This is a genomic window from Marinobacter sp. 1-4A (genome assembly GCF_016597725.1).
Classification (GTDB): Bacteria; Pseudomonadota; Gammaproteobacteria; order Pseudomonadales; family Oleiphilaceae; genus Marinobacter.
Genome location: NZ_VCGY01000005.1, coordinates 287,394 through 344,678, shown reverse-complemented (window position 1 = coordinate 344,678; position 57,285 = coordinate 287,394). Strand labels below are relative to the sequence as shown.

Annotated in this window: 55 protein-coding genes (2 of these 55 running past the window's edge); 27 read left to right on the top strand and 28 right to left on the bottom strand. The window is 53.0% G+C overall.

The features are described 5' to 3' along the window. The 5 genes from FE845_RS13210 to FE845_RS13190 form a co-directional block, all read right to left on the bottom strand. A protein-coding gene (locus FE845_RS13210) for an alpha/beta fold hydrolase (protein WP_227714321.1) crosses the window boundary here: on the bottom strand, positions 1-627 show its 5' portion. The gene continues 279 nt to the left of window position 1, outside the view; 627 of the gene's 906 nt are visible here — the first part of the coding sequence; the start codon lies at positions 625-627; its stop codon lies off the left edge, out of view. Then, complete coding sequence (locus FE845_RS13205) at positions 624-1,121, bottom strand: hypothetical protein (RefSeq protein ID WP_200365371.1); 498 nt, start codon at positions 1,119-1,121, stop codon at positions 624-626. Before FE845_RS13205 ends, FE845_RS13210 begins: the two co-directional genes overlap by 4 nt. 75 nt (positions 1,122-1,196) lie before the next feature. Next, positions 1,197-1,862, bottom strand: coding sequence for a hypothetical protein (locus FE845_RS13200; protein WP_200365369.1), 666 nt, complete (start codon positions 1,860-1,862; stop codon positions 1,197-1,199). A gap of 210 nt (positions 1,863-2,072) precedes the next feature. Next, complete coding sequence (locus tag FE845_RS13195) at positions 2,073-2,879, bottom strand: DUF1338 domain-containing protein (RefSeq protein ID WP_200365367.1); 807 nt, start codon at positions 2,877-2,879, stop codon at positions 2,073-2,075. Continuing rightward, positions 2,869-3,975, bottom strand: coding sequence for an arginine N-succinyltransferase (locus tag FE845_RS13190; RefSeq protein ID WP_200365365.1), 1,107 nt, complete (start codon positions 3,973-3,975; stop codon positions 2,869-2,871). Before FE845_RS13190 ends, FE845_RS13195 begins: the two co-directional genes overlap by 11 nt. Before the next feature lie 116 nt (positions 3,976-4,091). Here FE845_RS13190 and FE845_RS13185 point away from each other — a divergent pair, with 116 nt between their 5' ends. From FE845_RS13185 to FE845_RS13175, 3 genes are all read left to right on the top strand, one after another. Then, the gene (locus FE845_RS13185) at positions 4,092-4,520 is read left to right on the top strand and encodes an Lrp/AsnC family transcriptional regulator (RefSeq protein WP_200365363.1); all 429 of its coding nucleotides are present in this window, start codon (positions 4,092-4,094) and stop codon (positions 4,518-4,520) included. Between the two features lie 397 nt (positions 4,521-4,917). Then, a complete protein-coding gene (locus FE845_RS13180) occupies positions 4,918-6,600 on the top strand; it encodes an AMP-binding protein (protein ID WP_200365361.1) in 1,683 nt (560 codons plus the stop codon). Positions 6,601-7,055: 455 nt separating this feature from the next. After that, on the top strand, positions 7,056-7,955 hold the full coding sequence (locus FE845_RS13175; RefSeq protein ID WP_200365359.1) for a LysR family transcriptional regulator: 900 nt from the start codon (positions 7,056-7,058) through the stop codon (positions 7,953-7,955). Here the strand turns inward: FE845_RS13175 and FE845_RS13170 are convergent, their stop codons facing one another. Continuing rightward, positions 7,956-8,615 carry a lysozyme-like domain containing protein gene (locus FE845_RS13170; RefSeq protein WP_320159695.1) on the bottom strand — a complete coding sequence of 220 codons (660 nt, stop codon included), beginning with the start codon at positions 8,613-8,615 and terminating at the stop codon, positions 7,956-7,958. A 167-nt stretch (positions 8,616-8,782) separates the two neighbouring features. Here FE845_RS13170 and FE845_RS13165 point away from each other — a divergent pair, with 167 nt between their 5' ends. Beyond that, positions 8,783-9,601, top strand: coding sequence for a DUF2059 domain-containing protein (locus tag FE845_RS13165; RefSeq protein ID WP_200365357.1), 819 nt, complete (start codon positions 8,783-8,785; stop codon positions 9,599-9,601). A 115-nt stretch (positions 9,602-9,716) separates the two neighbouring features. Here FE845_RS13165 and FE845_RS13160 read toward each other — a convergent pair whose 3' ends face one another. Further along, positions 9,717-9,995, bottom strand: a complete 279-nt coding sequence (locus FE845_RS13160) for a peptidylprolyl isomerase (RefSeq protein WP_227714319.1) — start codon at positions 9,993-9,995, stop codon at positions 9,717-9,719. A 183-nt stretch (positions 9,996-10,178) separates the two neighbouring features. Between FE845_RS13160 and FE845_RS13155 the strand changes: the two genes are divergently transcribed. The 4 genes from FE845_RS13155 (at position 10,179) to FE845_RS13140 (ending at position 14,258) form a co-directional block, all read left to right on the top strand. Next, positions 10,179-11,765: an ABC-F family ATPase gene (locus tag FE845_RS13155; protein ID WP_200365355.1), complete on the top strand. Its 1,587-nt coding sequence runs from the start codon at positions 10,179-10,181 to the stop codon at positions 11,763-11,765. Positions 11,766-11,941: 176 nt separating this feature from the next. Continuing rightward, on the top strand, positions 11,942-12,505 hold the full coding sequence (locus tag FE845_RS13150) for a DUF1415 domain-containing protein (protein ID WP_200365353.1): 564 nt from the start codon (positions 11,942-11,944) through the stop codon (positions 12,503-12,505). A gap of 5 nt (positions 12,506-12,510) precedes the next feature. Next, positions 12,511-13,242: a spermidine synthase gene (locus FE845_RS13145; protein WP_200365351.1), complete on the top strand. Its 732-nt coding sequence runs from the start codon at positions 12,511-12,513 to the stop codon at positions 13,240-13,242. Between the two features lie 29 nt (positions 13,243-13,271). Continuing rightward, a complete protein-coding gene (locus tag FE845_RS13140; protein WP_200365349.1) occupies positions 13,272-14,258 on the top strand; it encodes an NAD-dependent protein deacetylase in 987 nt (328 codons plus the stop codon). Here the strand turns inward: FE845_RS13140 and FE845_RS13135 are convergent. Then, entirely contained in the window at positions 14,181-15,590 is a 1,410-nt protein-coding gene (locus tag FE845_RS13135; protein ID WP_200365346.1) for a sodium-dependent transporter, read from the bottom strand. The genes FE845_RS13140 and FE845_RS13135 overlap by 78 nt on opposite strands. 84 nt (positions 15,591-15,674) lie before the next feature. Then, positions 15,675-16,775 carry a Leu/Phe/Val dehydrogenase gene (locus tag FE845_RS13130; RefSeq protein ID WP_200365467.1) on the bottom strand — a complete coding sequence of 367 codons (1,101 nt, stop codon included), beginning with the start codon at positions 16,773-16,775 and terminating at the stop codon, positions 15,675-15,677. A 427-nt stretch (positions 16,776-17,202) separates the two neighbouring features. Here FE845_RS13130 and FE845_RS13125 point away from each other — a divergent pair, with 427 nt between their 5' ends. The 3 genes from FE845_RS13125 (at position 17,203) to FE845_RS13115 (ending at position 19,678) form a co-directional block, all read left to right on the top strand. Beyond that, positions 17,203-17,940, top strand: coding sequence for an AzlC family ABC transporter permease (locus FE845_RS13125; protein WP_200365344.1), 738 nt, complete (start codon positions 17,203-17,205; stop codon positions 17,938-17,940). Beyond that, positions 17,937-18,248, top strand: coding sequence for an AzlD family protein (locus FE845_RS13120; protein WP_200365342.1), 312 nt, complete (start codon positions 17,937-17,939; stop codon positions 18,246-18,248). The genes FE845_RS13125 and FE845_RS13120 overlap by 4 nt, the downstream gene beginning before the upstream one ends. Positions 18,249-18,361: 113 nt before the next feature. Then, entirely contained in the window at positions 18,362-19,678 is a 1,317-nt protein-coding gene (locus FE845_RS13115; RefSeq protein ID WP_200365340.1) for a hypothetical protein, read from the top strand. A gap of 8 nt (positions 19,679-19,686) precedes the next feature. Here FE845_RS13115 and FE845_RS13110 read toward each other — a convergent pair whose 3' ends face one another. From FE845_RS13110 to FE845_RS13100, 3 genes are read right to left on the bottom strand one after another with little or no spacing between them, the layout of a single operon-like run. Further along, the gene (locus FE845_RS13110; RefSeq protein ID WP_200365337.1) at positions 19,687-20,187 is read right to left on the bottom strand and encodes a hypothetical protein; all 501 of its coding nucleotides are present in this window, start codon (positions 20,185-20,187) and stop codon (positions 19,687-19,689) included. A gap of 44 nt (positions 20,188-20,231) precedes the next feature. Further along, positions 20,232-21,410, bottom strand: coding sequence for a GNAT family N-acetyltransferase (locus tag FE845_RS13105; RefSeq protein ID WP_200365335.1), 1,179 nt, complete (start codon positions 21,408-21,410; stop codon positions 20,232-20,234). A 57-nt stretch (positions 21,411-21,467) separates the two neighbouring features. Continuing rightward, entirely contained in the window at positions 21,468-21,827 is a 360-nt protein-coding gene (locus tag FE845_RS13100) for a hypothetical protein (protein ID WP_200365333.1), read from the bottom strand. 213 nt (positions 21,828-22,040) lie between these two features. Here FE845_RS13100 and FE845_RS13095 point away from each other — a divergent pair, with 213 nt between their 5' ends. From FE845_RS13095 to FE845_RS13070, 6 genes are all read left to right on the top strand, one after another. Next, on the top strand, positions 22,041-22,727 hold the full coding sequence (locus FE845_RS13095; protein WP_200365331.1) for a response regulator transcription factor: 687 nt from the start codon (positions 22,041-22,043) through the stop codon (positions 22,725-22,727). Continuing rightward, complete coding sequence (locus FE845_RS13090; RefSeq protein ID WP_200365329.1) at positions 22,724-24,040, top strand: sensor histidine kinase; 1,317 nt, start codon at positions 22,724-22,726, stop codon at positions 24,038-24,040. Before FE845_RS13095 ends, FE845_RS13090 begins: the two co-directional genes overlap by 4 nt. 21 nt (positions 24,041-24,061) lie before the next feature. Then, positions 24,062-24,667: a YigZ family protein gene (locus tag FE845_RS13085; RefSeq protein WP_200365327.1), complete on the top strand. Its 606-nt coding sequence runs from the start codon at positions 24,062-24,064 to the stop codon at positions 24,665-24,667. 76 nt (positions 24,668-24,743) lie between these two features. Next, positions 24,744-25,274, top strand: coding sequence for a DUF4136 domain-containing protein (locus FE845_RS13080; RefSeq protein ID WP_200365325.1), 531 nt, complete (start codon positions 24,744-24,746; stop codon positions 25,272-25,274). A 44-nt stretch (positions 25,275-25,318) separates the two neighbouring features. Further along, complete coding sequence (locus FE845_RS13075; RefSeq protein ID WP_200365322.1) at positions 25,319-25,675, top strand: translation initiation factor Sui1; 357 nt, start codon at positions 25,319-25,321, stop codon at positions 25,673-25,675. Positions 25,676-25,817: 142 nt separating this feature from the next. After that, a complete protein-coding gene (locus FE845_RS13070) occupies positions 25,818-27,071 on the top strand; it encodes a D-amino acid dehydrogenase (RefSeq protein WP_200365320.1) in 1,254 nt (417 codons plus the stop codon). On the opposite strand, the gene FE845_RS13065 is transcribed toward FE845_RS13070, so the two are convergent. Continuing rightward, positions 27,068-27,538, bottom strand: a complete 471-nt coding sequence (locus FE845_RS13065) for a DUF4442 domain-containing protein (RefSeq protein WP_200365318.1) — start codon at positions 27,536-27,538, stop codon at positions 27,068-27,070. The genes FE845_RS13070 and FE845_RS13065 overlap by 4 nt on opposite strands. A 239-nt stretch (positions 27,539-27,777) precedes the next feature. Between FE845_RS13065 and FE845_RS13060 the strand changes: the two genes are divergently transcribed. Then, entirely contained in the window at positions 27,778-29,565 is a 1,788-nt protein-coding gene (locus tag FE845_RS13060) for an ABC transporter ATP-binding protein (RefSeq protein ID WP_200365316.1), read from the top strand. A gap of 67 nt (positions 29,566-29,632) precedes the next feature. Here the strand turns inward: FE845_RS13060 and FE845_RS13055 are convergent, their stop codons facing one another. The 9 genes from FE845_RS13055 to FE845_RS13015 form a co-directional block, all read right to left on the bottom strand. Next, a complete protein-coding gene (locus FE845_RS13055; protein ID WP_200365314.1) occupies positions 29,633-31,276 on the bottom strand; it encodes a fatty acid--CoA ligase in 1,644 nt (547 codons plus the stop codon). Positions 31,277-31,406: 130 nt separating this feature from the next. Next, positions 31,407-31,739, bottom strand: a complete 333-nt coding sequence (locus FE845_RS13050) for a Na+/H+ antiporter subunit G (protein WP_200365312.1) — start codon at positions 31,737-31,739, stop codon at positions 31,407-31,409. Between the two features lie 16 nt (positions 31,740-31,755). Further along, on the bottom strand, positions 31,756-32,025 hold the full coding sequence (locus FE845_RS13045) for a K+/H+ antiporter subunit F (protein ID WP_200365310.1): 270 nt from the start codon (positions 32,023-32,025) through the stop codon (positions 31,756-31,758). Next, positions 32,022-32,510, bottom strand: coding sequence for a Na+/H+ antiporter subunit E (locus tag FE845_RS13040; protein WP_200365308.1), 489 nt, complete (start codon positions 32,508-32,510; stop codon positions 32,022-32,024). Before FE845_RS13040 ends, FE845_RS13045 begins: the two co-directional genes overlap by 4 nt. Next, positions 32,510-34,048, bottom strand: a complete 1,539-nt coding sequence (locus FE845_RS13035) for a monovalent cation/H+ antiporter subunit D (protein ID WP_200365306.1) — start codon at positions 34,046-34,048, stop codon at positions 32,510-32,512. The genes FE845_RS13040 and FE845_RS13035 overlap by 1 nt, the downstream gene beginning before the upstream one ends. Then, positions 34,045-34,413, bottom strand: a complete 369-nt coding sequence (locus FE845_RS13030; protein ID WP_200365304.1) for a Na+/H+ antiporter subunit C — start codon at positions 34,411-34,413, stop codon at positions 34,045-34,047. Before FE845_RS13030 ends, FE845_RS13035 begins: the two co-directional genes overlap by 4 nt. Beyond that, entirely contained in the window at positions 34,413-37,214 is a 2,802-nt protein-coding gene (locus FE845_RS13025; RefSeq protein WP_200365301.1) for a monovalent cation/H+ antiporter subunit A, read from the bottom strand. Before FE845_RS13025 ends, FE845_RS13030 begins: the two co-directional genes overlap by 1 nt. Positions 37,215-37,611: 397 nt before the next feature. Further along, positions 37,612-37,776: a hypothetical protein gene (locus FE845_RS13020; protein WP_200365299.1), complete on the bottom strand. Its 165-nt coding sequence runs from the start codon at positions 37,774-37,776 to the stop codon at positions 37,612-37,614. A 108-nt stretch (positions 37,777-37,884) separates the two neighbouring features. Continuing rightward, positions 37,885-38,892 carry a GlxA family transcriptional regulator gene (locus FE845_RS13015; protein ID WP_200365297.1) on the bottom strand — a complete coding sequence of 336 codons (1,008 nt, stop codon included), beginning with the start codon at positions 38,890-38,892 and terminating at the stop codon, positions 37,885-37,887. 271 nt (positions 38,893-39,163) lie between these two features. On the opposite strand from FE845_RS13015, the gene FE845_RS13010 reads away from it, so the two are divergent. Next, positions 39,164-40,966: an acyl-CoA dehydrogenase gene (locus FE845_RS13010; protein WP_200365295.1), complete on the top strand. Its 1,803-nt coding sequence runs from the start codon at positions 39,164-39,166 to the stop codon at positions 40,964-40,966. 267 nt (positions 40,967-41,233) lie between these two features. Continuing rightward, positions 41,234-42,013 carry a crotonase/enoyl-CoA hydratase family protein gene (locus tag FE845_RS13005; protein WP_200365293.1) on the top strand — a complete coding sequence of 260 codons (780 nt, stop codon included), beginning with the start codon at positions 41,234-41,236 and terminating at the stop codon, positions 42,011-42,013. Positions 42,014-42,278: 265 nt separating this feature from the next. On the opposite strand, the gene FE845_RS13000 is transcribed toward FE845_RS13005, so the two are convergent. Then, positions 42,279-43,583 (bottom strand): alkane 1-monooxygenase, encoded by a 1,305-nt coding sequence (locus FE845_RS13000; RefSeq protein ID WP_227714316.1) that lies wholly within the window; start codon positions 43,581-43,583, stop codon positions 42,279-42,281. Between the two features lie 271 nt (positions 43,584-43,854). Between FE845_RS13000 and FE845_RS12995 the strand changes: the two genes are divergently transcribed. The 4 genes from FE845_RS12995 (at position 43,855) to FE845_RS12980 (ending at position 48,682) form a co-directional block, all read left to right on the top strand. Beyond that, positions 43,855-44,145, top strand: coding sequence for a hypothetical protein (locus FE845_RS12995; protein WP_200365291.1), 291 nt, complete (start codon positions 43,855-43,857; stop codon positions 44,143-44,145). 206 nt (positions 44,146-44,351) lie between these two features. Further along, a complete protein-coding gene (locus FE845_RS12990) occupies positions 44,352-46,382 on the top strand; it encodes a PhoX family protein (protein ID WP_200365289.1) in 2,031 nt (676 codons plus the stop codon). A gap of 216 nt (positions 46,383-46,598) precedes the next feature. Beyond that, positions 46,599-48,239, top strand: coding sequence for a methyl-accepting chemotaxis protein (locus FE845_RS12985; protein ID WP_200365287.1), 1,641 nt, complete (start codon positions 46,599-46,601; stop codon positions 48,237-48,239). A gap of 71 nt (positions 48,240-48,310) precedes the next feature. Beyond that, entirely contained in the window at positions 48,311-48,682 is a 372-nt protein-coding gene (locus FE845_RS12980; protein WP_200365285.1) for a DUF4870 family protein, read from the top strand. A gap of 25 nt (positions 48,683-48,707) precedes the next feature. Here FE845_RS12980 and FE845_RS12975 read toward each other — a convergent pair whose 3' ends face one another. The 5 genes from FE845_RS12975 to FE845_RS12955 all read right to left on the bottom strand — a co-directional run bounded on the left by FE845_RS12975 (position 48,708) and on the right by FE845_RS12955 (position 55,218). Beyond that, positions 48,708-50,009: an MFS transporter gene (locus FE845_RS12975; RefSeq protein ID WP_200365465.1), complete on the bottom strand. Its 1,302-nt coding sequence runs from the start codon at positions 50,007-50,009 to the stop codon at positions 48,708-48,710. Positions 50,010-50,203: 194 nt separating this feature from the next. Next, positions 50,204-51,304 carry a DUF1513 domain-containing protein gene (locus FE845_RS12970; RefSeq protein ID WP_200365283.1) on the bottom strand — a complete coding sequence of 367 codons (1,101 nt, stop codon included), beginning with the start codon at positions 51,302-51,304 and terminating at the stop codon, positions 50,204-50,206. Between the two features lie 10 nt (positions 51,305-51,314). Further along, positions 51,315-52,364, bottom strand: coding sequence for an imelysin family protein (locus tag FE845_RS12965; RefSeq protein WP_227714314.1), 1,050 nt, complete (start codon positions 52,362-52,364; stop codon positions 51,315-51,317). An 11-nt stretch (positions 52,365-52,375) separates the two neighbouring features. Then, complete coding sequence (locus tag FE845_RS12960; protein WP_200365281.1) at positions 52,376-53,785, bottom strand: di-heme oxidoredictase family protein; 1,410 nt, start codon at positions 53,783-53,785, stop codon at positions 52,376-52,378. Positions 53,786-53,919: 134 nt separating this feature from the next. Next, positions 53,920-55,218, bottom strand: coding sequence for an imelysin family protein (locus FE845_RS12955; RefSeq protein WP_200365279.1), 1,299 nt, complete (start codon positions 55,216-55,218; stop codon positions 53,920-53,922). Between the two features lie 221 nt (positions 55,219-55,439). Between FE845_RS12955 and FE845_RS12950 the strand changes: the two genes are divergently transcribed. The 3 genes from FE845_RS12950 to FE845_RS12940 form a co-directional block, all read left to right on the top strand. Next, a complete protein-coding gene (locus FE845_RS12950; RefSeq protein ID WP_200365277.1) occupies positions 55,440-55,598 on the top strand; it encodes a hypothetical protein in 159 nt (52 codons plus the stop codon). 90 nt (positions 55,599-55,688) lie between these two features. Next, the gene (locus FE845_RS12945) at positions 55,689-56,528 is read left to right on the top strand and encodes a 23S rRNA (adenine(2030)-N(6))-methyltransferase RlmJ (protein ID WP_200365275.1); all 840 of its coding nucleotides are present in this window, start codon (positions 55,689-55,691) and stop codon (positions 56,526-56,528) included. Positions 56,529-56,562: 34 nt separating this feature from the next. Continuing rightward, positions 56,563-57,285, top strand: partial view of a hypothetical protein gene (locus FE845_RS12940; RefSeq protein WP_227714313.1) — the 5' portion only. 570 nt of this gene lie beyond the right edge of the window; only the first 723 of its 1,293 coding nucleotides appear in the window; the start codon lies at positions 56,563-56,565; its stop codon lies beyond the right edge, outside the window.

The window sequence follows — 57,285 nt, the reverse complement described above, 5'->3', positions numbered from 1 at the left end:
CTTACCGCCGCTTTCCATACAGACCATCTGGTCTTGTTGGAAGGTATCTCCACGCAGCAACAGGTTTAGCAGGTCGTGATCAGATTGGTTAACCAGCTTCTTCGCTTCCCGCATGTATAGCCTTGGGTGGCGTCGGGAGAGGCGGGCTATAAGTCGCACTGAGAGCTTTACGAGACCGGGACTATATCGTGCCAGCCATGGAATTGGCCAGTTGGCTCCCTCGCGCAGTGTTTGGCGGCTGTCGTATTCTGAAAAATTGGTGTAACCCGAGAGGCAAACGCCCAGTTCCACTCTCTCACTCAGTGCGTAACAGCAGGCCAGAGTGCGCGACCCGCCGCTAGACCAGCCGAAGTGACTGAATGTCTCCAAGCCAAGTGAGTCTGCCAGTTGCTCAATATCCTTCGGGTAATCCAGTAAATGGCGTCCCTGTTGATCGCCTGAACCACCGATACCGGGGCGGTCAGGCGCAAGAACTCTGAAGCCATGTCTCAGTGCTTGATTATGGAAAAACTGGCCTTGTAGCCGGCACCCTGGCATGCCGTGACCAAAAATCAGAGGGTAGCCGTGCAGGTCGCCAACGTCTGTGTAGGCTAATGTGCGCCCATCGCGCAGAACCAGCGTTTTCAATCTGTTGCCTGAGTTGGTTTTGTTGATCGTGACAGTGTGGGTTCACAACCAATAACCTGCCTTGCTTGCGTGTGTGCGTGCAGATACCAACGGTTTCCCGGCTTGGTGAAGGCTTGCGCAGAGATGCTGAAATCGGCTGTTTCCATGGTGACGGGGATCGGCGAACCGTCGGCATGGCGATAGACGCAACTGATGCCGAGAGTCATCGGGGTAGCAACGGGAAGGGCGATAAAGCCATCCTGCCGAACTTGTGGCGTATCACCGTTAATCGTGATGATTTTAAGGCAGGGGCCGTAATGAACTCGGCCCTGTTCCTTAAGGTATTCGCTCAGGCAGTGCTGGGCGCTCAGGAGAACCGTATTGCGGTCTGCCGCTTCGGCTTTTGATGACCGGTTTTCATTGCCCGCCGCGCTCTCAGGGGGAGTGTCTGACAGTGACTGGCAGCCAGTCAGTAAGAGCAGGCAGGCAATTGTAAGTGTGACAACAGGCTTCATCGCTACTCCTTGTTGCATGGAACAAAATGGAATTGTTCGGGAACAAGGTGGTAGTTTAGCCTAATCAGCGGTTCTCTAGCTTGCCCGCCCAAACATCCGTTCGAAAAATCCGGCAGAACGCACGTCGGGAATTGGCAGTGTGTCTAAATTATCCATTGCTGTGCGCCAAAAGTGCTCGGGGGTGTCCAGTTCTGCAACCAGAGCACGTTCCTCACGGCTGTAATGGTTATGGTCTCCCTCCAAGCCTTTTTCTATAAGTGCCTGTGTCCACAAATACACAGCGCCGCGCACGGTTCTGAGAATGCCTGAGTAAACGTCTCTGCTGAGATTGATGGCCAGCTCGGCACTGAGGTTGATCTGCTTCTGCAGGATGGCCATGTCATCGGCATCCAACAGCAGACGATTGCCGTCGCCTTTTTTGCTGTTGACGCAGATTTTTTCCAAAGACTTGGTGCCGTCGATCAGGTCAAGGTGAGCAAACTCTTTCGTTTGTTGATCACTTACCGGCGCTGGAATCCATCCGTATTGCGGGGATTTCGCAACAATGTGTCCAGGCAAATCTTTTCGATAGGGAGGGGCGGCATCATGATCCTGATAGCCATCGAGCTCTGAGCGCAGCCATGCGGCCATTTTTTTATGGCGCAGCATCATCGCCAGAGTGATCGCAGAAGGCATGATGTCTTCAAGCAGTTCGCCCGAATCTTGGGTGCGCTCTTCGAGATGGTTTACGGATGCAGACATTTCTCTTCTCCAGCGGAGCTTGCCCTTGAGGCGTTGCCGCTATTTTGTTGTTATGCAGCCACTTGCAATGCTCATCAACTGGCTGCCTGTTAAACATACTGATGCTTAAAAAGTAGACAATTAACTTGCTGCGCACCGTTGTAAAAAGTTATTTCTTTGTAACGGCGCGTAAGCAGGGTCTGCTGGTCTGCACAGTGCGCCGTTAAGGTTCTACATACTGGCGTTGGTACTCTCGAAGATCTTGTCTGCAGAGGCGGCAACAAATCCGTTGTATAGGCTGCCGTCGGGTTTGGCATAGCGTAATGCGAACTCATAAAAACAGCTGGGAATGGTTACTTCCCGATCCCTAAACTGAACCGGAACCCGGTCGGCCATGGTGGAAGACTGCTCAAGCAAATCCTCCGGAGAGCCTTTCACTTCGCCGCCGGAAGCATTCACCTTGAAGCCGTTATCCTTCAAGAGTTGGTTGATATCAGCGACTGTCTTAAAGTTATGCAGATGATTTACGCTTACGGTGAAATGATTTGCCCGGTAACCCCAAGCTGCGAGCCAAGCTGCATATTCGCTTTCGTCTAACAGCTTGCGATAGGTGTCGTAATCCAAACTCCAATGTCGGCCTGAATACAGAAAATTGTCTGCAGCAACGCTTTCCTCGGTGACTCCTTCGACTAACTTTTTCACCACTGTTTGAAGCTCTGGAGAGCATTGTTCCGTTAGCAACTCTGAAATAAACACCCGTGGAGCCTCTGGGTCCGGGTGCTCATAATGGCGGGCATAGAGCTTTTTGGCTTTGAAGTGGTAATCGCCTCCTTCTCGGTACCCTAAGCCTAGAAAGTGTTCTGCAAGTGCACCCAACCCTACAGGCTGCAAGTTGAAAGTGCGCAGCGCGATATGATCGTTGATGATTGCTTGGCCTTCCTCGGCCCCTAAAATACGATGTATTTGCACAGCCGATGGCGTAACATTTTGATAATCCACCCAAAGATTTTCGAATAAAGCGTTGCGATCAGTATGCATAACTTAACTCCATGGCGGTATTTCGGGTTTGTGCTGGTCTCGCTTGGCTCAGCGGCAAAATGCGCGAGAGATCGCCGTCTTCAAGGTGAAGTTTGTCAGCCAGCGCAGGAGAGATGATCAGGTTACCTGACTCCTCGAATGCGTCGGCTGTGATCGTTGCCCGAAAGTCTGCTGTAACTGCGTTGGTTATAAGTGTTGGCCCGTTTTCCCCATGTTGCCTGTGCCCAAATCCGGTTTTCCCAAATGCTTCTGACCCACCAACTCTGGCTCTGCAGACATTAGAGGTTCTCACACTGCGAATGTCGGCCAGTGCACACTCAACCGTTGGCCCTGCATCAAAAAGATCTATAAACCCTTTGTGTTGAAATCCTTCTGCTTCAAGTATCCGCAAAGCTGGCCGGGTTTGGCTGTGCACTTGGCTGAGAACCGCGCGGGCTTCTGGGCTCATAAGGCAGGTATAAAGTGGGTGAGATGGCATCAGCTCATCAATGAAGTCCGTGTAGCCAGCGCCAACCAAATGCGTAGCCTGGCCGAACTCCATATCCACGAAGTGGGCTCTCAACCAATTCCAGAACGGTGACTGGCCGGCAGCATCCGAAACCCCACGCATTTCGGCAATTATATTGTGTGAAAAACGCTCGGGGTGCAGGGCCATAAATAGGAAGCGTACCCGGGAGAGTAGTTTCCCCGCGTTGGCTTGACGGAATTCCGGGCGTAAATAGAGCGAGCAAATTTCGGAATAGCCGGTGTAATGGTTGCAGCGGGTGAGGGTTTCTACGCTGCGGCGAAGATCAAGATCCCGGGAATGGTGAGTAACCGTGTTGCGCCGGAAATGGTAAAGCGGCTGAGTGTGCCCTGCGTTGGCCTCAATACCGGTTGTGCCCATAACGTCGCCAGTGGCTTCATCCTCTAGCACAAATAAATAGTGTTCATCGGCAGGACGAACCACCTTGCGCTCAAAACTGGCCATGGAATGGTCAACTTTTTGTGCCAAAGCATCCTTATCGGGCATTAAAGACGTGAACCCCGGGCCGGACTCTTCAGCTATCTGAAACAGGGTGTCCAGATCTTTGTCGGTAATAGGGCGAATGATCATAGGCTGCAACCTGACGTTGTTTTGAAACAGTATGCCGCGGGGTACTGCCAGTTTGCAGATGCATATTGATCGTAATGAGCTATGCTTTTATCAAAATAACCTAGAGGCTTGCCAAAATGATCAATCATAAAGACCAGAAGCTTCTTATGCTGCTGCGGCACAACGCCAGAATCAGCATTACGGACTTAGCCAAGGCGCTGCATCTGTCGCGCTCAACGGTGCAAAACAGGATAGCTCGGCTGGAAGCCAGCGGTGTTATTGCGGGCTATGCAGTTCAACTGGGAGGCGCTTTCTCGTCCAACCAAGTTGAAGCGCATGTTTCGATAAAGGTTGCCCAGAAGCTGACGGCACGAACCAACTCATTGCTTGAAGGCATTAGTCAGGTGTCACAGCTGTTTTCGGTAAGCGGGGAGTACGATCTTATCGCGATTTTGCAGGCACAGTCGTTGGAAGAGCTGAGTGCTGTATTGGATGAGATTGGTAATCTTGAGGGTGTTGAGCGCACTAACTCGGCAGTGGTATTAGAAACCCGCTTCCGCCGTTAGGCGCTTTCCCATGTTGTTCTAACGCACGATTCTCAGGAGCCCAGCATGCCCGCGTAGGCGCTGTATAAAAAAGCGGCTGATCCAAGCAGAATAAATCCCCAAGCAGGGAAGATTAGGAAAGAGCGGGTCGATTGTCTCATGGTGATCTCCTATGAGTGATGGAATTCGATACGCTGCAGTTTCCACTCTAGACCAATCTTGATGAATGTCACATAAAAATTATCAGCCGCACTCGGCCACTTGCTGACTATGGGTTGGTTTAGCCAGTGAGGCAGGTGTTTAATGCCATTGAGGTCTTCCAAAATACCGCTACTATCCGTATAGACACTTATTAAACTGGGTCAATATCTCAAGGTTGGCTTTGAGCCAACAGCGATAACAAAAATAAGGAGTTTTCATGGCAGTAAATCCCGACAGGCAGACCTCTTTGCACTGTTTATTCTATTGGGCAGAAAAAAGCCCTGAAAAGGTCTATCTGACCCAGCCATACCCTGACGGCTCTGTGGCAGACATTACCTGGAAACAAGCCGCTGATCAGGTGTCACGTATGGCGGCTCATATCAACAGTCTTGAGCTGCCAGAGCGCAGCAAAATCGCCATTCTGGGCAAAAACAGCGCGCACTGGCTATTGTCGGATCTTGCCATCTGGGCTGCCGGGCATGTCTCTGTGCCGCTTTACCCTACGCTTAATGGCGAGGCAGCTGCCTATATCCTTGAGCACAGCGGAGCAAAATTGCTGTTTTTGGGTAAGCTCGACGGAACAGCAGATGGTTGGAACGATATAAAAGGGCACATTCCTTCAGATCTACCCATTATCTCTTTGCCTATGTCGCCGCGAGATGATACGCCCAAATGGTTGGAGATCATTGCCGAGCATGAACCCGCAACGCCGGTACTACCAGATCCTGATACCTTGGCCACCATTGCTTATACCTCTGGAAGTACCGGGCGCCCCAAGGGTGTAATGCACAGTTTTCGCGCGATGATGTCAGTTGCGGATGGTTTACAGCAGATGTTTACGGCTTCGTCAGAGGATCGCATGCTGTCTTATCTGCCTCTGGCCCACGTGGCTGAACGAGCGGCGGTTGAAACCCAATCGCTGTACTTCGGCTTTCATGTGTATTTCGCTAATACACTGGATACCTTCCAGCAGGATTTGCAGCGTGCCCGGCCGACCCTGTTCTTCTCGGTTCCTCGGCTGTGGATGAAATTTTACCTTGGCATCAACGCCAAGTTGCCGCCCAAAAAGCAAAAGCTATTGTTCAATATTCCGCTTATTCGCTCCGTGGTGAAAAAGAAGGTTCTCAAACAGCTGGGGTTGGATCATTGCCGGGCCGCCCTAACAGGGGCGGCACCTCTGTCTGAAGAGATAATTACCTGGTATCGAAACCTAGGGCTGGAATTGCTGGAAGTCTACGGTATGACGGAAAACTTCGGTTACTCCCACGCGAGCCGACCCGGGCAGGCCAGAATCGGCTATGTGGGTGTGACAAACCCTGGGGTGGAACACCGTATAGGCGATGGTGGAGAGCTGCTGGTGAAAAGCCCCGGCATGATGTTGGGCTACTATCAGGACGAAGAGAAAACTCGCGAAGACGTTACCCCCGATGGTTTTCTCAAAACCGGAGATATGGGTGAAATCAACGCCGATGGTTACCTAAAAATTACGGGCAGGGTAAAAGACCTGTTTAAAACGTCGAAGGGTAAATATGTTGTGCCGGTTCCTATTGAGAACCGGTTTAATCATCCATCGGTAGAAGCAGTCTGTGTGGCTGGGGCAAACCAGCCTCAACCCTGCCTGATGCTGCTTCTATCAGAGGAAGTTCGAGATGCGCTTGCAGCAGGAATGAACCGGGAGGAGTTGGAGCAGGAGCTGCTAAACGAATTGGATGCGGTGAACGAAGGCTGCGAGGCCCATGAAAAAGTGTCGTTTGTGGTTGTTGTGAAAGAGCCTTGGACCATGGAGAACGGCATGCTGACGCCCACCATGAAAATCAAGCGTAATGTGATTGAGGATGTATACAACCGCAAAATGGATGCTTGGTTTGAGGAGAAAAAGAAAGTGGTGTGGGAGTTCTAACGTAACAATGCAAAACGCCGGTGGCTCTGGGGTCAGAACCACCGGCGTTTTCAGTTTGGCTAGTTGCTTCAGAGCTGCGCTATAAGGTGCAGCTCTTTACGTTAACCCGACTGGAATCAGTGTCCGCCTTGCATCTGGGTGATGTCAGGCGTTACAGCTACAGCCTTACGGTTAAATGACCGTAGTTTGCGGCTCATAAATTGAACCGCCATCTTTGCAGCCGCACGTGTGTGCTGACTTCTCACCGCAGTACTGTTGTGGAGGATACTGGACGGTAGCGGTTGAACGGTTGTCATATGTCTTTGTGCCATAGCGACTTCCTCCCTTATCTGGTGAGTTGCTATTTGTCAGTGAATAAAATGGGATTAGCCCGAATTTACAGCCAAGTATAGGGGTATTTTTTTGCAGCGTAAATACGTTAAACTCCGTACTCACGTTGCAAATATGCAGTAGCTATGGATTGGGATTATCTTCGATATATACACGCTCTGGCAATAGGTGGAACTCTCGCTAAAGCCGGAGAAATACTGGGCGTTCATCAAACGACGGTTTTGCGCCGGTTAGACCAGATGGAAGAGTCTTTGGGGGTGCAGTTTTTTGAGCGCAACCGAGATGGACTACAGCTAACGCCGGTAGGGGAAACCGCTTTCCGTAATGCGGAAAAACTGTCCGTGGAGATGGAAAATCTCGAGCGCAAGCTGGTCGGGCAGGATGCAGCCCCGGTAGGAAAGGTGCGTTTGGCGGCTGAAGACACGATGATGAGCGAGCTGCTCGGATCGGTTTTGGCCGAGCTGGTGCGTGAGTATCCGGATATTGAGTTAGAAGTGCTTACCGATAACGACGTAACCAATCTCACGCACAGGGAGGCGGACCTCACTCTGCGTCCTGAGAACAAACCTCAGGCAACTCTGGAAGGAGAACGCATAGCGGCGATTGAATCCGCAGTCTATGGCTCTGCCAGTTATTGTCGTCGCCACCGTAATATGGATATTGAAAACCAGCCTGAGGAGTGTCTTTGGATAATTCCGGATGACACCTTTAGCCATCTGGCAACAGGTCGCTGGTATCGCAAGCATTTGAAAAATGCCACTTCCGTTATCCGCTGCAACAGCTTGCATGCCATGCATGCGCTGGCGCGATCAGGTGCAGGCCTTGCGGTATTGCCATGTTATTTGGGAGAGGGCACAAAAGAGTTACGCCGCCTGTCAGACCCTCTTGAGGGTGAAAGTGTTGATCTATGGGTGCATGTAAGCCAGGACACGCATCAGATGGCGAGAGTTCGTATTGTGATGGAGTTTCTGGTGGACCGCTTACAGGCGCAGGCAGCCGCTATTGAGTTTAATCCGGTAGCCTGATTACTGGGGCGATGGGTTCGCGCTACAAAATGGCCAGAACTGATACCAGCGCCAACATTGGAACTCCTGCTCACAGGATTTGAGCTGGTTATCGTATCGGAAAGCGCGGGCCTGAACCCGTGAAGCTAAAGCTGTAACCTCGGGCTTGCGCGCAAACGTTTTGCGAGCGTAGCCACCACGGCCCTCATGATAAGCAAGATACAGCTGGCGCGGGTTATAGAACGGAATACCAAGCTGGCGATTGGTCAGATGGTTGTACCAGCCTACGAAATCCAGAGCGTATTCCATGTCTGTACGCACGGTAAAAATGCCATCCCCATTGGCTGCAAGGTACTCCCCCCAGGCTGGATCCAGCGCTTGCGCATATCCATAGGCAGTGGTCGGACGGGACCAGGGTATAAAGCCCCATAGTTGAGTTCTGGGTGGCCGGGCATGGCTCCGGAATGAAGATTCGTAATATACGAATGCCATTTGAGTGGCAATGGGCGTGCCCCAGCGTTCCTGAGACTTTTTTGCGTAGTCATACCAAACGGTGTGCTCACGAAAAATTTCACACAGATCGTTCGGGTTTACAGGTGGATCCGGAGCAAGCAAGCTAAAACGCAGAGTAGCCCAGATACCGACAACCAAACCCAGAACCGGAAGCCCGTACCATTTTATGCGGGACTGCCACAGGTTGCGGCGGGTCTGGCGCTTTCTTTTATGTGGACGTGCTGGCCTCCAGAATTTTCCTACCAAACTGTCATCTCCGGGACCCATGGATTACTTGCTCAGGGGAGGGTGCGCGTGTCATAAACGCTGCATCCATCAAACAGGATGATAGTGAAATGAAGCTTAGTACCCTAGTTAAACCTCTTTTAGTCACCGGTTTGTTTCTGGCTGGCCCCGCCATGGCTGCACCCAGTGCCCAGCAGGTTCTGTCGGCATCGCCTATCGACGATATTGTTGATCGCTACCCTGCGATGATGAGTGAAGGCATTCGTGAAGGCTTGAAGCGCAGCCAGCAGTTGCCGCCTATGGTTGCTGACACCATAGGGTATGTTGTGAGTAACAGTTTTCGTGCGGCGGATATAGAGCAGCAAATTGTGAGCAATCTGGAGCGCGACCTCTCCGGCAAGCAGCTTGAAGCCGTAGAAGGTTGGTATGCGACACCCGTCGCCCGAAAAGTCTCGGCGGCGGAAATTGCAGCTTCAGACCCGGCCGCGTGGCAACAGATGCGAGCCAAGGCCTCGGAGCTGAATAATAAGTACAAGGGGACGGGCCGTGCCCAGATGTTCGCGCGGTTCGACCGTGCGGCTCGCGCAACTGAAAGCGCGGTTGATACTACCATTGCCGTGCAACTTGGGCTGGCAACAGCCATGGCTGCCTTTCGCAACGATTCGGCAAACTACGATGAGCTGAAACAGAAATTCGAGAGCCAGCGCGGTACTATCCGAGGTGTTGTTGAGCAGCAGGTGTATGACAGCTATCTGCATACATACGAAAAAATCAGCGATCAGGAAATGAAGCTGTACATCGACTTTCTGGAAAGTGGCCCGGGGTCGGCGTTTACGAAAAGTGTCACTCGAAGCATTCAGCAAGCCATTACCGATCCAGTCGAGTCCATCGGCAATCAGATGGCACGATTCCTCGCTCCGCAAAAGTAAGGAATACCAACATTGTTTTGATTGGGTGGACGTTGGCTCCTGATTGTTTCAGGAGCCAATCATTACACTAGTGTACCGTCTGGCTATTTCGCTGACAGGGACGCTAGGCAGCCCTTTAGCCGCGGCTAGTTACTTCTAGCAGGTGGTATCCGAACTGGGTCTTTACCGGCCCAAGTACCTTATTGATTTCGCCATTGAAGACCACTTTGTCGAACTCTGGAACCATTTGGCCAGGGCCGAATGAGCCCAGATCGCCACCGTTACGACCAGATGGGCAGGAGGAGTGTTGCTTTGCAACTTCAGCAAAGTCTTTACCGCCTTCGATTTCTTTCTTTAGCTCTTCACACTTTGCTTCACTGTCTACCAGAATGTGGCGTGCGGTTGCTTGAGTCATGGAAATTGTCCTTAAATAAAATGTAGGTGTACCTCAGAGAACGAATGCTGCCCGTACCCATCGCCTGAGGCAAGCCCTTTTTATGGGTGTTTCTGCGGCCTCACAGTTGCCACTGCAAACCTGTACAATGCCCGCTTTCTTTAGCCAGCGCGGTGCTGGCCCTCACATCTATAGGTTTGTTTCTTGATCTCTACTGCCAATATCACCATGCAATTCGGGGCTAAACCCCTGTTTGAAAACGTTTCTGCCAAATTCGGTAACGGCAATCGCTATGGCCTGATCGGGGCTAACGGCTGTGGCAAATCCACCTTGATGAAAATCCTTGGTGGCGACCTGGAACCGTCTGCGGGTCAGGTTATGCTGGAGCCAAACGTTCGCTTGGGTAAGCTGCGGCAGGACCAATTTGCCTATGAGACCTGCTCTGTCATGGATACCGTCATCATGGGCCATGAAGAGTTGTGGAACGTAAAAAAAGAGCGTGACCGCATCTACTCACTCGCCGAGATGAGCGAAGAAGACGGCATGGCTGTGGCGGATCTGGAGGTGCAGTTTGCCGAGATGGACGGCTACACCGCTGAATCTCGTGCAGGTGAATTGCTTCTGGGACTGGATATTCCTCTTGAGCAACATGATGGGCCAATGAGCAACCTAGCCCCGGGCTGGAAGTTGCGGGTTCTGCTGGCACAGGCACTGTTTTCGGACCCAGACGTCTTGTTACTTGATGAGCCCACCAACCACTTGGACATCAACACCATCCGTTGGTTGGAAAACATTCTGGTGGCCCGCAGCAGCACCATGATCATCATCTCCCACGACCGCCACTTCCTCAACAGCGTGTGCACTCACATGGCTGATCTGGACTATGGCGAGCTAAGGCTGTTTCCGGGCAACTACGATGAGTACATGACGGCAGCCACTCAGGCTCGCGAGCGTATGCTCTCGGACAATGCCAAGAAAAAAGCCCAAATTGCAGAACTGCAGCAATTTGTTAGCCGCTTCTCAGCCAACGCCTCGAAAGCAAAGCAGGCCACTTCCCGTGCCCGCCAAATCGACAAAATCCAGTTGGATGAAGTAAAGCCATCCAGCCGCGTTAGCCCGTTTATCCGGTTTGAACAGGGTAAAAAGTTGCATCGCCAAGCGGTAACCGTTCGGGATTTGACTAAGGGTTTTGATGGGAATGTGTTGTTCAACAAACTGAACTTGCAGGTTGAAGCCGGTGAACGCGTGGCCGTGATTGGCCCTAACGGTATCGGAAAAACCACGTTACTGCAGTGTTTGGCTGGAGCCTATGAGCCAGATAGCGGTGAGGTTAAATGGACGGACAGCGCTGAAGTTGGCTACTACGCTCAGGATCACACAGACGACTTTGCCGCAGACGATACGCTTTCAGACTGGATGGCGCAGTGGACTACGGGCGGTGAGCAGCTGGTTCGCGGTACTCTTGGGCGTATGTTGTTCTCCGGTGATGACATTGGCAAATCGGTGCGAGTCATCTCCGGTGGTGAGCAGGGGCGCATGCTGTTCGGCAAGCTCATTCTGCAAAAGCCCAATGTGATGCTGCTGGATGAGCCCACCAACCACTTGGATATGGAGTCCATCGAGGCGCTGAATCTGGCGCTGGAGAACTATCCCGGTACATTGATTTTCGTGAGTCACGATCGGGAGTTTGTGTCTTCCTTGGCGACTCGGATTATTGAGGTTACGCCTGATGGGATTACTGACTTTAGCGGGACTTATGATGATTACCTTCGTAGTCAGGGGTATGTTTAAGCCTTACTGATACTTTTGGGGCTGGGCAGGCTGGCAGGGCTGTCCAAAAAACCGCTGTTAATACGTCCTTGTACGCTTGGCTCCGCCACCCATGGCTCCGCACATTTTTTGGACAGCCCTGCCAGCCTACCCGACCTGAACTGCACAGTTTGGATCAACCAAAAGAGGAGCTTGAGGTGAACGAAGGAACCGTTATACCAGCAACCCGGAAATGGGTCGAAGACGTTGTTATAGGCTATAACTTATGCCCATTTGCTAAACGCGAACTGGTCAAAGACCGCGTTCGGTTTGTTGTAACAGAGGCCAATAACGAAGACGAACTGCTTCAGGTCCTGCAAACCGAACTACTGCGCTTGGACGATGAACCGGAAATCGAAACCACCCTCCTGATTCACCCTCAGGTATTGCAGGACTTTCCGGATTACAACGAGTTTCTAGGCGCTGCGGACGGGTTGTTGACCTATCTGGATATGGAAGGCATCTACCAGATCGCCAGCTTCCACCCGGACTACCAGTTTGCCGACACGGCACCGGATGCTGCTGAGAACTACACCAACCGTTCCCCGTTCCCGATGCTCCACCTGTTGCGGGAAGCGAGTTTGGAAGCGGCGATCGACAACCACCCGGATGTGGATGGGATACCACCGCGAAACATTGAGCTGATGAATAAGCTTGGTGCAGAGAAAATGCGGGGTATTTTGGCTGGGTGCCTGAAGGCCTCAGAGAACACGGGGGAGTAGTCAAAGTGGCAAGACTGTTCGAGCAAATAGATAGCCAACCCTCCGAAATCGGCGAAATCACACTGCGGCGCCGGCGTATCCCAGCACTGGGCGAGCGAGACATCTACGAAGTAAAACTCGGCGAAGAGTTTCTCATGTCCAGCATGTTCGTAGACGCCGAAGTCGCACTCTCAGACCTCGGGCTGAATCAAACCGAAGGCGACAACCTCAGCGTAGTTGTTGGTGGTTTAGGACTAGGCTACACCGCCGTTGCCGCACTCAAACATCAACGAGTAGAAGAGCTACTGATCGTTGAATACCTCGAACCCGTGATCCGCTGGCACCAGCAAGAGTATGTTCCCCTCGGTAAAGACATCAACGCCGATGCCCGCAGCCGCTACGTTCACGGCAGCTTCTTTGACCTTGCCATAGCCGAACCCGAAACGGGAGGTTTTGACCCCCAAACACCCGGCAAAGAATTTGATGCCATTTTGCTTGATATAGACCACTCGCCACGCGCTCTACTGCACGACTCCAACGCCAGCTTCTACACCACCGAGAACATTAGCCGCATGGCACGGCAACTCAAACCCCGTGGTATCTTTGCCATGTGGTCCAATGAAGGTGAAGATTCCGTATTCATGGACGTGTTGCGGGAAGTCTTCACCGAAGTGGCTTGCCACGTGGTCAGCTTCTACAACCCGTTCCAGAACAGAGAGTCTTTCAACACCGTATACGTGGCCCGCAAACCGGGCTGAATCAGCCGGCGAATGTAAAGGAGAGCGGTATGGCAGTGATAACACACCGAACTCGCCCCTTCAGCTCAAACCAGCGCCTGCCGGAGCTAGACAGGCCACCGGTTTTGCACGAACCGGAGCAGGCGGGTGAGCTGCTGGCGGACTTTATTCACCGCTACCCCAAACTGATGATCCTTACCGGTGCGGGTGTGAGCACAGACTCCGGGATCCCCGACTATCGTGATGGCGAAGGCGCCTGGAAGCGCAAGCAACCGGTTCAACACCGCGAGTTCATGGACAACTATGAAACCCGTCAGCGGTACTGGGGCCGCAGCCTGATCGGCTGGCCTGTGATCCGCAATGCAAAGCCTAACTCCGCCCACTTTCATATCGCTGAATTGGAATTGCGCAACCATTCCAGTTTGGTGGTCACCCAGAATGTGGATCGCTTGCATCAGAAAGCCGGCACACAAGGTGTAAGTGATCTGCATGGCCGTGCAGATGAAGTGTTGTGCATGAGTTGTGGTTACAGGTGCCGTCGGGACGACGTTCACGAGCGTTGCGCGGATCTTAATCCGGCTTTTCAGAAATACAAAGCGGAGACGGCTCCGGATGGGGACGCGGATTTGAACGTGGATTTCTCTAGTTTCAAGCTTGCAGACTGTCCTCAATGCTCAGGAATACTGAAGCCGGACGTCGTGTTTTTCGGGGACTATGTACCCAAGCAAAGAGTCGATATAGCGCTGGATGCGCTCAAGGCGAGTGACGGCTTGCTGGTGATTGGTTCGTCATTGATGGTTTTCTCGGGTTTTCGCTTTTGCCGGTACGCCAAAGAACTCGGTAAGCCGATTGCGACGCTTAATTTGGGTAGAACACGTGCGGAAGATCTAGCGGATTTGAAACTGAATGCAAGAATCGGGGAGACCCTAAAGGCCTCCCTCGATCAGCTTCAGGCTTGCTTACGCCCCTACAAGGTTGTAAACAAACACTGTGCCCACAGCCACCGGTGTAATGAAACGCACGGTGACAAACCATAGATTGAACATGGGCTTCGAGAGCGCAAGCTCTTCCTCCATGGCCTTTCGGGACATAATCCAGCCAGCGAATACCGCAACCAGCAAGCCGCCCAAAGGCAACATGATGTTGGCGGTAAAGAAGTCCAGCAGGTCAAAGATGGTTTTGCCTTCAAGCATGCCTATCCATCCCAGTGGTGCAAAGCCTGACCACAGGTTCAGGGAAAGAATCGAAGCAATACCCAGAGCCCAGCATACAAAGCCTGCACCCAAGGTGCTGGTGATGCGGGTCATACCTTTTTGTTCTTCCAACCACTCAACAATGGGCTCCAGTAGGGAAATGCCGGAGGTCCAAGCTGCAAATATCAACAGTATGAAGAACAAGGTCCCGAACAGGCTGCCCATTGGCATTTGACCAAACGCCAAAGGCAGGGTCTGGAAGATGAGGCCTGGACCTGCGCCCGGCTCAAGACCGTTGGCGAAGACAATCGGGAAGATAGCTAAACCAGCCAGCAACGCCACGCCCGTGTCGATAACGCACACAGCAATAGATGTTTTGGCGATGGAAATGTTCTTTGGCAGGTAAGAGCCGTAGGCCATCATTACTGCCATGCCGAGGCTAAGGGTGAAGAATGCATGGCCAAGAGCTACCAGAACGCCAGCGGTAGTGAGTTTGGAGAAGTCCGGTTGAAACAGGAAAGAGACAGCCCGCCCGAACTCACCGGTAGTCATGGCATAGCCCACAACCGCGAGCAGCAAAAGAAATAGGGCTGGCATTAGTATACTCACAGCACGTTCAAGCCCGGCACGAACGCCCTTTGCCACCACAAGCATGACCAATGCCATAAACAGGGTGTGCCACATCAACAAGGTAGCTGGGTCTGCGAGCAGGTCAGAGAAAATTGCTCCAATGGCATCAGCAGACTGGCCGGTGAATTGCCCAGTGGCTGCGGTACCCACGTAAGAAACTGCCCAGCCACCAATGACCGAGTAAAACGACAGAATCAAGAAGCCAGCGATGACACCGATTGCGCCGACCAATCGCCAGGACGGGTTGAGATTCTGTTGCTTGGTAATCTGCCTAAGGCTATTAACCGGGCTTCTCCCGCCGCGGCGACCAATCAGCACTTCAGCCATCATGATGGGCAAGCCAATGGCGGCGATGCAAAGAAGATAAACCAACACAAAAGCGCCGCCGCCATTTTCGCCGGTGACGTAGGGGAATTTCCAGATATTACCTAAGCCAACGGCAGAGCCTGTGGCGGCAAGAATAAAAGCAAAACGTGAAGACCAAAGCCCTCGGTTTGCGTTAGAACCTTCCATTGCCCCTGCAATAGGCGCATTTGATTCCGACATGATTGTCTCCTGCTAGATACTTGTTTTTGTTTGGAAGCGCGGGGGCCTGAGTTACTCAAGGCCCCGCAAAGCAAATGTCTTTAATTACTCCGCACTGGCAAGCTGTTCGCGTGCAGCGTGAGCTACGCCTGTGCGTTTACGAAAGCGTTCTTCAGCGAGCGTATTGGCAACTGCGCCGGTTGGGATACCGCTGCCATCTGAGCGGGTAAAGATCTCCGCAAGAGTTTGACCAATGCCCTCGACGTGAGCGCGCACTTCTTCAGGAGAGCCCCCTGTACGCTCGTAGAACACATCGATGATGCCGCCGGCGTTGATCACGAAATCCGGTGCATAGAGTATGTCCCGGTCTTTCAGTGCCTGATCGTGATCCGGGCGCTGTAGGAGGTTATTTGCCGCACCTGCAATTACCGTCGCTTTCAGGCGGGGAATACTTTCGTCGTTCAGCACAGCACCCATAGCGCAAGGTGCGACTACGTCTACCGGTAGGAACAGAATGTCCTCGCCCGATGCCGCATGAGCGCCCAGCTCATCTACCGCCCGCTGCATGTTCTCCTGATGGATGTCGTACACCCAAAGTTCTGCGCCAGCTTCGCTCAGGTGCTGAGCCAAACGATAGCCCACGTTGCCTACGCCTTGAATGGCAACTTTCAAACCGGTGAGGTCCTCGCGGCCTAGCTTGTGCTTAACCGCCGCTTTGAGGCCAACAAACGTGCCATAAGCGGTTGTCGGGGAGGGGTCGCCATTGCTGGGGCGGCCATCAAAACCTGTGTGTTCAACAATTCCCGCAACGTGTTTGGTATGGCGCCCCATCACTTTTAAGTCTGGTACGCTGGTACCGGAATCTTCGGCGGCAATGTATTGGCCTCCGAGTCCTTCCAGGTGTTTCCCCATCGCTTCCAGCAAAGCCTCGCTTTTTTGCTTGCGCGGGTCGCCAATGATGACCGATTTGCCCCCGCCAAGATCAAGGTTGGCCAGTGCCGATTTGTAGGTCATACCCCGCGATAGGCGAAGCACATCGCGCAGGGCTTCTTCATCGCTGGCATACGGAAACATTCTGCAACCGCCGAGGGCTGGCCCGCGAGAGGTGTTGTGTATGGCAACAATGGCTTTAAGCCCAGTTTCTGGGTCGCAGAAAAACGACAGGTGTTCGTGGTTATCAAACTCGGGATGGCTGAATACAGACATGGGGATCACCTCGCTTCCTTGGCCCATGTGGGCGTTATCCTACGGAAATCAAAGGTGTTTATCTTAACAGACGGGAACAATTGTGCACTGCACAAGACGCCCTGAAGGCGAGCTGATATGGGCATTTTGAAATCCTCTCCAGTTGGCCGGGTCTCGGCGTCACTGGCAATGTTGTTTTTGTCGTCCGGCTTTTGGCCAGCGTTTTGATTTCAGGTGCTCGGGTTTTCCGAAGGGGGTAGCCCTAACGGGGCCGAGCTAGTCGTAAATTAATCGCTGTAACCTTAGAGGTCAATTGTAAAACCTGCCCGCCCCCTGTTATCGCTGTTTGAATATTAGTTGCATTTGCAAAACTTGTCGGTAGATCAATAACTCACGTATGTGGAAACTACTGATACGCGCGCCGGTAAAATTTCCTTAGTTTGCGTAGATGAAAAATGCGTCATATTCCTATCAGTTCCAGGCCGAAAAGGTTCGTTACGAACTTATTCGGATGCTCCCTATATCCCTGTTCGTGGTCGCATTCGGCGCTGCCTTTGGTCTTGCGGCTGTGCAGCAGGGGCTGGGGCCTCTCGAATCGTTGTTGATGAGCACTCTAGTATTTGCAGGTGCGTCGCAGTTTGCTGCAATTGATATGTGGGGAGCTGAAGTGTCTGTTATCCCCGTTATGGTCGTAGTGTTTGCTATCAACTCCCGTCACCTTCTGATGGGGGCCTCTTTGTACCCCATGCTAAAGGACGTTTCCCCCGCAAAACGGTATGGCGTTCTGTTACTTCTCACTGACGCCAATTGGGCGGTGTCTGCACAGGAATACCAAAGCGGTAGGCGTAACCTTGAAGTGATTCTTGGTGGGGGTCTTGTGCTGTGGCTGGCATGGATTGTTGGTACTTGGCTCGGGGTATATTTCGGTGGCTTGTTACAGAACCCCAAAAGCCTCGGGATGGACATGGTACTAGGCTGCTTTCTATTGGCGATGGCGCTAGGCGGTAAGAAAAACCCTCGTGTATTGGTTGCTTGGGCACTTGCTGCACTGGCTTCTTTGGCAGCTTGGAAGTGGCTGCCAGCAAATACCCATGTGGTTGCCGGAGCCCTTGCTGGCGGTGTGGTTGGCTTTTTCTGGCTTGAGAAAAAACCGGATGATGACCCTGCTGGGGAGGAGTCAGCATGACCATCGAAACCACATCAACGGGCATTTTGTTGCTGATACTGATCATGACGCTGGTAACCTTGGTAACTCGGTTCGGCGGCGTGTTTATCATGTCTTTCGTGCGCATAAGCCCTCGTATTGAGAGCTTCATCAACACCATGGCCAGTTCCGTACTGATCGCCATCATTGTGCCCATGGCTTTTGGGGGTGATGCGGGCGCACTTGCGGCTCTTTTGGTTACTGCGGTTGTTATGCTTGCGCTCAAAAAGCCGCTTCCAGCGATTGCCGCAGGCATTCTTGCCGCTGCTCTTGTTCGGTATATGTTTTAGGTGACTGAAAGGTAGTTTACGAAGCGATAGCTTGCATAGAAAGTGCTCAAGTTCACTTTGCCTCAGCCGATAGGCGGATAGGTAAACGCGGAACTTTGAGGTAAACCCACGCCATGATTGTATCCAGTCAGATCTCTTTTCTTCAGGGAAGCTCCCGTCAGGAAACGGCCTTCAATCAAAGCCAGCTTCGGATTAATCAGCAACCGCTATCCGGTAGCCGCTCCGAAGGTCAGTCTGGCGGTACTCAATTAAATATCTCCCGCGATGCGACCTATCGTTACGCTAGCCAAGAGCGGCTTGGGTACACCAGTTCCAGCACCGTCAGCGGTGGTGATCGTAACGGCGTGTTTACCAGCGCGGAGCTGGCAGAGAAAACCACAGAGCTGTTTTTTCGAGGGCAGCAGGCTATCAGCGTAGGCCGGGCAGCTCTGGGTGGAGAATCCGGCACTCAGGCAAAAGGCAGTATGTCGGTTGAGGCAAACCGTTACATGTTCTACTCGGAAAGTGAAACTCGGTCGTTTGCAGCTACCGGCAGTATTTCACTGGAGAACGGTGAGACGGTCGATTTCACTCTGTCTCTGCGCCAATCACAATCCAGAAACTATGAATACTCCGAAAGCTTGCGCATTGAAGAGCGCCCAATGACCGATCCTCTGGTTATCAATTTTGGTAGTGCTACTGCTCAGCTTACCGACGCCCTGTTTGAGTTTGATCTGGATGGGAATGGAGAAACCGGGCAGTTCGCCACTCTAGGCAGCGGTAGTGGGTATTTGGTTTTTGATCGTAACAACAACGGCAAGGTGGATGATGGCACCGAGTTGTTTGGCCCTCAGAGTGGTTCCGGCTTTGGCGAGTTGGCCAAATTTGATGACGATGGCAACCAATGGATCGATGCCAACGACGATGTGTTTTCATCTCTCTCAGTGTGGGTTCAGACAGCCGATGGCTCGCAAGCTTTAAAGACCCTTGAAGAAGTTGGGGTGCAGGCGTTATACGTTGGCAGTGCTGAAGATAAGTTTACGCTTACCAACAGCCAAGGCATTCCTCTGGGAGAGATCAAGGCTTCCGGTATTTACCTGACAACAGACGGTGAAGTTCGCACTCTCGAAGAAATCAATTTGTCGGAGCAAACTAAGGAACAAGCGCCTGCGACGACGCAGGTGATTAGAGGCAATGGCCCGGAAGGAACTCAAGAAGTGGGAGGCTTTGAAGGTGCCCGTATAGAGGCCATTCGTGGCGCGCTTGAAAAGCTCAATGAAATCCGGGAAAAGCAAAAGGCGTTTATTGAAGAAACCAAGGATCTTGGAAAGTCGGAATCGCCTCTGGATGAATATATGAGCATCATAGACCGGCTGCGGTTGGAACTGTTGAGCCGCCAGAGTGAGAAGGCGCAGGCGGCTAATCGGTATCAAGAGATTGCTAAGCCTTGATAGCCTCTTTACTTTTTTCGCTTGTGATTAAATGTGTTGGCGTTGCTCGGAAAGGTTATAGCTGGGTTTACCTTCTTCAATGCGGCGTATAGAGCTTTACGAGAAAAAGGGTAGTTCTGGCATATCTGTAGCCTTTCCCCACTTTTTAGGTGCACGTTTATGTTGGTCATGTAGCCGGAGCCAATGTTTAATTTGTGCTCGATGGCTTGAATATCTTGAGGGCTGACGCTGAAGCACCACTCCTCAGAGAAAGGATGGTGGCTATAGAACTCGGTTTCGGTTACATAAATTTCGAACTTGTCCTTTCTTTTCAATAGCATCACTAGAATTATGGCTAAGACCAACGCAACAGCAATCGCCCCCTTCTCAACCACGCCATAAATCTGTTGGAAGTCAGGTTGGTCTTTAGACAAGCTTTGAAAAATATAGAGAATAACGGGGATGGCCAATATGTTAAGCGTCACAGTCACGGCTTGCCGAGTTTGGGTCTTTTTGTAGTGAAATAGCATAGTCCCGCCTGTTTTGGGCTTAGAAGTAACAGTATAGAATAGTTTTAGTTATTGCCTTCAACTCCCGTTGTCTGTCGAAACGGAAGCACCGTTTTCGCGTCCTCGTAATAACCCATAACTTGCTCCGCCTCCTCGTGCGTGAAAGCTTCAATCGCATCGTGAAACCCCGGATGGGCAATGCCGTGCCACGAATGCGTAATCAAGGGTTCGAAGCCGCGGACCAATTTGTGCTCTCCTTGCGCGCCTGCGTCGAAGGTTTGAAGTCCCTGTTTGATGGCCAGTTCAATGCCTTGGTAATAGCAGGTTTCGAAGTGCAGATGGTTATATTCCTCAAGGCAGCCCCAATAGCGGCCATAGAGGGTGTTCCCTCCACTCAGGAATAGGGCCCCTGCAATCATTTCGCCGTTTTTTACAGCCATGACTATGTGCAGGTGCTCAGGCATTGTTTCTCGTATCTTTTCAAAGAATGATTGGCTTAGGTAAGGCCGTTGCCCGCGCTTGAGATAAGTAGCTTGGTAGAACACATAAAAAGCTGCAAGAACGTGATCGGGAATACCGGCGCCATCGAACCGGGCGAAGGTAATGCCTTGCTCAGCTACCTGACGGCGCTCTTTTCGTATGGACTTGCGCTTGCGGGAGGTGAGCTCACCCAGAAAGTCATCGAAGTGCTCGTAGCTGCGATTATGCCAGTGGAACTGGCAGCCGATTCTGTGGAGTTGTCCCTCATGCTGAAGTAGTTTTTGATCCTTCGCGTTGGGAAACAAAAGGTGCCAGGAGTGAGCGCCGATTCGGGTTATAAGCGTGTTGAGAAGATTATGGATGGCTTGGGAATCCAGTGTATCTCGTAGTTTTGGATCGAGTAGTAGTCTTGGCCCCTGCGAGGGCGTAAAAGGTACCGCTATCAGGAGCTTTGGGTAGTAGTCCATGCCATAGCGGCGGTAGGCATCAGCCCATGCCCAATCAAACACATACTCGCCCATAGAATGGGATTTGAGATACGCAGGCGCGATCCCGGCAATCTCACCGTCCAAGCGGAATAACAGGTGGCAGGGCTTCCAGCCGGTTTCCTCGATGGTGCAGCGCGTGGTTTCCAGCGCTTCGAGAAAGTCGTATCGCAGAAAGGGGTTATCGGTGCCTGCCAACCGCTCCCACACCTTCTGGGGAATGGTGGAAAGAGAGTGGCAGGCCTCTAGTGTTATGTTTCTTACTGCGGATTCTGACATGATTCGGGCGCGCTCCTTAATCGCTCCCGATACCTTACGTCAAAACCCGCGTTGTGATCACTCTTGTGGCTGTGCACAGCGCTTTTTCATCTTTTTCTCCCAGCCACTCATGCGCTTTTCATGTTGTTGGCGTCGTTCCTCATGCATCTCGTTCCAGATTCCGCGCTGCTCGTCGTTCAGTTTCAGGCGTTCGGCCATGGCTTCGTGGCGTTTAGCCATTTCCGCTTGGCGTTCTTCCATATTAAATTTGCCTTTGCCTTCGCGCAGGTTGTCGCACATTTCGGACATATTGCGCTGGCCGTCATGGTGCTTTGACGATGAGCCATACGAGTTGCCGGCCATCAAAGCCGGGCTGGCTGCAAACAAGGCGGTAGCCAGAAGGCTTGCGGTAATAATGGATGTTTTACGTTTGCTCATGATAATTCCTCTCGCCGTTATGTAATTGCTTGGCGGTTTCGCCAGAAGCATGATTCACCTCTATAGTACTGCGTGCTTGGTCAACGAGCGTCAATGCTATGTAAAGGTTCTGCAAAGGAGCCGGGGCCTGCGGATGCGGGTCTTTGGGGCCGTGTTAGACTTTGAGTAGTACAGTAATCACACATCGAAAACTAACGTGAGTAGAAACGAGCGATGCAGAACAGGGTCCTGCTGGTAGAAGATGACGACGAACTACGAGAGTTGCTCGCGCGCTATTTAACGGGCCAAGGTTTCATCGTGCGTGAGGCTGCCAACGGCAGAGATGGATTAGCGCTGGCACTAGGTCAGCACTGCGACATTGTTGTTCTGGATATTATGCTGCCGGATATTAGCGGCCTTGAAGTGTTGCGCGAACTGCGTGCTGAAACCCACTTGCCGGTTGTATTGCTGACTGCCCGGGGTGATGAAACCGACCGCATTGTGGGGTTTGAAGTGGGGGCGGATGATTACATCCCCAAGCCCTGTAATCCCCGTGAACTGGTGGCTCGGCTTCAAGCCATTCTGCGCCGGGTTGCCTGGGACCAGAAAACCGAGATAAAAACAGCCCGACATCACGGAGATCTGCGCGTTGAGCCGGATCATCGTCGCATCTATCAGAACGATGAGCCATTGGAACTGACCGCCACTGAGTACGAAATTCTGCAAGTATTGCTGGCTCACGCTGGCAGTGTGGTACGCAAAACAGATTTGATGCAATGGGCGTTGGGGCGGCGCCTAGAAGCATTTGACCGCACCTTGGACATGCACATCAGCAACCTACGCAAGAAATTGGGCAACGATGACCCTCCCAGAATTGAGACAGTACGTGGCCTTGGGTACAGCTACCGGGTGCCAACATGAAGCGTCGGTTGATCATTCCCCTGTTCTGGCGAATTTTCCTGCTTATCTGGCTGGCCATGGCGGTTACTGTGGTTGTTAGCAATATTGCCTCAGGTGTCATGCTCGACCGGGAGCGCGCAGCAATCGAGCGCCAGCTTGAGCTGAGGGATCTTGGGTTTGAAGTGTCTGCTATCCGCGAAAGCCGCGGCCGCAAAGATGCTCATAGATTTCTCAAAGCACAAGGGGATGAGCTGGGCTTACATCTGATGATGATCAGCGCGGACGATGACAACCGCTTGCCCTCGGCAATTCGCTCGCGCATTAAATCTGGTTGGTACCGGCAAAAGCCCGCTATTGTGGATGTGGGCGAGGGTTACCGCTTGGTTGCATGGCCGAAAATGCACGGTGAGGGTTGGTTGGAACCTCGAGTATTTCGGTTTATAGAAATGGGGTTGGCGTTTGTGTTAATTACCCTAGCTTGCTGGCTGATTGCTCGCTTTGTGTCGCGGCCCGTGAGGCATATGGAAAGTACGGCGCAGGCTATCGCTGGGGGTAAAACCGAGCTGCGAGTCAATGAGCGCATAGCCAGCCGTCGGGATGAGGTGGGACAGTTAGCCACCGCATTCAATGCGATGACAGAACAGCTTTGTACCCTGCTGGATCGCCAGAAACACCTGCTGCGGGATATATCCCACGATTTACGAACCCCTTTGGCGCGCCAGCGAGTTGCTATCGAACTTGCCAGCGAAGGCGGCATAGAAGAAGACCTGATGGCCAGTATTCTGCGCCAGAATGAGCGTCTCGACACCATGACCGGTCAGATACTGACCCTATACCGGGTGACTGAGCAGGGCAGTGATATTGCCCGTGAGCCATTGCGGCCGGTGGATCTTTTGAACCAGGTTTTGCAAGATGCTGCAGACTACGCCGAACACCAGAGGGTGGACTGCAAGCTTGACTCAATGCCTGAAAGCACCGGTGTTTCCGTGCTGGGCGACGCAGGCCTTCTCCAGCGGGCATTCGATAATATTCTCCAGAACGCCCTTGATTACACTCCGCCGGGCAAAGTGGTTCACATTTCCTTGGCACTTTCAGCGGGCTGGGTAAGCCTTACGATTGAGGATGAGGGGCCGGGTGTTGCGGATGACATTCTGGAACATCTTTTTGAGCCTTTCTTCCGGGCAGACAAATCCCGGGGTGGCCAAGGTTGGGGCTTGGGGTTGGCAATTGCCAAAGATATTATTCTGGCCCATGACGGTGAGATTGCTGCCCACAACAGCGAGCATGGCGGTTTGCAGATTGTGGCCCGGTTGCCGATATTCGCCGCCAACTAATGCAAGCACGGGGGCGACCTTATGAAAAAAGATTATCCAGTTCCTGCCAGCTACCTTGAACGGGAAACTGAGGTGAAAAAAAGCCGATTTATTGCCCGGATTGCACCTGTGGGCTCCCGGGATGAGGTAAAAGGCTGGTTGGAGAAGGCGCATCAGGACCACCCCGACGCCCGCCATATCTGCTGGGCATACCAAATCGGGCGCCCCGGCTCGGCAGCAGAGGCGGGCATGAATGATGACGGCGAGCCTTCCGGCACTGCAGGCAAGCCGATTCTGAATGTCATTCAGCACAAAGATATGGGTGATGTTCTGGTGATGGTAATCCGCTACTTCGGTGGTATTAAACTCGGCGCTGGAGGGCTTGTTCGAGCCTATGCTGGTGCAGCTGAGAGTGTGCTGTCAGAGGTAGGGAGGATTGTTCATAAACCGGTGAATGCAGCAAATATAACCATGGGGTTTGCAGATGAGCAGCCTCTGCGGCACTGGTGCGATGTGCATGCGGCCGAGCTGGAATCCATCAGTTATGGCAGTTCGGTAAGGGCTCGGGTTCTCGTTCCAGAGGATCAGGTGCAAACCTTCACGGCTTTTTGTGACGCCCATAAGCTGAATTACAGTTTCGAAACATGACAGAGCAAACACTCATCGCTGCGCTGCCTTGTGCGTATACTTGAACTCAAGACGCACGGAAATTAAGGAGTAGGTAATGGTTCGTTTTCTGATGGTGGCACTGGTCGCTGTGGCCATGGCAGGGTGTGCCAGTAATGTGGTGACGGACTACAACTCAACGGTGGTTTTCGGAGACTACACAACTTGGGCCTTTGCGACTGGTGCTGGCAATTCCACGTTTGTTTCGTTGGATGGCAACCGTGTACAGAATGCGGTTGAACGTGAACTCGCCCGCAAAGCAATGAGTAAGGTAGAAGAGTCTGAGGCCGACCTTCTGGTGAGCTGGCAGATTGTGGAGCAGGAGCGCCTCGAGCGTTCTGGTGTTGGTCTTGGTATGGGCTTTGGTACCGGGAACTTCGGCTGGGGACTATCTGCACCGCCGCCAGTGAGGGAGGTTACAGAAGGTAAGCTTGTGGTTGAGTTGGTGGAAGCGAGCTCTGAAAAAGTGGTTTGGCGGGCGGCCAGCCGTCGTTACCTGACCGAAAACCAGTCGCCGAAAAGCCGCAGCAAGTTGGTTGATGAGGTGGTCGCAGAGATGTTCAGCAAGTATCCTCCCGAACTAGACTGAAAAAGCGATAGGGTTTTGTAAGCTGTTCAATATTCGGAGGATACATGGCAAAACGATCCGCAGGTGGGTTGGTATTTTCAACCGAACAAGGGCGTATGTGCCCGGAATGTCGCAACCCTGTTTCAGACTGTACCTGCCGTCAAGCGCCGCGCCCGGAGGGAGATGGCATAGTGCGTGTGAGCCGCGAAACCAAGGGGCGCAAAGGTAAGGGCGTTACTCTGGTTACTGGTATTCCCATGGATGAAAAAGAGCTTAAAGCCTACGCTAAGGTTCTAAAAGCCAAGTGCGGCACTGGTGGCACCGTGAAAGATGGCGTGGTGGAAATTCAGGGGGATCAGCGAGATCTGCTCGTGCCGCTTCTGGAGCAGAATGGCTGGGTTGTGAAGCGCGCCGGTGGCTGATGGTATAAGTCACAAGTTGGCCTGCCTCACGCTACAATCGCGATAGGTGAATAAGCATCTCTTTTACTAAGTATTGGCCAGAGCCCTACCGTAAACCTGACTTATTGTCAGTTGGGTAGGCGCTCTTTGAACGGAGGCAGGCATGCACATAGTGGTTTTGGGCGCGGGAGTTGTTGGTGTAACCACCGCCTGGTTTTTGCAGAAGCAGGGGCATCAGGTAACGGTAGTAGACCGACAGAGCCAATCAGGCCTGGAAACCAGCTATGCAAATGGAGGCCAGATTTCTGTTTCTCATGCCGAACCCTGGGCTAACCCATCCGCGCCATTAAAAATTCTGAATTGGCTATTTCGAGCGGACGCACCTTTACTGTTTCGTCCGAAAATGGACCTTGCCCAATGGCGTTGGGCCTTATCTTTTCTAACCCAGTGCACGTCAGCAAAAGCCGCCCATAATATCCGCCAGATGGTCAACCTTGGCACGTACAGCCGTAGCCAGTTACAGGATTTGCGTCAGGAAACCGGGCTTGAGTACGATCAAGTTACCAAGGGTATTCTGCACTTTTATACCAACCCCGACGAGTTTAACGCAGCGCTTGAGCCCACCCGCATCATGTGTGATCTCGGGTGCGACCGTCAGGTCATCGATGCAAACAAAGCTGTAGAGATTGAGCCTGGCCTCAAACCTATCCAGCACAAGATAGCAGGCGCAACCTACACCTCTGAAGATGAATCCGGCGATGCCCGCAAGTTCACTCAAGCATTGGCCGAACTCTGCCAAAAGGCTGGCGTGGAGTTTTGCTATCGCACGGACATTCTTGGGTTCGAGCACTCTGGTGAGCGTATTCTTGGCGTGCAGGTATTGAAAGACGGGCAACATCAAACCTTGAGGGCCGACGCCTATGTGCTCAGCCTTGGTAGCTTTAGTGCTGTGCTCGCCCGAAAACTTGGGCTGCATTTAAACATTTACCCCGCCAAAGGCTACTCCATTACAGTACCGGTGAAGAATAAAGAGGCAGCGTTTACTGTGAGCCTCACGGATGACGAATATAAACTGGTGTACTCCCGGCTAGGTGATCGCATCCGAGTGGCTGGCACCGCAGAGCTTAATGGTTACACGCGTACCCTGAATTACACCCGCTGCCAAGCCATTGTGCGCAGAACCGCAGACATAATGCCGGATGCCGGCTATTGGGATCGGGCCGAGTTCTGGACGGGGCTGCGCCCGGCCACACCTTCTAATGTTCCCTATGTGGGCAAAAGCCACTTTGCCAACCTGTATTTGAACACCGGGCACGGTACGCTGGGATGGACCCATTCCTGTGGCTCGGCCGCTGCATTGGCAGATATCGTTGGCGGCCGAAAGCCCGAGGTGGATTTTACCTTCTCCGGGCTTTAACGTTTTTTCCGAACGTATAGAACCTTGTTAACCCTGGCGACCAGTTTGCCCTTTTCATCGACAATATCCACATCCCACTCAGGCAACGTTTTATCGCCGTTTGCGGTGGCGTTGCGAATCTCATCCAGCCGCTCTTGTGTTAGCTCAAAGTGTGCCGTTACGCGGCCTTTACCTGGGCGGATAAAGTCGATACAGGCTGATTTGTCCCACACTATGTAGTCGTTCCCCAGATTGTTCATCAGCAACAGCATGTACATAGGGTCAACCATACTGTAGAGCGAACCGCCAAAGTGCGTGCCCACGTAGTTGGTGTTGTACCAGTGCAAGTTCATCTCTACCGAAGCTGTGCGATAGTCGTCTGCAATGTGAGTCACTTTAACCCCGGCGCCTGCATAAGGGCCGTATACGTTCATTATTTTGCGTATACCGTTAGGGCTGGAAATCCAGTTGCGAAGTTTCGACATCATGATGGTTGGGCTCTTTTGCAGCATTAAATTGAGAAAGATTGGAAGCGGGGGAGTATACGATGAAAAATAAAGATGGTCCGCTTGGGGTGATAAGTAGACTGGATTGATGAAGTCTAAATAATTATAATTCGCATCATTGTTTTCTAAATTAGCGTAAACGCACCGTAAGCCCTCAATTAGCTCCTCGCAGCTCAGCGTTCAGTTCCGCTATCTCCATTCAGACCTTCTAAGGAAATACCATGTCCGAAGAAATCAATGCTGCAAGTAGCTTCGCCGCATTCGCCCGATTGTTACGTTATGCGCGCGGCTACCGTCGCCAGATCGTTGCAGCGACTACCTGTTCTATCGTTAACAAATTGTTTGATATCGCACCGGAAATACTCATTGGTATTGCGTTAGATGTTGTCGTCAATCAGGAAGACAGTTTCGTGGCTTCACTGGGAATTACGGAGTCGCTGAATCAGATTCTGGTGTTGGGGGTGCTGACATTTTTCATTTGGGCAGGTGAGTCTCTGTTCGAATATTTGTATCAGATTCTTTGGCGTAATTTGGCCCAGCGGCTGCAATCCGATCTGCGTCAAGATGCCTATGAGCATGTCCAAAAATTGGACATGGGCTTTTTCGAGTCTCGTAGTTCCGGCCAATTGGTGGCCACGATGAATGATGATGTTAACCAGCTTGAGCGTTTCTTGGACGGCGGTGCCAACGCCATGATTCAAGTGCTTGTGACAGTGATCGCCGTAGGGGCGGTATTTTTTGTATTGTCGCCACTCATTGCTGTGCTGGCGTTTATGCCGATCCCGCTAATTATCTGGGGGGCTTTCTACTTTCAGCGCAAAGCTGGGCCACTCTATGCCGATGTGCGAGAGAAGGTCGGCGATCTGTCCAGTCGCCTATCCAATAACCTCGGCGGTATCGCCACCATCAAGAGCTTTACAGCAGAGCAGCGCGAAGCGGAACGCCTCAAGGCCAGCAGCAGTGCCTATGTGGATGCCAATCGCCGGGCCATCCGCATCAGCTCGGCATTTATCCCCATTATTCGCATGGCGATTTTGTCGGGTTTTTTGGCGACGTTTACGGTCGGCGGCATGTTGGCGCTAAAAGGCGATCTGAATGTGGGTGCTTATGGCGTGTTGGTGTTTATGACTCAGCGATTGCTATGGCCGTTGACTGGTATGGCTGAGGTGATCAACCTGTTTGAGCGCGCCATGGCGAGCACTCGACGCATTCTAGATTTGCTTTCTGAGCCACTTCACATCAAAGACCAAAGCACCAAAGCCCTCCAGCAGCCAGTGAGTGGAGCAGTGACATTTAGTGATGTCAGCTTTCACTATCCCGCCAGTAACGCCGGGATAGATCAGATTTCACTAACCGTCCCGGCCGGTAATACGCTAGCGCTGGTTGGCGCTACCGGTTCGGGAAAATCCACTTTAATTAAGCTGCTGTTGCGGTTTTACGAGATTGAGAGCGGCGACATCCGCATTGATGGCCAGTCTATCCGGGCGGTAAGCTTACAGTCTCTTCGCGAGTCCATTGGTCTGGTTAGCCAAGATGTCTACCTATTTGAAGGCAGTATCCGCGAGAATTTGGTCTACGGGCGCCCTGACGCGACAGACGCCGAAATCATAGAAGCTGCGCGCACAGCAGAAGCTTGGGCGTTTATCGAGGCGTTACCGGAGGGGTTGAACACACCCGTGGGTGAGCGGGGTGTGCGACTCTCAGGCGGACAAAGACAGCGGCTATCTCTAGCTCGCGCACTTCTGAAAGACTCGCCTATTTTGGTGCTTGATGAGGCCACCAGTGCGGTGGATAACGAAACGGAAGCTGCTATTCAGCGCTCGCTACGGCGAATTGGGCACAACCGCACGGTTATTATGATCGCCCACCGGCTATCTACCATTGTTGATGCAGATTCAATTGCTGTTATAGCCAAGGGTAAGGTGGTTGAGGTGGGCTCACACAAAGAGCTACTGGAACAGGGCGGGGCTTACGCCGCGCAATGGCGGGTCCAAACGGGTCAAGCCTGAAGCTTCCCAAGGTGACCAATGTTGGTGTTGCTCCTGACCGCATGAGAGCGGTCAGGAGCAAAGTGGCTTATTGCAGTTGGTCTCGAATCACTTTTTTGTTGATCTTGCCAACACTTGTTTTCGGAATGTCGTCAACAAAGTCGATCCGGGTGGGTATCGCCCACTTATTGATCTCACCGTTGTCGACATGTTGTTGCAGATGGCTCTGTATATCTTCCGCGGTTGCTTGCTCGCCTGGCTTCAGGGTTACCAGAGCATAGGGCCGCTCACCCCATTTTTCATCAGGAATACCCACCACCGCAGCACCGGAGACGGCAGAGTGCTGGCTGATTAGGTTTTCCAGATCGAGGGACGATAGCCACTCGCCGCCGGTTTTGATGACATCCTTGATGCGATCTTTAATGGTCAGCGTGTTGTTCGGCTCCATAGAGGCAACATCCCCGGTGTGCAGCCAGCCACCTTCCCAGAGCTCCTCACCTTTGGCGGGCTCTTTGATATAGCTTTGGGTGAGCCAGGGTGCACGCGCAACAACTTCGCCCTTGGCTTCGCCATCGTGGGGTACAGGGTTGCCATCCGTATCAACAATCTCCAGCTCTACCATAGGCACCGCAATGCCCGTCTTGATGCGTTTCGGTGTCTGTTGTTCCAAGGGTAGTTCAAGGTCTTCCGGCTTGAGGAAGGTGGTGCTGAGCAAGGGGCAGGTTTCAGACATGCCGTAGCCGGTATACATGCGAATGCCGAGCTTCGCGCCTGCATCACAAAGGCCTTTGGTCAAAGCGCTACCGCCAATCAATACCTGCCAATTGCTTAGATCTGCTGTTTTGATGGACTCAGTAGCCATCATCATTTGCATGACGGTTGGTACACAGTGCGAGAAAGATACTTTGTGCTCTTTAATCAGATCGACCAGCAATTCCGGCTCATAGCGGCCCGGATAAACCTGTTTTATGCCCATCATGGTTGCGGCATAGGGAACGCCCCAGGCATGCACGTGGAACATGGGGGTAACCGGCATGTATACAGACGATGAGCGCAGCAGAGGCATTTCGTCATAGGAAGAAAGCGACCCTGTCATGGCCAGTGTATGCAGAACCAGCTGGCGGTGGCTGAAGAAAACGCCTTTGGGGTTTCCTGTGGTGCCCGTGGTGTAAAAGGTGGTTGCGAGGCTGTTCTCATCAAAGTCGGGGAAGTCGAACTCTGTGCCAGCAGAGGCTAGCAGAGCCTCGTATTCGCCAGCGGTATCGAGTTTTGTATCTTTCGCGGTTTTTTCATCGCTAAGCTGAATGTAGGTTTTAACCGTTGTGATTTCGCTCTGCAGGCCTTCCAGAATCGGCAGGAAATCATCATGCACCAAAACCACGTCGTCTTCTGCGTGATTCATGGTGTAAACAATTTGATCGGGCGATAAGCGCACGTTAATGGTGTGCAAAACGGCACCGATCATGGGGATGGCAAAAAAGCACTCCAGATAGCGCGGCGTATCCCAGTCCATAACGGCGACCGTATCGCCCGGCTTAACGCCCGCATCGGTGAGGGCGTTGGCGAGGCGATGGATGCGCTCGACCAGATCTGTGTAGGTGTACTTGCTTTTGTTGGCGTACACAATTTCCTGATCTGGCGAATATCTTGGCCCGGAGAGCAACAGTTGTTTGATCAAAAGCTGGTACTGGTGGGCATTTTTTGCGGCAGGTAAAATTCGCGTTTGTGCCATATCTGGAATCCTCTTTCCCGTTTGTTAGTCTTGTCTGAGAAGTTGGTTCAATCTGACATAAATTGAGTGAAATCGGAAGCTTGCTAAGCTCTGGCCTCTACAGGTGCTGGAGGCCAAGCTTAAACTGGAGCTACTGCTCCCATGGTTTGCCTTCGGTGTCTTCCACTGTTTTTACGCCTATGTGCATGGCCGCTTTGGCCAGCATGTTGGCACTCACGGGTGCCGTCATTAGCAGAAACACAGTGATCAGAACTTCCGAGATGCCTATACCCTCGCCAATGGCGCTGAAATAGATAACTGAACTGAGCATGATAGCGCCTACGCCAACGGTGGTTGCCTTGGTTGGGCCATGCAGGCGGGTATAAAAATCTGGCAGTCGGGCCAAGCCGATTGCACCGACCAGAGTAAAAGCACCACCAAAAATCAGTAGGGCCGAGATAGCGTATTCTGCCAATGGGCTCATGATTTATCTCCCGTTTTTACTCAATGACGCTGCCGCGTTTTAGGTATTTGGCCATAGCCACAGTGCTAACAAAGCCCATAACCGCAATCAGCAAGGCAGACTCCAGATACATGCGCGTGCCCAGCGTAATGCCCAGCAGGATAATCAAGGCAATGGCGTTGATGTACAGCGTATCAATGGCCAAAACCCGATCGGGCTCATCTGGTCCCTTTATCAAACGGTAGACGTTTAATAGAGCGGCTAGGGTTACCATGGCGATGGTTGAATACAGGGCAATGGCGATCATTGGAACATCTCCATCAGCGGCTTTTCGTAGCTGTTGTAAATGGCGTCAATAACTTCCTGATCGCTGGTTGCGTCGAGCGCATGGATCAGTAGGGTCTTGTTGTCATCGCTTACGTCCGCACTGACGGTTCCGGGGGTGAGCGAGATGGTGCTGGCGAGAATGGAGATCGCCAACGGATGATCAAGCTGCAGCGGGTAGCTGATAAATGCTGGCCGTGGGTTTCGGGGGCTCAGAATCAACCAGGCTACTGAAAAACTGGCGATCACAATGTCCTTTAACACCCGTAATATATACGCAGGCATGCGCCAAACCTTTACAAATGCTGGGCGCTCCGGCCAAAAGCCATGGGTTACTTGAGGAATCAGCCAGGCCAGAATAAGGCCGAGAACAACGCTGCCTCCGGATACACCATCGCTGAGTATTTGCCAAATAAGAAACAGAATGAGGCTCAGCCAGGGTTGAGGAAAGCTCAGGCGATCAAACATCAGTTTATCTCCCCGACCAATGGGTTTTGTGGCGTGTGCATGGGTGTTTGCAGAATATTGATATAGCCCTGATTGTCATGCAGCTGCTCTGCTGTTGCGCGGGTGAAGTCGCTCAGTGGGCCAGCCAGTACAACGATGAGCATGGTGAGACAAGTTAATATTCCGGTGGAAACCGCTACTCGGTTGTTTATGGGTTCTGGGGTTTCCAGATGGCCATCTACGTTCCACCAGAAAACAATACTGCCAGCCCGGCTGTAAGCGATAAGCGTGAGGAAGCCGCCAACTAGCAAAACACTCCAGAGCCATGCCATTTCAACGCCGGGCTCTACGGACTTAAGAATAAGCAATTTGCCGAAGAATCCGCTCAGAGGTGGCAAGCCGGAAGCGGCTACTGCACCGATAAGGAACAACACACTCAGGAAGGTTCTATGGCGCATTTTGGGTGCGGTTACAATTTTGTCCGCCGCTGTGCCTCTCTGGCTCGCCACTAATTCGGCCACTAAAAACAGAGCGGCAACGGTCCAGGTGGTGCTCACCAGATAAAACAGAGCAGCCGATAGGCCATCCTCGGAACCAAGTGAGATAGGAGCGAGTAGAGTCCCTACGGAAATAATAACCTGCCAGGCTACGAGCGTTTTGAGGTTATCCGCGCCCAAGGCCCCAATGACACCCATGCTCAGTGTGACCAACGCCAGAGGGAAGAGCCAGTCCATACCTAAATTGGCGAGCTCGCCAGCATTTTCCCCGAATATCAGCGGGTAGATTCTCACAATGGCGTAGACACCTACTTTGGTCATCACCGCAAACAGGGCGGCAACAGGGGCGGTTGCTCTGGCATAAGCTTTGGGTAGCCAGAAACAGAGTGGCAGGATGGCTGCTTTCAGGCCGAAAACAACCAGTAGCATCATGCCTCCAGCCTTAACAAGGTTTAGGTTGCTGCCTGTCACTTGTGGAATTTTTACAGCTAGGTCCGCCATGTTCAGGGTACCAGTTACGCTGTAAATCATGCCGACGCTGATCAGGAACAGGGCTGACCCTGCCAGATTAAGAACCACATAATGAAGCCCAGGTACAGTGCGAGATGTGCCTCCGCCGTGCATGAGCAACCCGTAAGAGGCAATAAGCAGAACCTCAAACGCAACGAAAAGGTTAAATAGGTCGCCGGTGAGAAAAGCAATGTTCAGCCCCATTAGCTGGAACAGAAACAATGCGTGGAACTGGCGGTTTCCTTCATCGGCACCGCCGCTCGCATAAATGTGGCAAAACAGGCCAAGAACCGCTGTTAACACCAGCATCAAGGCAGCCAATCTGTCGAGCACCAGCACAATGCCGAAGGGCGGTTGCCAATTGCCGAAGGCATAAACGCGGTAGCTGCCATCGCTGGCAAGTGCCAACAAAACAACAGCGGACACCAGCATAAGCACGGTAGTCGCAATTGCGAGCGTGCGGCGCAGGCTGATCGGGGCATAACCCATAAATACCTGAAGAATACCGCCGAGCAGCGGGATCAGAATCGGAGCGATAAGCCAGTGCGTCATTTACTGCTTACCTCTTGCTCAATCTTGGAGGGGGGTGTGGTGGCCTCACGCCGACCATCCACATGGTCGTTTTCGTTGTCTGCCAGATTACGCAGCGACAGAACAACCAAAAATGCTGTCATGGCAAAACCAATAACGATAGCCGTAAGCACCAGAGCTTGAGGCAAAGGGTCAGAATAGCTCGCAGTAGTTCCGATGACGGGTTGTTGGCCTGTAGCGAGGCGCCCGGAGGCGAACAGGAACAGGTTTACACCGTAGGAAAGCAGTGTCAGCCCCATGACCACCGGGAAAGTGCGAGCGCGAAGCAGCAAGTAGACCCCCGATGTTGTTAAGGCACCGATAGCGATTGCAAATAACAGTTCCATTACGCGCCCTCCATTTTGCTTTTGATGGCCGAATGAGGCGACAGTCGGCCGATGCTGACCAGTGCCAGCAAGGTTGCGCCGATCACCGCTAGGTAAACGCCTAAATCAAACACCAAGGCTGAAGCCACTTCGAACTTGCCCACCACAGGCCAGGTTATGTAGCCAAATGTGGTTGTCAGGAAGGGATATCCGAAGGCTAGGCTGCCAGCACCGGCGATGGTGGCAAACAATAGACCGAGGCCAATCACGTTGTGGTACCGGAAGGGAATACGATCCTCGGTCCACACCATGCCACTGGCGATATATTGGAGAATCAGCGCCACGGAGGTAATCAACCCTGCAATAAAACCGCCCCCGGGTAGGTTGTGCCCGCGCAGGAAGATATAGGCAGACACCATGAGTGCCAACGGCAGCATAGGCCGGGCAATCTGTCGTAGCATCAAGGGGTAGTGATCCCGTGTCCAAGCATGCCCCAGACCATCTCCCGGCGGGGGAGTCAGAGCAGTGTTTTTCAGCATGGCGTAGATACCAAGTGCCGCGATGGCCAGCACCGTTATCTCGCCGAGCGTATCGAAGCCACGGAAGTCGACCAGAATTACGTTAACCACATTGGTGCCACCGCCGCCCGGTTTGCTGTTTTCTAGGAAGAAGTCGGAGATGGAGCTGAATGGCTGGGTCAACATGGCCAGCGTAATCAGGGTCATGCCGGCACCGGCCGCCAGAGCAATCAAAACGTCGCGTACGCGACGGCTGCGAGAGCTTTCCATGGGCGTCCAAGAGGGCATGTAATACAGCGCCAGCATAAGCAGAACAATTGTGACAACTTCAACCGAAAGCTGAGTCATGGCGAGATCCGGTGCAGAGAATCGGGCGAACGCTAACGCTACGATCAGGCCAACAACGCTGAGAAGTACCAGCGCGTAAAAACGCTCTCGGTGCCAGAGTGCGGTCGCCAGAGCTGCAATGACCAACACACCTGCGGCAATGGCCGTTGGCCAATCCACAGGGCTTAGCCCGTTTTCACCAATGTAGAAACCATGCTCCGCAAGCGGCATGACCGCTACCGCAATAACGCTAACGATCAGAAGCGTGGCGTAGCGCTGCAAAGAACCGTTTTCGAGCCATCCGGTAAAGCTGCGAGCCATGTCTTCAATCTTTGAAACCGCAAACTCGAATACAGCCTTGCCGTCCACTTCCTTAAGCTGGGCGTGGAAATCGAAAAAGCGTTGGCGTTGGGTGTACATGAGTAGGCCGCCAAAGAAGGCCAGAAAACTCATCAGCAGTGGCAGGTTGAAGCCATGAAGAATGGCCAGTTGATAGTCTGGCACTTCGCCGCCAAGGGTTGCAGATGCAGCGGAATACAACAGGGGCCCAACGGAGACCGTTGGGAAGACACCAACCATGATGCAGGCGAATACAAGGATCTCCACGGGAAACTTCATGTAGCGGGGTGGTTCATGGGGCGGGAACTTGGGTAGATCCACAGGCTTGCCGTTAAAAAATACATCGTGGACAAAGCGCGCCGAGTAGGCAACCGCAAAAATGCCCGCCAAAGTTGCAACAATTGGCGGTACCCACGCCCAGAGGCCAGGAAGGTTGAGCTGTAGCGACTCGGCGAAGAACATTTCCTTACTGAGAAAGCCGTTCAGCAATGGGACACCCGCCATGGATGAGGCTGCGACCATGGCCAGAGTTGCTGTGTGGGGCATATAGCGCCAGAGCCCGTTGATTCGCCGCATGTCGCGGGTGCCTGTTTCATGGTCGATGATACCGGCAGCCATGAACAGTGAAGCCTTGAAGGTGGCATGGTTGATTACGTGGAATATCGCTGCAACAGCAGCCAGTTGAGTACCCATGCCTAATAACAACGTGATTAAACCCAGATGGCTAACGGTTGAATAGGCGAGCAGCCCTTTCAAATCGTGTTTGAACATGGCGATATAGGCGCCAAGAAGCAGTGTGGCCATGCCGGTAAAACTGACCATGTAGAACCATTGCTCGGTTCCCGCCAAAGCCGGATATAAGCGCGCCATCAAGAAGATGCCCGCTTTAACCATGGTGGCAGAGTGCAGGTAAGCAGAGATCGGAGTAGGCGCCTGCATGGCATGGGGCAGCCAGAAATGGAACGGGAACTGGGCTGACTTGGTAAAAGCGCCAAGCAAAACCAGAGTTAATGCCACCGGGTACAACGCATGGGCTTTGATCTGATCGCCCGCGGCAAGCACATCGTCCAGCTCAAAGCTGCCCACAATATTGCCGATGAGCAAGATACCGCCCAGCAGGGCTAGCCCGCCGCCGCCGGTGATCGCCAACGCCATCCGTGCGCCGCGCCGGGCATCCTGTTTGTGTGTCCAGAAGCTGATCAGCAGGAAAGATGTGAGGCTGGTGATTTCCCAGAAAATAAGCATCAAAAGCAAGTTGCCAGAGAGGACTATCCCTAGCATGGAGCCTTTGAAACATAGAAGCAGGGAGTAAAACTTGGCCACGTTCTCACTGGCTTTGAGGTAGTAGTGAGAATAAATAATAACCAACAGGCCGATAACGAGTATCAGCAGTGCGAAGAGAAGCGCCAAACCATCGAGGCGAAAACTAAAGGAAAGCCCGAGAACCGGCAGCCACTCATATGTGTGAAGCACCGTGCCGCCAGCAGAAAGAACCGACCAATGTGGAAACAGCGCGGCCAGCGCAATCAGAGCGGGAACGGATGATGCTATTGCGATAGCGGTTCGCCCACCCTGAGCAAATAGCGGGGCGGCTATGGCCCCCAAAAATGGCAGTAGTACAACCAGCGGTAGCGACATCGCAACCTCGTTAGCGGTTTTCTTTTCTTATGAATGGAGATGGCTTATGAGCCTGAGTCTAGCCTCCCGTCGCCCACCCTGCATAAATCGCATCAAAGCGATTTGATCAGGCAACAGGAGTTTGATCAGCGAAAGGCCGGTGGGTCTGGAAAGTACGGTAAACGCCCGCGTTGCCGCGCGATGTCAGCGGTAAGAGGGGGGCGATTGATCTGCATGCAGCCGAAGGACCTTGCGGTCATGGTTGCTCCGTTAGTAAAACCTGACATCCGATGATACGTGCCCGTGCTCGTAGGTCAAGTCAACTTGTGATCGATCAAGCGCAGAATGGGAATTTGAGAGTGACGTGGAAGGGCATAGAGAGGCTCATTTTTGTCGTCTGGTGTTTGTCACCTTTGCGCTACTTGGCGGATTTGAGCGCATTGAAAATTGCTTCGGCCTCTGCTTCCAGCACCATGCTGCGCAGATTGTTGCCTTGTTGGGTTGCCTGCTCAATCTGTGCAAGCTTCATGGTGTACAACCTGCTCAGAACTTCAAGCTGGGTTTGTTGAACGGGTGCGTTCATGGCTCATTTCTCCCACATGACACCTGTCAGTATAATTTACAGAAACATCCGGCCAGCGGCCGTTTGGATAATTTGATGCATAACCCGGGCCAAGCGCTCGGCTTGTGGTTAGCGCCCAAACCGCGATCGGTAGGCCCCGGGAGCCAATCCGGTTTGCTTGCGAAATAGTCGGCTAAAAGAGCTGACGTCTTCATAGCCAACCAGCCGGGTAACCTCTTCCACGGGCAAGCGCGAGTTTTCCAAATGTCGCCGAGCGGCTTCAATGCGTATGGATTGCAAATAGCTTGTCGGAGTTTCACCAGTCGCAAGCTTGAAACGACGTATCAGTGAACGCGTTGTCAAACCGCTGAAAGCGGCAAGTGATTGCAGGCTTACGGCTTCTCCATAATGGCTATCCAGCCAGTTCTGGAGCTTTAGGATCACCGAGTCTGAGTGGTACCGCTTGGTTTGAAGTGCGCTGTAGGGTGCCTGACTATTACGCCCCGCATCGATAACAAACGCCTTGGCCAACTCACGGGCAACCCGAGCCCCTGCATAGCGTTCTATAAGGTGCACGCCCAAATCCCACCACGCCATGCCGCCTCCGGCACAGGCGATGTGGCCATCGACTGTGACCAGCTTTTCGGGATTCAGTTTTACTTGTGGGTAGCTCTGGCGAAACCTGTCGCTGAAGCCCCAGTGGGTGGTGGCTTCTTTATTGTTCAACAGCCCCGCTTCAGCCAGAAGAAACGCTCCGGTGCAGTTGCTTGCGAGTTGAACTTGGCTGGTGCTATTTCTATTCGGGGCACTGAACTGGCTAAGCCAGATAATTAGATCCGGATTTGCCATCAGTGCTTGATCAATTGGCGCGCCGATGGTTGGTACGATCACCAGATCGGCGTTCTCCGTTGTCTCTGTATCTAGCTCTTCCCAACTTCCATCTGAAAGCAAAGTGATGCCGTTGATGCAGCGGCAGGGATCTCCGTTACGAGTTAGCAGGCGGGTAGTGAAACGTGGCTCTGGGTGCTCACCGTGAATTCGCGCCCAGGTGACACCGGCCAAACGGAATAAGTCAATTATTCCTGTGATGGCACTGGCTAAAGCGCCGTCAAAACCAATAATTGAAACTTTCTGCATAAACTCTCGAGATCGAGCAACTCTGTTAGGGCGATGGTGGTGCCACTTCTCAGGACTGTCGGCAGCATGGATGCTGCCGTCAAGCTTACATGGATGTATTCACAGCGTGTCCTGAGCAGTGGCACCACCATCGCCCGAGAATGAGGCTTCGAAGCTGGTTGGCGATATTGACCATAATTATGTCATAAACGCCGGTTTCCAGAAAAGCGCGGGTGTGAGAGCCTGTGCATAACAATGAAACTCTCCAGCCAATCATCCGGAAGCTGAAAAAATGACCGATACACTGATAGATCGCCGTGATTTGGCGTTCCAACTCTACGAAGTGCTTGATACTGAAAGCCTGCTAAGCCGTGATCGTTTCAACGAACACAACCGCGATACCTTTGATGCCGTCATTGAAACTGCCGATAAAATGGCCAGAGAGAAGTTTGCCAATCACAACAGTGCTGCAGACAAAGACGAGCCGAAGTTTGTAAACGGCCAAGTCGAAATGCTGCCAGAGGTGAAAGAAGCCTTTGATTCCTATGCCGAGGCGGGGTTTATTGCGGGGCGTTATGACTATGAATTGGGCGGCATGCAGCTCCCCGAGACCGTCATGGCAGCTTGTAACGGCTTTTTCACCGCCGCTAATCCAGGTACCGCAGGTTATCCATTCCTGACCACAGCGGCTGCAAACCTTATCCGTGTGTTTGGTGACGAATCCCAGAAAACCAGCTTCCTACCCAACATGCTCAGTGGTCGATACAGCGGAACAATGGCCCTCACGGAGCCACATGCTGGCTCATCTTTGGCGGACATTCGCACTTCTGCCACCCCTACCGATGATGGCCACTATCTGATCAAAGGCGCAAAAATCTACATCTCTGGTGGTGAGCAGAGCATTACCGAAAATATCGTCCACATGGTGCTCGCCAAAATCAAAGGCGCGCCAGCCGGGGTAAAAGGCATTTCCCTATTTATCGTTCCCAAGTTCCGGGTGGATAGCGACGGAAATCCGGCGGATCGCAACGGCGTGAGTCTTGCTGGGTTGATCCATAAGCTCGGATATCGCGGCACCACCTCCACAGCGCTGAGTTTTGGTGACGATGCCCCTTGCCACGGTTATCTGGTTGGTGAGCCCCATCAGGGCCTGAAGTACATGTTCCAGATGATGAATGAGGCCAGAGTAGGTGTAGGCTTTGGCGCGGCGGTGATTGGGTATCGCGGTTACATGCACAGTCTTGAGTACGCCAAAGACCGGCTTCAGGGCCGCAAGGCGTCGGAAAAGAACCCGGAAAGCCCACAGGTACCGATTATTGATCACGCAGATGTGCGCCGCATGCTGCTGGCTCAGAAAGCATACAGTGAAGGCGGATTAGCACTTTGTCTCTACGGTGCGCGTTTGATGGATGATCAACACACCCATCCGGATGAGCAGAAACGAATCGAAGCTGGCAAACTGCTTGATCTGCTTACGCCTGTGATCAAAACCTGGCCATCAGAGCATGGGCCGAAAGCCAACGATTTGGCGATTCAGGTTTATGGTGGTGCCGGTTACACCCGCGAATACCCAGTGGAGCAGTGCTGGCGCGATAACCGCTTGAACCCCATCCATGAGGGCACTACCGGCATTCAGGGCTTGGATTTGCTGGGCCGTAAGATTTGGCAGGATCAAAGCCATGGTTTGCAGCTGCTTATGCAGGAAATGCAGGTGGATTTGCAGGCAGCTACAACGGATCGCTGTCAGCAGTGGGCGTTATCGTTAAGTGAGACGCTGCAACAGGCCGTTAAAGTGACTCAAAATCTGGGTAAATCTCTAATGAGCGGCGAGGTGGACAAAACTCTGGCGAACGCTTCCTGCTATTTGCATCTGTTCGGGCACATCATTGTAGCTTGGATGTGGCTGCGTCAGGCTAACGCAGCGACTAATGCGCAGGCGTCTGCCAATACTGATGATGAGCGTAACTTCTATCAGGGCAAGCTTCAGGCTGCTCAGTATTTCTTCCATTGGGAGTTGCCAACGGTTGCTCAGGATTTGGTGTTGTTGCGGAATATGGATGACACCTGCCTCAATATGAAAGCGGAGTGGTTCTAGGTTTAAAGTAGGCACAACCGGTGGGGGTCAGCTCCCGGGAAACGCCTGCAAGTACCCCTTCGGGGTCCGGCCAGCAATCACAGCTTACTGTCGCTCGGCTGTCGCATGAAGCTTCGCTTCATAAGCGCTCGGCCTCGCCCATGTAGGGAATGTCGGTGGCCATCCTTGGCCACCGACATTCCCGGGAGTCTGCACCACCCAGCTAAGCCTCAAACTATTGGAGTTCGCTGTCTGGAACTGACGAACTGCTTACAAAAGGTGATACCCATGTCTTTGGTTAAGGTAACGAAGAAAAACCAAATCCTGCTCATAGGGCTAAACCGCCCCGAAAAAATGAACGCCATGAACCGCGCCATGTACCACGAAATCGCTGCGGCTTATTACCAGTTGGAACACGATGACGATTTGAGAGTGGGGCTGATGTATGCCGAAGGCGACCATTTCACCAGCGGTTTGCAGTTAGACGACTGGGCAGGTGTGTTTTCAAACGGTGAGGGTATAGAACCAGCTGAAGGGGAGTTGGATCCGTTTCATATAACCGGCGACGGCCTCAGCAAACCGGTGGTGTTCGCTGCCCAAGGCATTTGTTTTACCTGCGGTGTTGAGATGATGCTGAACACAGATATTCGTGTTGCAGCAAAAGGCACCCGGTTTGCACAGTTAGAAGTCAAACGTGGCATCTTCGCCTGCGGCGGCGCGACCATACGCCTGCAGCGTGAAATCGGCTGGGGCAATGCCCAGCGCTACCTTCTAACCGGCGATGAATGGACGGCAGAGCAAGCTTACGAGTGGGGCTTGATACAGGAGTTGGTCGAGCCGGGTGAGCAGTTTAATGCTGCCCTGAAAATTGCAGAGAAGATCGCTAATGCGGCACCTCTGGGTGTGCGAGGCAGCCTGAAGTCCTCTAAAATCGCGGTAAGCGAAGGTCAGGAAGCCGCCAAGCAACGACTGTTCCCGGATCTGCAGCCAGTGATGGCCAGTGAGGATGTAAAAGAAGGCATCCAGTCTTTCCTCGAACGGCGAGAAGCAGTGTTCCAAGGAAAGTAAGGCAGGCGCTGCGAAGTTTGAAGCTGCCGGTGGGCTCTGCCTCTCAGGACTGTCGGCAGCAAGGATGCTGCCGTCAAGCGTACAGGGGTGAAGCAAGCGTTTATGAAGCGCAGCTTCATGCGCAGTTGAACGATAGCAATCTGCGATTGCTGGCCGGACCCCGCAGGGGGATTTACAGCGTGTCCTGAGAGGCAGAGCCCACCGGCGGCCCGCACCAAAAGTTCGAGGCCAGCAACCCCGAAATCGAGTTTCCGAATGTTTGGAGTCAGGCAGCCTTCTCCGAAGGCGAACTAGCCTCTTCCTCCCGACGAGCAGCAGCCTTAGCCGCCACCTCAGCTGCATAATCTGCATACTTAGCCATCAACTCCGCCTTGCGATCCGGATCCCAGTTGATCTTGCTCAGGTCGCCCTCGTAGTGCTCAATCACCCGCTTATCCATCGTCTCGTACCACCACTGCGGTACATAAGCGGGCATCAGCATAGATGCATAGCCACCCGGTAACTGCGGAGCCTTCTCAAAATGACGTAAAGCCTGATAACTGCGCTGCGGGTGGGCGTGATGGTCTGAGTGACGCTGCAACTGATACAAAAACAAATTCGTCACAATATGATTGCTGTTCCAGCTGTGCTCAGGTTGGGTACGTTGATACTTCCCGTTTTTATCTTTCTGGCGCAGTAGTCCGTAGTGCTCAATGTAATTCACACTCTCCAACAAACTGGCACCATAAACCGCTTGAGCCGCGAGGAACGGAACGGCCCGTGGCCCACAAACCAAGGTCGTCGCGCCAAAGAAACCAGCGCTCATGGCCCAGCCTTGTAAAAGCTCGTTATCCAAGGACCAAAACCCCTTGCCCTTGCGGCCCAAGCGTTCCTTCTCAATCTTCACCGCAGACTTCATACCGCCAAACACTGTACGCGGTAAGAATTTCCAAAAGCTCTCGCCCATACGGCTGCTGGCCGGATCTTCCGGCGTCGCAACGCGCTTGTGATGGCCGAAGTTATGCTCAACCACAAAATGGGTATAGCCCGTAGGTGCCAATGCAGCCATGGCCATCAACTTATTGAACTTATTGGATTTGTGGCCCAGCTCGTGCGCTGTGTTAATGCCAACACCATTGATGGCGCCAACAGTCAGCGTTAGGCCAATCTTGTCCTCTATTGGGGTATTTTTGCGGCTAGCAAGCCAAGCACCCATTACCGTCATTGCATACTGGGTGGGAATGAATGCCTTAACAATGCGATTGTAATACTTGTCTTGTTCCAGAGAACTAACCGCCGATTCCGGCGGATTACTTTTGTCTTCTCCAATGGCCCGGTCCAACGCTGGGATAATTCCATGAACCAGCGCTGGCCCAGTCCAAGCAAGCGCCTTGAGCTTTTTAGGTGCTATCGCGTAACCGGTTAGCGCCGCTAAACCTATGCCGGGTAGGGCTGGCCCGAGTAGCCAGAGGTAGCGCTTAGGGTCTTTCCACTTTCCAGCAACGCCGGTTGCTGTGGGGTTCTCTACTGGTTGATTCGCTGTTTTCGAATCGGATTTTAAACCGACGGTGTCATGAGTTTTGGCGTTCATTGTTTTTCTCCATTGCAGTGCGCGTTCCATTAATTTATGTCGGACAATCTAGCAATGCAACAATAATAAAGATTGTTTTGGAGGTTGGCATAAAATGACAAGGTGGGTTCGGGTGTGTGGGTTGGCCCGCTCGATCCTGAATTTTCAGGGCTTTTCGGGCAGTTTTAGAGGCATTGGCTAAATAAAGGGTAATCTGCAAGTAATTGTGTGGTGTCGAACATGGCCTTACCCTGTACACGGTTACAAACGTTTACCAACAGAGGGATATGTGATGAATAAGTTAACTCTCAGCGCTTTTATTATGTTTTTGACTTTGGGTCTTGCTGCTTGCAGCTCCGAGGATGAAGGAGCTGATTTTGAGAAAGCCGCGGACAACGCTGAAGAAATAATGGACGATGCTGGCAACTCGGTTGAAGAGTCTTATGAAGAAGCCACCGGCCAAGACGAAGGCGTACTCGGCGAAATGAAAGAAGGCGTCGAAAACGCTGGCGAAGAAATGGGCGAGGCTGCTGAAGATGCAGGCGATGCCATTGAGGAAGGTTATGACGAGGTAACCAAATAAGCGGCCAAATCCTCGCTTATTTGCCCCGGCGCGGATCATCTGCGCTTGGGCATTCCTGTTAGAGCACACCAAAACCGTTAGTTTTGTAGAAAAGATTAACGGTTTTGTCTTTTTACTGTCCCCATATTGTCATCTCTCCCGCCGACACTGCCTTTCCGACAACACCCCGTTTGTTGAATATCGAGAAAGACAAAGAGAGACAAAATATGGCCAAGCATGACCTTGATCCCAATTATCTGGATCCCGATTACGAACCTGTTGTGAACCATGCCGGCAACAGAGCCTTCCAAGACGTGCTCGCGACGCGCATGCAGCGTCGAACTCTGATGAAAGGTGGCGTTGGTGCAGCTCTGGCCAGCCTTATGGGTGTTGGGCTTGCGGGTTGTGGAAGTGATAGCAAGAATGATGACGGAAACGGAACAGCCGATCCAGATGGAGATACGGTCAACACAACCGAACTTGGATTTGAAGCGGTGGCTGTTTCAACTGCGAACTCTGTCGTGGTGCCTACAGGCTATACCGCCCAAGCGTTCTTGCCTTGGGGAACGCCGATTACTGGTTCCTACCCGGCTTTTAGGGCCGACGCCTCTAACTCGGGGGCGGATCAAGAAGAGCAGGTAGGCATGCACCACGATGGGATGCATTTCTTTCCGATTGACTTCAAAGCTGGTGGCAACCGTTCTGACGAGGGGCTGCTGGTGATGAACCATGAGTACATCAACCAAAGCGCTCTGCACCCAGACGGCCCTACTTATACCTCGAATAACATGCGCCCTACCGATGAAGTGCGTAAGGAAGTAGCTGCTCACGGCGTGTCAGTTGTGCATATAAAACAAGACAGTGCGGGCAACTGGGATGTTGTGTTCGGAAGCCCTTTCAATCGCAGGATTACCGGTGGCACCGAGATGGATATTCGCGGTCCGGTGCGTGGTTACCAGAAGCTTGCAACTCGTTTCAGTAAAGATGGCACTCAAACTCGCGGTACCTTGAACAACTGCTCAATGGGCTCGACGCCTTGGGGAACTTATCTTACGGCGGAGGAGAACTGGCACGGTTACTTCGCTAACGGCTCTGCAACGCAACCACGGGAACAAACTCGCCATGGCGTTGGAAGTGCCAGTCGCTATGACTGGGAGCTTGCTGAAGGTGGCGATGATCAATACGTTAGGTTCAACGTAACACCCACTGCCCAGAGCGCTGTGGACGACTATCGTAACGAGGCCAACACCTTCGGTTACATGGTCGAAATCGATCCGTTTACGCCCGAGAGCAAACCTCAGAAGCGCACCGCTCTTGGTCGTTTTGGGCATGAGGGTGTGATCTTTGCGCCGGTAGAAGAAGGCAAACCGGTGGTTTGCTATTCGGGCGACGATTCGCGTTTTGAGTATATCTACAAGTTTGTTTCTTCACGGCAATACTACGCTGCAACTGCCAGTGGTTACTTGTTAGATGAGGGCACCCTGTACGTTGCGCGTTTTAACGAAGATGGCTCCGGCGACTGGCTCTCTTTATCACTTGATGATTCAGCGTTTATGGCCCGTGTGGAAGCTGCGCAGGGCACCAAGGTGGGCGATGTGCAGTTTGAGGGTTTTGAAAATCAGGCCGATGTTCTTTTGAATACGCGCTTGGCTGCAGATATTGCCGGGGCTACACCCATGGACCGGCCAGAGTGGGGCGCGGTCGATCCTAATACCGGTGAGGTCTATTTCACCCTAACCAATAATTCCAAGCGCACCGAGGAACAGGTTGATGCCGCAAACCCTCAGGCAGAGAACCGCACGGGTCATATCATTCGCTGGAGCGAAGGTAACAGCGACTTTGCAGCCACAAGCTTCCAGTGGGATATATTTGTCTTTGGCGGGGCTCAGGGGACAGAAACGGTCGTAGACGGAGAAGTCGTTGTGTCGCTTACCGATGACAATATCTTCAACAGCCCGGACGGTTTGTGGTTTGATTACAATGGCCGTCTTTGGATTCAAACCGATGGCTCCGACGCTCCGCCGTATCAGAATAATATGATGTTGGCCGCCAACCCCGCCACCCGGGATATTAGGCGCTTCTTCGTGGGGCCTCAGGGTTGTGAGGTGACGGGAGTCGTAACCACGCCGGATGTTAAAACCATGTTTGTGAATATTCAGCACCCAGCGAAGGACTGGCCTTTCGGAAACGAAGGCGACCACCCTCGGGACGCAACCGTAATCGTTACCCGCAACGATAACGGTGTTGTCGGCGCCTGAACGAAGATTTAACCTCCTCGAGAACCGCAAACTCGGCGGCCTGATCAAAAAGGCACGCGGGGTTTGCGGTTTTTTTGCTTAAGAAGGGCCCAATTTGGCCGTTACATTCATTAAATCAACTAAAGTATGAGTTATTAACCCGCTTTAATTCCCTAGTCTCTAAATTGGCCGGATAACCGTGTACCCATCAGTAACAATAACAATGACGAGGTTTTTATGGGGTTGCTTGATCGTGCAACTGTGTTTTGGGGAGGCGCCATTAGCATCGTTCTTGCGCTTGCCTCTGCTTTGGTGGCGCCCTTGTTAGGTTTGGACCCGACATCGCTGGTAATCGGCTTGGTTGTCGGCCTTGTGGCCGCTGCGGGCTTTCTGGTTGTTAGAGTTTTGGAGCCGATTGACCGTGGCATCGATGAGTTGAACAGTGGCGCACTGGAGGAAGATCACCCACTTCGATCCCGCTGTCAGGCGCTTCTTGCTGACGCCCAATCCGGACGGGCTTTAGTGGAGGCGCTTTCCGGAAGTGCGGATAAAAATGCCATTTCAGCGGCGCAGGTATCTTTCGCTGCCGATCAGCTCAAAGTGCAGCTTGAGCGCCAAGTTCAAGAAACTGCCCAGATGGCAGATTATGCGGGGCAGATTACTGAAACCGTGCGGGAATCCTCACAGCAAGCAACGGAAGCCTCCACCATGGCCCTGCAGAATCGGCAGGCCAGTACCGAAGGTCGTCAGGCGCTGACCGCGGCCATCGAGAGCATTCGGATTGTACATCAGCAGTCCGGTGAAAACCTGCGGCTAATTCAAGAGCTTAACGATAAATCCAACAAGATTCAGGGTGTAACCGCGACCATTCAAGGAATTGCTGAACAAACCAATCTGCTGGCACTGAATGCGGCCATTGAAGCGGCCCGGGCCGGTGATCAGGGACGCGGCTTTGCCGTGGTTGCCGATGAGGTTCGGCAGCTGGCGGGGCGCACGGCTCAGGCTACAGGTGAGGTGGCAGAAACTCTGCAGGAGATTCGCTCCGATACGGCATTGATTGTGACCCGCATCGAAGACTTAGCCCGCAGTGTAGAGGAGGGCTTGGATTCCGTAGAAACCGTTGGCGAGCGGCTTGATCAAATACGGGATCAGTCAGATCGCGTGCAGCAACAGGTGGCACGCATTGCGGAAATTGACCAGAACAACGAGGTCAGCCTAACTCATGTGTTTTCTGCCATTGAAACCGTTAGGGACCAGATCTCAGAAAGTGATACCAACGTTGTTTCTCTTGCTGAACAGGCCGCTACGTTGATGGAGCTTGCGGAAGTAGGCAACGCGGCCTTTGCATTAAATAGTGGTTCCAGCTATCACCGGTTTTTTTACGATCAGGCACGTGCGGGCGCCGAGCAGATCGGAGAAATTTTTGAGAAGGCTGTGCGCGATGGCAAGCTCACTGAGAACACGTTGTTTGATAAAACAAGAAAACCGATCCCCGGTACTCAGCCTGCCAAATATTCAAGCAGCTTCGATGCGTTTACCGATCAGTTTTTGCCTGAGGTTCAGGAAAAGGTAAAGGCTTCGCATCCTGCGTTGGTATTTGCGATTGTCGCAACTCCGGATGGCTACATTCCCACCCATAACAGGGATTTTGCCCATGCGCCCACCGGTGACCCAGATGTTGATCTGGTGCGTAGTCGCAGCAAGCGTTTGTTTAATGACCGTACAGGCATCCGTTGTGGCAGCCATACCGACGATATGTTGCTGCAGACCTATAGGCGCGATACCGGCGAAGTTATGCATGATCTTTCGGTACCGATATATGTGAATGGACGGCATTGGGGTGGTTTCCGGCTTGGGTACCGTCCGGATAATCACTGATCCTGAGGCTGGGAAAACCGCTCAATGGCTTGTGATAAACTCTCGAATTACACCTAAAAAGGAGAGATGCCTTGGCTGATCCGGAATACATTCCCGTCGATGAAGACTCGGATGAGTTGTCACGCAGAACTGATCCTGCACGTAATCTTGCGGTTGTTGTCTACATACTTCAGGGGTTATCGTTTTTTCTAGGGGGCATTACCGGGCTGGCGGGTGTAATCATCAATTACATAAAACTGGATGATGTTCGCGGCACTTGGGTTGAGCCTCACTTCCGGTGGCAGATTCGCACCTTCTGGATAGGCTTGCTGTGGACCGTTATTGGTGTTGTAACCAGCTTTATTATTATCGGGTGGTTCATTCTCATTGGTATAGCAATATGGGTCATCTACCGCATCGTAAAGGGCGCCTTGGCGTTGAATGACGGCAAAGCACCCGGTTGAAACAGCTAGCCGAGGGCTGGGTAGCCTAGCCCTCGGTCACTTCTTTGAGCCGAATGGCACTGAGAGTACCAGCCAGCCCCATTAAGCCAAGCACCACAATCACCGCTGAGTTTGATATCAGCGAGAGCAGCGCTGTCAGTCCTCCGGTTGCAAGCAGCAAAAAGCCGATCACCGTATTGCTGACGGCAGTGTAATCTGTGCGCTTGTTTCCCCCCGCCATGTCCACCAAGTAGGTTTTCCGGCCCAGTCTCACGCCCGCATGGGCAATGCTCAATGTAAAAAAGGCGAGTGGGTAAAACCAGCCGTTGCCGACACCTGTACCGGCAAACATGGCGGTCAGGCCAACGCCCAAACACACCGCGCTGGCAATAGCAGCGCCGCGAATCATCACTCGCCGGCTGGAGGTATCTGCCATCCAGCCCCAAAAGCTCGCGGATACCGAACTGGCCAAACTGCTCGCCAAAAGAAATACGCCAAGCATTAAGCCAGTATCTGATTCCTTCTGAGCCAGCACCACGAAATAGGGTGAGGCCAGTGCCGAGCACAGTAGCAAAGCACGAGTGATAACAAAGTTTCGAAAGGGTGCGTCATCGCGCAGCAGCGAAAGGCTATGCAGAGCTTCGGAGAGAGCGTTGCCGCCACCACCGGTCTCCCCGTCGTGCTCATCTACACCAGCAAACAGCAGCCCGGCAATGATCCACAGTGCGGCGGCAAGCAGAAGTAGCAGGCTATAAAACGCCAAAGTGGGGTCGCCACGCTCCCAGAACAGTAACACTGTTAAAACAACAGTAGCAGTACCGCCTATGGTGGCCGCAAGGCCCGAGAGCCTGCCCCGGCGAGTTTTTGGGATGCACTTTCCCTGCACGTCTTTCATGGCCACAGAGCAAAAGCCCCGCGATAGGGAAAACACAATCAGCGCAGCAATAATGCCGCCACCGGCGGTATAGCCGTCAAGAAACCAGACGCAAGCAGCCATGGCCGAAACACTGGCCGCCTGACCAAAGCTGCCGAGGGTCCAGAACCATTTGCGCACAGGTTTACGGCGAACCCAGGCTGCGATCATCATCTGGGGCACCATGGAGCCGGACTCTCGGATGGGTACAAGCCATGCCACCAGTGCGGGTGCTCCAATGGCACTCATCAACCAAGCAAGCACCGTTTTGGGGCTGATCAGCAGGTCGCCCAGCTTGGTGAGCACGTTGGCTGCCAAAATCAGGAAGAAATTTCGAGGTACCACATGGCAGGCTTCCGCCGGGATGTCTTTGCAGACACGGGCATCTTCTTCGTTGGCAATCAGGCTATAGAGCCGGTCAACTGACCGCTCCAGAGTGCCGGTTGCTGCGTCGGTGCTTTCTCGTGACGATATGTTGTTCTGTGAAGGTGTCTGTTGCTGGGACAAGCCGGCGTCCTCCGGAAAATGGATAGCCAAGGATACCAGCCGGGCTGGCGCGCCTGAACCCCGGAATGCAGTCTTGAACCCCGGAATACGGCCTGAACTCTTAAAGTATAGATTGGCGGCTATTACACCAGGTGATGATCCCACTGAACGGGCATGCTAGCGATCTCTACTCCCGGCTTTCCCTTGCCCATACGAACCAGCTTGCCACGCCCTGAAGACACTAGAAAATCCCCGTCTGCCAGAGCTGCAACGCCGGCACAATCTGCAATGGCGCTTTTTTCAATAACCTCTCCAGTGCGGTCATTGAAGACTAGAGCTGTGCCTCCAACCGGGGAGGCAATGGCGACCAGTTCGTTCTCCGGATGTGCGATTATGCTGGAAATATAATTGCCCAGCTCCCGGTGAACTGACTCACCAAAGTCAATCTCTTCATAATGCCCGTTCCGGTAGCGGGCGACGAGCGGCGGAAGCTCGTGGGCTGGGCCTTGGTATTGATAGGCTGCGTAAACGGTGCCGTTTGGCGCCACATCGACATGCCGGGTACTGAGTTGGTGGTGGGATGGTCGGAACCGGGCGAGAATGTCGCCAGAGACTCTATCCATCATCACCAGTGCGGGCTTCATGGTGGGCAGGTTTAGCTTGATGCGATCGTAATCCGGATGAGTAAGAATACCTCCCAACCCCACCACCAGTGTTTGGCCGTCTGGATGCATAGTGATCTGATGCGGGCCTATGCCGTTCAGCTCAAAGGTATCCACCCGTCGATAATGTTGATGGCTATCGTAAACTGCGATAATGCCCTCTCCGGGCTCATAGCGGTTAACGGGAGCGTACAAATAACGACCGTCTGGTGAGAATACACCATGGCCTACAAAATGCTCGCCTTTGGCCGCTTCAATGTGGTGTCGTTGTTCACCCGTTTTGCTGTTAAGTACGTAGAACGCCCAGCCAGGCCTGCGTTCAAAGAACAGTACTTCGGCGGTGCCCGGTCGGTTGCAGCCGCTATGGCAGCGAGTATTTACCGGGGCCTGCCATAGCATTTGCCCACTTGGGGCTATGGCACCCACTGCAAAACTGCCGTCTGTCAAACCGATTGCCCCCGTGTACTGCTGTGGGCTATTGCTGTCAGCTTTGCGAGGTAGCATGCCGCAACCTGAGAGCGAGAGTGCTGCGCTACCAGCAAGCGTGGCCTTCATCAGGTTCCTGCGAGTCAGTTCAGGCATTGGCTGCTCCTCAGTCTCCATCGCTGGAGTTAAAGCCGCGCACAACCCCAAGCTCAACCGCAGCCCGATCGTTCACCAGAGCCGTGAGCTGTGTGAGGTCTATATATAGGCTTTGAAGGGGTTTAAATGCGTTGTCGTCAGACAGTAATGGCGCCATCGGGCGATCGAGCTCGGGAAAGTTAGCGAGTACTTCCTCAAATTGTTGCTCGATCCGTTTAGCTAAGTCGGTTTGCCCACGATCGTTAAGGAGCTTTGCAAAGGCCGGCAGGAAGTGATTCTTTAGCCCCTGAACACTTGCGTCTGCGGCGATTAGGCTGGCTCCGCTGCGCCATGCATCAGCGCTGTAAACCGAGCGCTTGCCATTGCCGCGCAAGCCCATGGGTGTAGCCAGACGACGTTCTTCAAGAATTTCCAGCCCAGCCATGGCGGCGCGAATAGTTGTATCTGTGTACTGCTCGCTGCCAAGGTAGTTGCCCTGAAACCCCTTCCAATCGTTAGCCAGTGTTTCGCCGTTGCGGGCGATATGACGGGTCACGGCAACCAGTAATTGACAACTACGCCCTGCCGGAAGGGCTCGTTCGCTGCTTCTGAATGTCTGGTCGTAAAGCAGGTATTCAACCATTGGAAAGCCTTGTACGGCGACGCCGGACTCACCAATTTTTTCAGGTGTGATGGGTGCCTCGTCTTTGAGCAAATAAGAGGCTTTGCGGGCAACTAAATTTTTGGGGTCTGGCCAGAACTGGAATTGCCATGCACGGTTATTTTCTTCTACAGGCCCAAAATCTATAAAACGTACCTGCTGCCACGCGAGAAACGCATCCAACCAAAGGCGCTTAGTTGCCTCCAGCTCTTCAGAGGACGGGCTTTGGCAGTAGGTCTGCGCTTGGCTTTCCAGTTTTTGGCTCTGTGTTGCCAGGCTCTGGTAGCCCGCCAGAATATCTTTATGCCATTGTGTTCGATAAACAGCGGTCGGGTCACTAGCGTTCTTGTCGTCTGCCGCCATTAGTGGCACGGCGGTCAGTGATGAGGCCAGAAATAGAGTCAGTGCCAGTCGCTTCATATCAGGCTCCGTTAAAGTGAATTCAGGAAGTCGAGCAGAGCTTGACGGTCGTCGGCGCTGAATTGGCTGAACTGGGCCACGGCCGGGGCTGCTTCGCCACCGTGCCAGAGAATGGCCTCTTCCACCGTGCGCGCTCGGCCATCATGCAAAAAACCGGCTTGCGGATTAACGGTTTGCGCCAAACCTATGCCCCAGAGTGGCTGGGTGCGCCATTCGTTGCCGTTTGCCAGAAACTCATCGCGGCCATCGGCAAGGGCAGGGCCCATATCGTGCAGTAACATGTCGGTGTAAGGCCAGATGGTTTGATTGCTCAAATCCGGCCGCTCTGGGTCGGTCCCGGTGGTGTACCGTGGAGTGTGACACCCTGCACACCCGGCTTCGTTAAATAGCCGTGCGCCTCGTTGTACGGAAGGGTTCTCCATATTGCGTCGCGCGGGCACCGCTAAGCTTTTGGCGTAAAAGGTGACAAAGTTTGCGATCTTGTCGCTGACTTCTGGCTGACCGCCGTCTGGAAACTGTTCACATTTTTGCTCTGGCGTGCAGTCGGTAGCAGGTTTTAGGCTGGATGTTAGCCCCATGTCGCCTGCAAAGGCGCCCATGCTTTGTTGGTGAACATTGGGTTCCGCCGCTTTCCAGCCGAAACGGCCGGGGGCCGTCTGCTGTGTTTCCAGATTCCAGACCTGATTAAGCTTGCCTGAAATACCATCACCGTTTGCATCCTGTGGATCCGCTAAGGCTTCCAAATCGGCGATCGGGATTGTTTCGAGCAACCCCATGCCGATCATAGGCGGTGCAACTCTGGGCGAAATCAGAAGACCCTCGGGCAGCGGGCCGTAGTTCGGGTTCTCGATACGGTAAACGGGCTCTCTTAGCTCCACTTCGGTACCGTCAGCAAGAGTTTTGGTTATTTTGTTCCATGACAACACCATGTCGGCTTCTGGTTTAACAGCGGGTAGGGCGGCTGTTTGCAGTTGGCTGCCGTACACCGGTGCCGGTTTAAAACCGTGAGTAAGCAGAATGTCCGCGTCTACTTCCGGATCTGCCGGAACAGCCAATCGCAAGAACAGTGAGACGGGTGGTTCATCAACGCCGGGGGGGTGACCGCGACCATCTTTTATGTGGCAGCCCTGACAGGAATTAGTATTAAACAAGGGGCCTAAGCCATCGCGGGCCGTGGTGCTGGCGGGCGCTTCAACCCAGGGGTTGCGGAAGAAGCTGTTGCCTACACTGAAATCCAGACGTTTCGTCATGGAGAGGTTACTCTGGGGCAGAGAGTAGGCGTTGGTGTCGAATTGCTGAACTGTGCCGTCGCCGCCGGTATCGGGTGTATCTTGCAATGGAAAGCCCGCGTGAGAGGCTGCGTATACCGGCACATTTATGCTTACTAGCAACAGCCCCGTTATGAGTTGTTTTCTGGTCATTATTTCTTACCACACAATTGAATAAGCCATGGAAAATCCGCTCTCTTCAAAGCAGGCTTTCCATGGCTTGTTCTTGTTCCTTGAATGCCGGGGGCTCAAGGTGCCCCCGGTATCGGTTACTTTCTAGTTATTGATCAGAAAGTGTGACCGGCATCATCCGGTGACAGGGCTTCAAGGCCCAATTGGCGGGCTGCCTGCTCAATGGAGCCAGTTTGCTCAACCAGCGCCATGATGGCTCCGTTTACGATGCTTGCCCCCTTCGCGTTGCCCGGCGCAATCATCATATCAAACGGCATGGGGTTATGGCTTGCTTCGGCCTTGGTTTTCATGGCGCCCAGAGCTTCCATGGAAGCTTCGAGTTGGCCATTCAAACGTGCGTCCAGCTCGGGGTTGCTTTGGCCAACCAAGTCAGACAGAGACGGCCCGGACACCAAACTGCCGTCTACGCGACGGTAACGGCCAGTGTATACGTTTTGTATGCCCTGAGCGTTGTAGTAGTGGGAGTTGTGCGTGTTATCGCTAAAGCAATCGTGCTCGTCCTCGTAGGAATTGGCTTCGAGTGCCACTTTCATTCGCTCACCAGCCAACTCACCCAACGACAAGGAACCCATGCCAAAGAGCATCTTCTGGACACCTTCATCTGCGTCGGCATTCGTTAGCTGGCTGCGATAGTTGTCGGAACCATTTGCGGCCCACTGATTTACCATCCACTCCAAATCAGACACCAGCAAGTCGGTCACGGCGTCAAGGTACTCAGCGCGGCGCTCACAATGACCGTTGGTGCAATCTGTGCCCTTTGCGTAGTCGGTTACCGGGCGCTCGCCGTTACCCTGCTCAAACCCGTTCAGATCCTGCCCCCAGAGCAAAAACTCAATGGCGTGGTAGCCGGTAGCAACGTTTGCCTCGGATCCACCAACCTCATTCAGGTTTGCCAGCAACTCCGGGGTGAGGTTGGTTACATCTAGGGTTTCACCGCCTACATTGACGCTGTTGTTCGCAATGATGTTTGCAGTGGCGCCAGCGTTGCCCAGCTCGTATTGATAATCATCGGCTTGCACATAATCAATCAAGCCTTCATCCAGAGGCCAAGCGTTCAGCTGGCCTTCCCAATCATCAACAATCGCATTGCCAAAACGGAACACTTCTGTTTGCTGGTACGGCACTCGTGCGGCAAGCCAAGCTTCTTTGGCGGCCTGCAAGTTCGCCTCTGTGGGGTTGGCAATGAGTTGGTCTGTCGCCTTATCCAGAGCTTTTGCGGTAATCAAGGCGTCCTCATATCCAGCGTGGGCCAAGTTTGCGTAGTGCTCTACAACCGACGCTTTGGTGGCAGGTTGTGAGGTTGCTGAATCAGACGTGGCGGTATTGGCACAGCCTGCGCTCATGGCGGCGGCAATAGTGAGCGCAAGAGGGGCTGGTCGAAACAGTGCTTTCATTAAGAACTCCGGATTTCGATGAACGGTTATGGTAATCGGATGCATTATCGTTCGTAATTATGTTGACTAAAGCGCCACAACGCAAGAAAACCTTGACGCAGAGCCAGAGGTGTTAACCAAAGGATTATCCAATATTAAATTTTAATGATAATCATTTGCAAATACAGATTGTGCTGCTAAATTTCGATCTGGACAGGCTCTTAATTTGGGAAGGAAGCATCATGGGTACATCAGTAGTGCGTTTGGCAGGCTCTTCAAAAACTGTTTTCACCGCATGGCAATCACTTCGCAAGTCGGTGGATAAAACCAGTGTGCGACAGAGTGAGCAGGAATCCTGCGCCGTATGTCAGCCAACCTCTCGCGGTCGTAATTCTGGCTAATGCATTCATAGGGGTGGCTTTTTCAGGTGCTCTCTTGCACAGATGGCGTGCGCTCGGGCCTAATAGCTCCTGTTACTAGGGAGCTTATACATGTTGAGTTATCTTCACGCCTTCCATGCCGGAAACTTCGCGGATGTTCAAAAGCATGGGGCGCTAACGCTTGCCATTTCTATGATGCAAGCGAAGCCTTCGGCCATTGCCTGCTTTGATACCCACGCGGGTAGCGCCATTTACGACCTAAAGAGCGAGCGGGCGCGTAAAACGTCGGAAGCGGATGCAGGCGTGCAAAAGCTCTGGGCGAGCCGGAGTGCTTTAATCTCTGAAGATTGGCAACCTGTTATAAGCGTGCTGTCGCGCTTCAACGCGGGCGAGGGCCAGTTAACGGTCTACCCGGGCTCCCCGGCTTGGTTTCGCCGGTTCCTGCGCCCCGGGGACTCTCTAACGGCGTTTGAGTTACACCCAACCGAAAGCGGCCAACTTGCCGACTGGGCCGCAAACCAGAAGGTACGTGTAGTACATGACGATGGCCTGAAGGGGTTATTGAAGCAGTTACCCCCTGCCCAGCCCAGGCTGATGGCGCTGATTGATCCTTCCTACGAAATTAAGTCCGACTATTCGGATGTCGCCATGACTCTCCATAAAGCTTTTCATAAATGCCGCCACGGCGTTTATCTTGTTTGGTATCCCATTCTTACCAGCGGTTTGCATACCACGCTGAAGCAGGCGGTGAAAGACAGCCCGCTACGCAAAGTGTGGTGCAGTGAAGTACATCTGAAATCGCCTCCGGAGCGAGGCATGACAGGCTCGGGCATGCTGGTCGTTAATCCGCCGTGGGGGTTTGAAGAGAGGTTTTTTGCCATGATTGCAGATATTGCAGGCGAGTCTGTACTGGGGCTCTCCCATGAATACAGTTGGTTGGCACCCGAGTAAATCGAACAATCACTGGCCAAGCAGGAGCTGTTTTTTGAAGGATAACACCAACGACAACAAGGCTGTCTCGTGTCTTCCCGGTGGGTTAATGCCTGCTGAGCAATGGACGCTGCCCCAAACCTCTGTGCGGCGCTCATTAAAAGACGCGATCCGCCATGCCCTTAAGCAATTGCAGGCGGGCGTGTCACAGGTGGAAGAGCCTTTTGAAAGCATGGATGAACTGCCGGAGTTGTCCGCCGCACAGCAGAGGAGATTGGCGCCCGAGCCAGACTATGCCCATCAGGCAGAAGCGATTGCTTGTAGCTTGAAACAGGCCCGCTCCGATGGCTCGCTCAGTCGTGAAGTTGTGTGCTTGGTGGCGCCGCCTTTCTCAGGTATGCAGCAGGCGCTTACGCGATTCTCAGAGCCCGAACAGCCAGATTCTATTCAAAGCAGCGATGAAACATGGAGAGTTATTGCGCCGCCGGACACGCTGTGTTTTGACGACCAGGAAGCCTCTGAATGGTGGGATCGTCAGGATTTATCGCGCCCCTGGGTGATTCCTGAGTTGGCAGATTTTTGGCTACGAAGCCTTTCAGGTTTAGCTTTGATTCGGGAGTTGTTTCGCCGAATCGCCAACGGTGATTCGGGTGTGGGCATTGTGGGGTGTTCAAGCTGGTGCTGGCGATATTGGGGGCACTACCTTGAGAACGCCCAGATGTCGCCCTGGACGCCGGCGCCCATGGATGCCGACCGGCTAGGTGCTTGGTTTACCTAT

Excerpts from the sequence above, each read along its gene's own strand:
- FE845_RS13205 (WP_200365371.1), bottom strand. The coding sequence starts at position 1,121 with ATGAAGCCTGTTGTCACACTTACAATTGCCTGCCTGCTCTTACTGACT.
- FE845_RS13200 (WP_200365369.1), bottom strand. The coding sequence starts at position 1,862 with ATGTCTGCATCCGTAAACCATCTCGAAGAGCGCACCCAAGATTCGGGC.
- FE845_RS13195 (WP_200365367.1), bottom strand. The coding sequence starts at position 2,879 with ATGCATACTGATCGCAACGCTTTATTCGAAAATCTTTGGGTGGATTAT.
- FE845_RS13190 (WP_200365365.1), bottom strand. The coding sequence starts at position 3,975 with ATGATCATTCGCCCTATTACCGACAAAGATCTGGACACCCTGTTTCAG.
- FE845_RS13185 (WP_200365363.1), top strand. The coding sequence starts at position 4,092 with ATGATCAATCATAAAGACCAGAAGCTTCTTATGCTGCTGCGGCACAAC.
- FE845_RS13180 (WP_200365361.1), top strand. The coding sequence starts at position 4,918 with ATGGCAGTAAATCCCGACAGGCAGACCTCTTTGCACTGTTTATTCTAT.
- FE845_RS13175 (WP_200365359.1), top strand. The coding sequence starts at position 7,056 with ATGGATTGGGATTATCTTCGATATATACACGCTCTGGCAATAGGTGGA.
- FE845_RS13165 (WP_200365357.1), top strand. The coding sequence starts at position 8,783 with ATGAAGCTTAGTACCCTAGTTAAACCTCTTTTAGTCACCGGTTTGTTT.
- FE845_RS13160 (WP_227714319.1), bottom strand. The coding sequence starts at position 9,995 with ATGACTCAAGCAACCGCACGCCACATTCTGGTAGACAGTGAAGCAAAG.
- FE845_RS13140 (WP_200365349.1), top strand. The coding sequence starts at position 13,272 with ATGGCAGTGATAACACACCGAACTCGCCCCTTCAGCTCAAACCAGCGC.
- FE845_RS13135 (WP_200365346.1), bottom strand. The coding sequence starts at position 15,590 with ATGTCGGAATCAAATGCGCCTATTGCAGGGGCAATGGAAGGTTCTAAC.
- FE845_RS13130 (WP_200365467.1), bottom strand. The coding sequence starts at position 16,775 with ATGTCTGTATTCAGCCATCCCGAGTTTGATAACCACGAACACCTGTCG.
- FE845_RS13125 (WP_200365344.1), top strand. The coding sequence starts at position 17,203 with ATGAAAAATGCGTCATATTCCTATCAGTTCCAGGCCGAAAAGGTTCGT.
- FE845_RS13120 (WP_200365342.1), top strand. The coding sequence starts at position 17,937 with ATGACCATCGAAACCACATCAACGGGCATTTTGTTGCTGATACTGATC.
- FE845_RS13115 (WP_200365340.1), top strand. The coding sequence starts at position 18,362 with ATGATTGTATCCAGTCAGATCTCTTTTCTTCAGGGAAGCTCCCGTCAG.
- FE845_RS13110 (WP_200365337.1), bottom strand. The coding sequence starts at position 20,187 with ATGCTATTTCACTACAAAAAGACCCAAACTCGGCAAGCCGTGACTGTG.
- FE845_RS13105 (WP_200365335.1), bottom strand. The coding sequence starts at position 21,410 with ATGTCAGAATCCGCAGTAAGAAACATAACACTAGAGGCCTGCCACTCT.
- FE845_RS13100 (WP_200365333.1), bottom strand. The coding sequence starts at position 21,827 with ATGAGCAAACGTAAAACATCCATTATTACCGCAAGCCTTCTGGCTACC.
- FE845_RS13095 (WP_200365331.1), top strand. The coding sequence starts at position 22,041 with ATGCAGAACAGGGTCCTGCTGGTAGAAGATGACGACGAACTACGAGAG.
- FE845_RS13090 (WP_200365329.1), top strand. The coding sequence starts at position 22,724 with ATGAAGCGTCGGTTGATCATTCCCCTGTTCTGGCGAATTTTCCTGCTT.
- FE845_RS13085 (WP_200365327.1), top strand. The coding sequence starts at position 24,062 with ATGAAAAAAGATTATCCAGTTCCTGCCAGCTACCTTGAACGGGAAACT.
- FE845_RS13080 (WP_200365325.1), top strand. The coding sequence starts at position 24,744 with ATGGTTCGTTTTCTGATGGTGGCACTGGTCGCTGTGGCCATGGCAGGG.
- FE845_RS13075 (WP_200365322.1), top strand. The coding sequence starts at position 25,319 with ATGGCAAAACGATCCGCAGGTGGGTTGGTATTTTCAACCGAACAAGGG.
- FE845_RS13070 (WP_200365320.1), top strand. The coding sequence starts at position 25,818 with ATGCACATAGTGGTTTTGGGCGCGGGAGTTGTTGGTGTAACCACCGCC.
- FE845_RS13065 (WP_200365318.1), bottom strand. The coding sequence starts at position 27,538 with ATGATGTCGAAACTTCGCAACTGGATTTCCAGCCCTAACGGTATACGC.
- FE845_RS13060 (WP_200365316.1), top strand. The coding sequence starts at position 27,778 with ATGTCCGAAGAAATCAATGCTGCAAGTAGCTTCGCCGCATTCGCCCGA.
- FE845_RS13055 (WP_200365314.1), bottom strand. The coding sequence starts at position 31,276 with ATGGCACAAACGCGAATTTTACCTGCCGCAAAAAATGCCCACCAGTAC.
- FE845_RS13050 (WP_200365312.1), bottom strand. The coding sequence starts at position 31,739 with ATGAGCCCATTGGCAGAATACGCTATCTCGGCCCTACTGATTTTTGGT.
- FE845_RS13045 (WP_200365310.1), bottom strand. The coding sequence starts at position 32,025 with ATGATCGCCATTGCCCTGTATTCAACCATCGCCATGGTAACCCTAGCC.
- FE845_RS13040 (WP_200365308.1), bottom strand. The coding sequence starts at position 32,510 with ATGTTTGATCGCCTGAGCTTTCCTCAACCCTGGCTGAGCCTCATTCTG.
- FE845_RS13035 (WP_200365306.1), bottom strand. The coding sequence starts at position 34,048 with ATGACGCACTGGCTTATCGCTCCGATTCTGATCCCGCTGCTCGGCGGT.
- FE845_RS13030 (WP_200365304.1), bottom strand. The coding sequence starts at position 34,413 with ATGGAACTGTTATTTGCAATCGCTATCGGTGCCTTAACAACATCGGGG.
- FE845_RS13025 (WP_200365301.1), bottom strand. The coding sequence starts at position 37,214 with ATGTCGCTACCGCTGGTTGTACTACTGCCATTTTTGGGGGCCATAGCC.
- FE845_RS13020 (WP_200365299.1), bottom strand. The coding sequence starts at position 37,776 with ATGAACGCACCCGTTCAACAAACCCAGCTTGAAGTTCTGAGCAGGTTG.
- FE845_RS13015 (WP_200365297.1), bottom strand. The coding sequence starts at position 38,892 with ATGCAGAAAGTTTCAATTATTGGTTTTGACGGCGCTTTAGCCAGTGCC.
- FE845_RS13010 (WP_200365295.1), top strand. The coding sequence starts at position 39,164 with ATGACCGATACACTGATAGATCGCCGTGATTTGGCGTTCCAACTCTAC.
- FE845_RS13005 (WP_200365293.1), top strand. The coding sequence starts at position 41,234 with ATGTCTTTGGTTAAGGTAACGAAGAAAAACCAAATCCTGCTCATAGGG.
- FE845_RS13000 (WP_227714316.1), bottom strand. The coding sequence starts at position 43,583 with ATGAACGCCAAAACTCATGACACCGTCGGTTTAAAATCCGATTCGAAA.
- FE845_RS12995 (WP_200365291.1), top strand. The coding sequence starts at position 43,855 with ATGAATAAGTTAACTCTCAGCGCTTTTATTATGTTTTTGACTTTGGGT.
- FE845_RS12990 (WP_200365289.1), top strand. The coding sequence starts at position 44,352 with ATGGCCAAGCATGACCTTGATCCCAATTATCTGGATCCCGATTACGAA.
- FE845_RS12985 (WP_200365287.1), top strand. The coding sequence starts at position 46,599 with ATGGGGTTGCTTGATCGTGCAACTGTGTTTTGGGGAGGCGCCATTAGC.
- FE845_RS12970 (WP_200365283.1), bottom strand. The coding sequence starts at position 51,304 with ATGCCTGAACTGACTCGCAGGAACCTGATGAAGGCCACGCTTGCTGGT.
- FE845_RS12965 (WP_227714314.1), bottom strand. The coding sequence starts at position 52,364 with ATGAAGCGACTGGCACTGACTCTATTTCTGGCCTCATCACTGACCGCC.
- FE845_RS12960 (WP_200365281.1), bottom strand. The coding sequence starts at position 53,785 with ATGACCAGAAAACAACTCATAACGGGGCTGTTGCTAGTAAGCATAAAT.
- FE845_RS12955 (WP_200365279.1), bottom strand. The coding sequence starts at position 55,218 with ATGAAAGCACTGTTTCGACCAGCCCCTCTTGCGCTCACTATTGCCGCC.
- FE845_RS12950 (WP_200365277.1), top strand. The coding sequence starts at position 55,440 with ATGGGTACATCAGTAGTGCGTTTGGCAGGCTCTTCAAAAACTGTTTTC.
- FE845_RS12945 (WP_200365275.1), top strand. The coding sequence starts at position 55,689 with ATGTTGAGTTATCTTCACGCCTTCCATGCCGGAAACTTCGCGGATGTT.